This is a genomic window from Agrobacterium sp. OT33 (assembly GCF_017313365.1).
Classification (GTDB): domain Bacteria; phylum Pseudomonadota; class Alphaproteobacteria; order Rhizobiales; family Rhizobiaceae; genus Agrobacterium; species Agrobacterium rhizogenes_A.
In genome coordinates this window covers 614,715-670,703 of record NZ_JAFLMZ010000002.1, presented here as the reverse complement: position 1 = coordinate 670,703, position 55,989 = coordinate 614,715, and the positions used below count along the sequence as shown (strand labels likewise).

The following is a 55,989-nucleotide window of genomic DNA, read 5'->3' as shown; positions in this document are numbered from 1 at the left end:
GCCTTCGGCGGTGTCTATATCGCCGATGCCTTCGGCAACTTCATGAAGGTGCTGGCGCTGATCGGCTCGATCACCGCCATGATCCTCGCTGTTGGCCAGGGCCGTTTCGAACCCATCGGCCGTTTCGAATATCCGGTGCTGCTGGTCCTCGCGACGCTGGGCATCCTGCTGATGATCTCGGCCAACAACCTGATCTCGCTCTACATGGCGCTGGAACTGCAGTCGCTGGCACTCTACGTCGTCTGCGCGATCAACCGTGAAAGCCTGCGCTCCACGGAAGCTGGCCTGAAATATTTCGTTCTCGGCGCGCTTTCCTCCGGCATGCTGCTTTACGGCATGTCGCTGGTCTATGGCTTCACCGGCAATACCGGCTTTACCGAAATCGCCCAGGTTCTGGCGTCGGAAACCCGTTCGCTCGGTCTGGTTTTTGGTCTGGTCTTCGTTCTTGCCGGTCTGGCATTCAAGATTTCGGCCGTGCCGTTCCACATGTGGACGCCGGATGTTTATGAAGGCGCGCCGACCCCGGTAACGGCGTTCCTGTCGGCTGCGCCGAAGATCGGCGCCATGGCGATCCTCGTTCGTATCGTCATCGAGGCGTTCCAGCCGGTCTTTGCCGACTGGCAGCAGATCGTCGTCTTTATCTCCATCGCCTCCATGCTGCTCGGTTCCTTCGCCGCCATCGGCCAGAAGAACATCAAGCGCCTGATGGCCTATTCCTCCATCGGCCACATGGGTTATGCGCTGGTCGGTCTCGCTGCGGGCACCGAAGCCGGTGTGGCTGGCGTCATCCTCTACATGACCATCTACATGGTCATGACGCTTGGCACCTTCGCCTGCATTCTCTCCATGCGCCGCAAGGAAATCGGCAATGTCGAGACTGTCGAGGATCTGGCCGGCCTTTCGTCCTCCAACCCCTTCATGGCGGTTGTGCTGACGATCCTGATGTTCTCGCTTGCCGGCATTCCGCCGCTCGCCGGCTTCTTCGGCAAGTATTACGTCTTCCTTGCTGCCATCGAGGCGAAGCTTTATCCGCTCGCGGTTATCGGTGTGATCGGGTCGGTCGTCGGCGCCTATTATTATATCCGCGTCGTCAAGGTCATGTGGTTCGATGAGGTCAAGGGCAGCTTCGAGCGTCCGGCGGGTGAGCTGAAGGTCGTTTATGCCCTTTCGGGTCTCTTCGTTCTTGCCTTCGTCGTCTTCGGCGGTGCGCTTGGCAATGCGGTCACGGCCGCAGCAAAGACGTTCTTTTGATCGATACGCCGCAGCATACGGGCCGGATGTCCATCGATGACTTCCGGCACGAGGCGATGGTGGAAACGCCATCGACCAACATAGAGTGTTTCGCCCGGGCGCGGGCGGGTGATGGCGGTAATCTCTGGATCACCGCCATCCGCCAGACCGGCGGTCGCGGTCGCCGCGGCCGGCCCTGGGTTTCCGAGCCCGGCAACCTCTACGCCTCGCTTCTTCTCATTGATCCCGCTCCGATGGATCGTATCGGCTCCCTGCCGCTTGCCTTTGCGCTGGCCGTCTATCGTGCCATCCGCGCGGTCCTGCCGGCAGGTGGTGCTCCGCTTGAAATCAAATGGCCAAACGACGTATTGATCGGTCGCCAGAAAACCTGCGGCATTTTGATGGAAGCGGAGCTTCTGCCGGATGGGCGGCGGGCAATCGTCATCGGCATCGGTATCAATATCGCCCATAAGCCGGACAATCCGCTTTATCCCGTCACAATGCTCTCCGAACACGGCGCTTCCTGCTCGCCCGACGAACTCTTCGCGCATCTTTTTCGCGAGACGGCGGATGTGCTGCGAGACTGGGACGAGGGCAGGGGTGTGGCCGGCGTCATGGCCGGCTGGCGGGCCGCTGCCTGCGGTATCGGCGAACATATCACCGTCAACTTTCCGGATCGTTCGATCGGCGGGCGTTTCGTCGGAATTGATGATAATGGTTATCTGCTGCTGGATGAGGATGAGGGCGCAAGGCGCTCCATCGCCGCCGGCGACGTGTTTTTCGGATGAGGCGAACGGTGCGGTCCAGCAACCCGCGCCGAACCCTGTCCCACAGGTTGGAGCTTTCCTGCGGCTCATGAAAAGCAGGGTGGCAGACCGGCTCCGCATCGGCCCGGTCGATCAGATGGTTCAACAGGTCCGATGCTGAAAACCGGCGCGGGGGCGGGGCATGATGCCGTCGTCCGTGCGCTTTTATGAATGGATAAAAACAACAATGGCTAAACAGGACGAACTGGTCTTCCTGCCGCTTGGCGGCGTCGGTGAAATCGGCATGAATCTGGCGCTTTACGGTTACGGTCCGGAAAGCAAGCGCCAATGGATCATGGTGGATTGCGGCGTGACCTTTGCCGGACCCGACCTGCCGGGCGTCGATCTGGTACTGCCCGATATCAGCTATATCGCCGAGCAGAAGAAAAACCTCAAAGGCATCATCATCACCCACGCCCATGAGGATCATTACGGCGCGCTGAATGACCTGTGGCCGGGTCTCAACGTGCCGGTCTATGCCTCGGGCTTCACCGCCGGCATGCTGGAGGCGAAGCGTGCTTATGAGGGCACGCGCGCCGAAATTCCGGTCACGCCGTTCAAGGCGGGCGACCGCATCAATGTCGGTCCGTTTGAAATCGAGGCTGTCGGCGTCAATCACTCCATCCCGGAGCCAATGTCGCTGGTCATCCGCACGCCGCTCGGCAACGTCATCCACACCGGTGACTGGAAAATCGATGAGGCGCCCTCGCTCGGGCCGTTGACGGATGAAGCCCGCTTCCGCGCCATCGGTGAAGAGGGTGTGCTGGCGCTGATGTGCGACAGCACCAATTCGGTACGCGATGGCGTATCGCCCTCCGAACACGAGGTTTCCGAAGGTCTGCGGCAGATCATCGAAAATGCCGAAGGCCGCGTCGCCGTCACCACCTTCTCCTCCAATGTCGGGCGCATCCGCTCGATTGCCCAGGCGGCGGAGGCGGCGGGCCGCGAGGTTCTGCTGCTCGGCTCGTCACTGAAGCGCGTCGTTCATGTCTCGCAGGATCTCGGTATCATGGAAGGCATCAAGCCATTCCTCGCCGAAGACGAATATGGCTACATCCCGCGCGACAAGGTGGTGCTGATCCTGACGGGTTCGCAGGGCGAACCGCGTGCCGCACTCGCCAAGCTGTCGCGTGACGAGATGCGCAATGTGGCGCTGGCTGCGGGAGACACGGTGGTGTTTTCCTCGCGCGCCATTCCCGGCAATGAAAAGGCCATCATCGATATCAAGAACGGCCTGATCGAGCAGGGCGTCCATATCGTCACAGATAACGAGGCTCTTGTTCACGTTTCCGGCCATCCGCGCCGCAATGAACTGCTGAAAATGTATGAATGGACGAAGCCGCAGATTGTCGTGCCCGTTCATGGTGAGGCGGCGCATCTGGTGGCGCAGAAGGAACTGGCGGAACAGGCCGGCATTTCGCAGGTGCCGAAGGTGCGCAACGGTAATATTCTGCGGCTTGCGCCAGGCCCGGCGGAAGTCATCGATGACGCGCCGCATGGCCGCGTCTTCAAGGATGGCAATCTCATCGGCGACATGGACGAGATGGGCATCAGCAATCGCCGCAAGCTCTCCTTTGCCGGCCACGTCTCCGTTAATGTCGTGCTGGACAGCCGTTACGATTTCCTCGGCGATCCGGATGTCGTGCCTTTCGGCCTGCCTGAATTCGACGATGAGGGCGAGGATATGGAGGACACGCTTTATGACGCCGTTCTCGGCGCCGTTGAGAGCATCCCCCGCGCGCGACGCAAGGATCTGGAACTGCTGCGCGAAGCGGTGCGCCGCGCCGTGCGCGCCGCCGCCAACCAGACCTGGGGCAAGAAGCCCATCGTAACGGTTTTTGTCACGAAGGTGTGAGGCAGGGATGCCAATCTTTGAATGATCGCGGCCGGTGGGCGGCACAATGATCGTCGTCCATCATCCTGCCGGTCGAGAACAGGGTCTGCGCCGCAAGGCGCGGCCCTTTTTTCAACGCGGCTTTTTACGCATCTTGCAGGGATTTGATTCCGCTTTACGGATGAATGCGTTACAAGCAACGCATTGCGCAGGAGGACGTCATGCCGCTTCTTTCGGTCTTCGCCGTTTATTTCATCGTCTGGTGGACAGTGCTTTTTATCGTACTGCCGATCGGGCTTCGCACCCAGGCAGAAGAGGGTGATGTGGCGCTCGGCACCGTGGCCAGTGCGCCCTCACGGTTTCGGGGCGGTCGCATCGTCCTGTGGACGACACTGATATCGGCGCTGATCTGTGGCGTCTGGTACGGCGGGTCCTGGTGGTTCGGTTTCAGTCTTGATGATCTGCCGAGAATTGTCCCCGTTTACGACTGAAGCATCGGAACTTAATCCCGCTGGGCCTTTGATTTGGGAAGCGTGGCTCCGTTGCGTTTACGACGTATCGAATGCATTCCGCCTCAAAACCGGGATGACTGAAAACAGGGCAGCACCGTCCCTGTCGCCGCAAGGCGCATCGACACTGTCATATGGATGTCATCTCCGTCGTGCACACAGCATAGGCGTCGTGAGCGGCTGATTCACCGTCACAATTGCCGGAATAACGGGCCGGGGCGCTGTTGTGTGTTTGAAGCAAAAAAAAACAAGGCCTTTCAGCCTTGTTTTCCAGGTTTCGCGTGATCTGTAACCGTTGCCGGGGCTGCGAACGAGCGCGCCTAAGATCTGATCCTCCCAAGACTGACCGCGAAAATGACAAGAATTTAAACTTCTTGCCTCTTTTGTAAGCTAAAGCTAGCTCAATCACCCCTGCTTGTCATCTCATTTTTTGCATATTTGTTACAGTCGGCAAAAAATTCCCTATGGTGCAATTTGTCGCACCGGATCAAGAATAATATTCCGGCCAAAGCGTTTTGACGCGAATTAGCTATCGCGAAAATGCCACGAAATCGCCTTTAAGGCTCTTTTCATGGCGGGTTTTCTTCTTGGCGGGAAACGGCTATATCCGGCGCCAATATCCCTTTATTCGGGGCGATTCTCGCGCTTTTGCGCGCTGTCGTCCATATCAATGGAAGCCGTCATGCGTCTCAGCCGTTATTTCATGCCCATCCTGAAGGAAAACCCCAAGGAAGCCGAGATTGTCTCCCACCGCCTGATGCTGCGTGCGGGCATGATCCGGCAGCAATCGGCGGGCATCTATTCCTGGCTGCCGCTCGGTAAGCGCGTGCTGGACAAGGTGAACCGCATCATCCGCGAGGAGCAGGACCGCTCCGGCGCCATCGAGCTTCTGATGCCGACGTTGCAATCGGCCGAGCTCTGGCAGGAAAGCGGCCGTTATGACGATTACGGCAAGGAGATGTTGCGCATCAAGGACCGTCAGGACCGCCAGATGCTCTACGGTCCCACCAACGAGGAGATGATCACCGACATCTTCCGTTCCTATGTGAAGTCCTACAAGAACCTGCCGCTGAACCTTTATCACATCCAGCTGAAGTTCCGCGACGAGGTGCGTCCGCGCTTTGGCACGATGCGCTCGCGCGAGTTCCTGATGAAGGACGCCTATTCCTTCGACCTGACCAAGGAAGACGCGATCCATTCCTATAACAAGATGTTCGTCGCCTATCTGCGCACCTTCGAGCGCCTTGGTTTGCGCGCCATTCCCATGCGCGCCGATACCGGCCCGATCGGCGGCAACCACAGTCACGAATTCATCATTCTGGCCGATACCGGCGAATCCGAGGTTTTCTGCCATAAGAGCTTCCTCGACCGCGCCATTCCTGCCGAAAATACCGATTTCGACAACGTCGAAGCCCTTCAGGGCGTATTTAACGAGTGGACGGCCGACTACGCCGCCACCTCCGAAATGCATGATGAAGCCGCCTATGATGCCATTCCCGAGGGCGAACGCCTCTCGGCGCGCGGTATCGAAGTCGGTCACATCTTCTATTTCGGCACCAAATATTCCGAGCCGATGGGCGCGAAAGTGCAGGGCAAGGACGGCAAGGAACACCCTGTCCACATGGGTTCCTACGGCATCGGCCCGACACGCCTTGTTCCCGCCATCATTGAAGCATCGCATGACGAGAACGGAATCATCTGGCCGGCCTCGGTCGCGCCTTTTGATGTCGTCATTGTCAACATGAAGGCTGGTGACGAGGCCTGCGATGCGGCTTGCGAAAAGCTGTATTATCAGCTCTCCAACGCCGGCAAGGATGTTCTTTACGACGATACCGACGACCGTGCGGGCCAGAAGTTTGCGACCGCCGATCTGATCGGCGTGCCGCTGCAGATCATCGTCGGTCCGCGTTCGGTCGCGAATGGCGAGGTCGAGGTAAAGGATCGCAAGAGCGGCGAGCGGGAAACCGTCACGATCGAGGCGGCAATGAACAGGGTGCTTGGCTAAGCGCGGACGGGAAGGCGGGAGCGGCTTCACCGGAACCGCTTCGCTTCCAAAGCGCCGATGTCACGGAAATAGGGGCCGGTTTTCGGAAAAGACCGGCCTTGTGGTATGAGATCAGGGAGACGACATGGCAAAAGCCGAGGCTGAAAAGAGTGCGGCTCCTGCTGTCCGGGAAAAGACCGCACGGCCTTTTTCCGCTTTTGAACGTATGGTGGCCTGGCGTTATCTGCGGTCGCGACGCAAGGAAGCCTTCATTTCCGTCATCGCCGGGTTTTCCTTTGTCGGCATCATGCTGGGCGTCGCGACGCTCATCATCGTCATGGCTGTGATGAACGGTTTTCGCACGGAGCTGATCTCGCGCATTCTCGGCATCAACGGCCATATGATCGTGCAGCCGATCGACCAGCCCTTCAACAATTATGATGAGCTGGCAAAGAAGTTCGCCGCCGTTCCGGGTGTCACCATGGCCCTGCCGTTGGTGGAAGGGCAGACGCTCGCTTCCGGCCGTGGCGGCGCGGGCTCCGGCGCGCTGGTGCGCGGCGTGCGCCAGGAGGATATCGACAAGGTCAAGGAAGTCGCCAACAACATCAAGACCGGTGATCTCGTCGGCTTCATGGCGGGTGATGGCGTCCTTGTCGGCTCAAGGCTTGCCGCCCAGCTCGGCGTGACGGCGGGCGATGATATCACCCTCATTTCGCCGGAAGGCGACGTGACGCCGATGGGCGTCAATCCGCGCGTCAAATCCTACAAGATATCGGGCGTCTTCGAGATCGGCATGTCGGAATATGACGCCTCGATGATCTATATGCCGCTGTCCGAGGCCCAGCTCTATTTCAATGCCGACGGCATCGTGCAATCCATCGAGCTTTACGTCAGCCGTCCCGATGATGTCGATGGCATCCGGCCGCTGGTGGAACAGGCAGCCGGAAGGCAGATTTATATCACCGACTGGAGACAGCGGAACCAGACCTTCTTCTCCGCCCTGCAGGTGGAAAGAAACGTGATGTTCATGATCCTCACCCTCATCGTTCTGGTGGCGGCGCTGAACATCATTTCCGGTCTCATCATGCTGGTGAAGGACAAGGGCAGCGACATCGCCATTCTGCGCACCATGGGCGCCAGTTCCGGCGCTGTCATGCGCATCTTCTTCATGACCGGGGCGGCCATCGGCATGGTCGGCACCTTTGCCGGCGTGGCGCTCGGCGTCATCGTCTGCCTTAACGTGGAATCCATCCGGCAGTTCTTCTCCTGGATATCAGGCACGGTGCTGTTCGATCCGCAGCTTTATTTCCTGAGCCAGCTGCCGGCCGAAATGGATATCAGCGAGACCATTACCGTTGTCATCATGGCGCTGACGCTTTCTTTCCTGGCAACGATCTTTCCGGCATGGCGGGCCTCCAGGCTCGATCCGGTGCAGGCCCTGCGTTACGAATAAGGACCGCTTCGCAATATGGCAAAAAAAACAGTGCTGCGGCTTACTGGCGTTGAGAGGACCTATGGTCAGGGCGAGACGTCGCTATCGATCCTGCGCAAGGCCGATTTTGAATTGAGGAGCGGCGAGATGGTGGCGCTTGTCGCCCCTTCCGGCACGGGTAAATCCACGCTCCTGCATCTGGCCGGGTTGCTGGAGCATCCCGATGCAGGCGAGATCTTCATCAATGGCGCGCCCTGTCAGGGGCTGCCGGACGAGACGCGCACCGCGATCCGTCGCAGCGATATCGGCTTTGTCTATCAGTTCCATCACCTCCTGCCGGAATTTTCCGCCGTGGAAAACGTGATGATGCCGCAGCTGATCGCCGGCCTTGCTCCGGCCGAGGCGCACAAGCGCGCCAGCGCGCTGCTCGACTACATGCGTGTCGGCCATCGTGGTGAACACCGTCCGGCCGAACTTTCCGGCGGTGAACAACAGCGCGTGGCCATTGCGCGTGCTGTCGCCAATGCGCCACTGCTGCTGCTTGCGGACGAGCCGACCGGCAACCTCGACCCCGAGACCGCGCATTATGTCTTCGACGCGCTGGAGGCGCTGGTGCGGCAATCCGGCCTTGCGGCACTGATCGCCACCCATAACCACGAACTCGCGGCCCGGATGGACCGACGCGTAACGCTCGCCGACGGCAAGATCGTCGATTTCTGATCGGCCGAACATTCCTCCGACTTGCCGTGCGGCCGCCGGCGCGGATAGCGTGCGCGGCCGGGATTCGCTCCGGCCCTGATCCGCAGGGTCGGCATCTGCTCTTTCATATCTGCATTTTTTGGCAACCCGGAGGTGTTTTTTCCTCCGGGTTTTTTCGCTTTGGAGTCAGGGGCTTGCCGAAAATGTGAACGGAACCGCGGCTGATTCTGCGGCGTTAGCAAGAGGAATATCAGCAAAACCCTGTTGACAATCGAACAAAATGAGAACAAAGTTGGAACATAACGAGTAAGGAGAGACCAATGACTGATTTCATCCGTGACGTTGCCGCTTTCGCCTCCATCGCTGTCTTTGTGGCCAGCTTTTCGGTGATCCTCACCGCCCTGTGAAGGAGATACCGGCGCAGAAGCCTGTATGGCCACCGCAAGGCTGTAGACTTTGAGCGCCGGAAATCGGAAAATCGCCCCCTCGATTCAGAATGACAGGATGACGATATGGGCGATACGGTTGTGCGTGCAGAGATCTCTGACAAAACGCTGAAGACGCCGGGTTTTGTTCATCTGCGGGTTCATTCCGCTTATTCCCTGCTTGAGGGGGCGTTGCCCCTCAAGAAAATCATGTCCAAGGCCGTCGCGGATGGCCAGCCGGCCATCGCCATTACCGATACCAACAACCTCTTCGTCGCGCTGGAGTTTTCCGAAAAAGCGCGCGATGAGGGTCTGCAGCCGATCATCGGCTGCCAGCTGTCGATCGACATGCAGGATGCGGCGGAGGACCGCCGCAGCCACAACAGCCATCTTCAGAAACTTCCCGCCATCGTCCTTCTGGCCGCCGATGCCGAGGGTTATGAGCAGCTGGTGGATCTCGTCAGCCGCGCCTATCTGGAAGGCGAGGGCAGTGGCCATTCCGTGCATATCACCCGTGCATGGCTGGAGGAGGCCTCCAATGCCGGGCTGATCGCGCTCACGGGTGCTACCGGCGGTCCGGTCGATATGGCGCTGAAGGAAGGCCATGCCGCGCAGGCGAAAGAGCGGCTGCTGGCACTGAAGTCGCTCTTCGGTGACAGGCTTTACATCGAGTTGCAGCGTCAGTCCGGTTATGACCGCTCCCATGAGCGGCGCCTGATCGGCCTTGCCTATGAACACGATATTCCCCTCGTTGCCACCAACGAGGCGTTTTTCCCTTCCAAGGCCGATTACGAGGCGCATGACGCGCTGATGGCGGTGGCGCATAACGCCATCGTTTCCGATGACAGCCGGTTTCGCCTGACGCCTGATCATTATCTCAAAAGCCGCGAGGAGATGACGGCGCTTTTTGCCGACCTGCCCGAGGCGCTGGAAAATACCGTCGAGATTGCGCTGCGCTGTTCCTATGTGCTGAAGAAGCGCGGGCCGATCCTGCCGCGTTTCACCGGCGCCAGCGACGACCCGGAGGCGGCGGAACGCGCCGAAGCCGAGGAACTTCGCCGGCAGGCGGTGGAGGGGCTGGATCAGCGTCTCGCCGCACTTGGCATGGCGCCGGGTTATACGGAGCAGGAATATCGCGAGAGACTGGATTTCGAACTCGGCGTCATCTCGCGCATGAAATTCCCCGGCTATTTCCTCATCGTTGCCGACTTCATCAAATGGGCCAAGCAGCATGACATTCCGGTTGGCCCGGGCCGTGGTTCGGGTGCCGGCTCGCTCGTCGCTTATGCGCTGACGATCACCGACGTCGATCCGCTGCGTTTCTCGCTGCTGTTCGAACGCTTCCTCAATCCTGAACGCGTATCGATGCCAGACTTCGATATCGACTTCTGCCAGGATCGTCGTGAAGAGGTGATCCGCTACGTGCAGGCCAAATATGGCCGTGAGCAGGTGGCGCAGATCATCACCTTCGGTTCGCTGCAGGCGCGTGCGGCCTTGCGCGACGTCGGCCGCGTGCTGGAAATGCCCTATGGGCAGGTGGACAAGATCTGCAAGCTGGTGCCCAACAATCCGGCCAACCCGACGCCGCTGTCAAAAGCGATCGAGGAAGAACCGCGCCTGCAGGAGGAGGCGGACAAGGAGCCGGTCGTCGCCCGCCTGCTGGATATCGCCCAGAAGATCGAAGGGCTTTACCGCCACGCTTCCACCCATGCCGCCGGTATCGTCATCGGTGACCGGCCGCTCTCCAAGCTGGTGCCGATGTATCGCGATCCGCGATCCGATATGCCGGTCACCCAGTTCAACATGAAATGGGTCGAAAGCGCCGGTCTCGTCAAATTCGACTTCCTCGGTCTGAAGACGCTGACGGTGCTGAAGGTCGCCGTCGATTTTGTCGCCAAGCGCGGCATCACGGTCGATCTTGCCGCCATTCCGCTGGAAGACGCCAGGACCTACGAGATGCTGTCGCGCGGCGAAACCATCGGCGTGTTCCAGGTGGAAAGTGCCGGCATGCGTAAGGCGCTGATCGGCATGCGCCCCGACTGCATCGAGGACATCATCGCGCTGGTGGCGCTTTATCGTCCCGGCCCGATGGAAAACATCCCGGTCTATAATGCCCGCAAGCATGGCGAGGAGGAGCTGGAATCGATCCATCCGACCATCGACCATCTGCTCAAGGAAACGCAGGGCGTTATCGTCTATCAGGAACAGGTGATGCAGATCGCCCAGGTTCTGTCGGGTTATTCGCTCGGCGAAGCCGATCTTCTGCGCCGCGCCATGGGCAAGAAGATCAAGGAGGAGATGGACAAGCAGCGCGAGCGTTTCGTCGACGGCGCCATCGAGAACGGCGTCTCGAAGCCGCAGGCCAACACCATCTTCGACCTTCTCGCGAAATTCGCCAATTACGGCTTCAACAAGAGCCACGCCGCCGCCTACGCCATCGTGTCCTACCAGACCGCCTATATGAAGGCGCATTATCCGGTGGAGTTCCTGGCGGCCTCCATGACGCTCGATATGGCCAACACGGAAAAGCTCAACGATTTCCGTCAGGATGCCGGCCGCCTTGGCATCGAGGTCGTCGCACCTTCGGTGCAGACCTCCTTCCGGCAATTCGAGACGGGCGAGAACCGCATCTATTATTCGCTGGCGGCCATCAAGGGTGTGGGCGAGGGCGCGGTGGAGCACATCGTTCAGGTACGCGACGGCAAGCCGTTCACGAGCCTTGAGGATTTCTGCCTGCGCATCGATCCCAAGCAGATCAACCGGCGTGTGCTGGAAAGCCTCATCAATGCCGGCGCTTTCGATTGCTTCGGCCGTGATCGCGCCGAACTGATCGGCGGGCTGGACCGCATCATCGGTTATGCCCAGATGGCGCAGAACAACCGCACCATCGGCCAGTCGGACATGTTCGGCTCGGGCGGCGGCAATGGCCCGGAGAAGCTGGTCCTTCCCGCCTTCCAGCCCTGGCTCGCCTCGGAAAAACTGCTACGTGAATATCAGGTGCTCGGTTTTTACCTCACCGCCCATCCGCTCGATACCTATCGTCCCGTGCTGGAAAAACTGCGCGTGCAGAATTTCGCCGATTTTTCCGCCGCGGTGAAACAGGGCGCCACCGCCGGGCGTCTGGCCGGCACCGTCACCGGCAAGCAGGAACGCAAGACCCGCACCGGCAACAAGATGGGTATCGTCACCTTCTCGGACGCATCGGGCCAATACGAAGCGGTGCTGTTTTCCGAAGGACTCGGCCAGTTTCGCGATCTGCTGGAGGTCGGCAAATCGCTTGTTATCACCGTGCAGGCCGAAGAGCGCCCGGAGGGCATCGGCCTGCGTATCCAGACGGCGCAGTCGCTGGAAGAAAAATCCGTGCAGATGCAGAAGGCGCTGCGCGTTTATGTGCGCGATTCCGGCCCGCTGAAAACCGTTGCCCGCCACCTCAACACCAGGGGCGACGGCTCTGTCTATTTCATCGTCATCAAGGATGAAGGCAGCCGCGAGATCGAGGTGGAGCTGACGGAGAAATACCGTATTTCACCCGAGATCGCCGCTGCCCTGCGGTCCGCGCCCGGTGTCGTGGATGTGGAACTGGTGTGAGGCGAAAGCCCTCACACGGGTCCTTCCTTCGTGACGGTGATGAAGTCGGTTCCGGTTCCCGTCTCCATCTGGTGACTGAGGTCGGAGATGGTGATCGAGCTGCCGGTTGAAAGCTCTTGCTCGATCCGGGTGCGTATCGCCGCCGGTATATCGAGACGGCTGAGCACGGCGCTCAACTGGTCGAAGCCGCCGGGTGCTTCGGTAACCGTAATGCCGAGGCGTTTGCGGGCAGCGGCCGGCAGGTGGTTTTCAAGCGTCACGCCGTTCCATTCGGCGGTTCCCGCGGTGCGATCCACGGCAACGGCCTCGAAGAAATGGGTTCCGAGCGCGATGTCGGGATCCCTGATGTCGATAGCTGCTTCAAACAGTGGTTTGAAATCCTGCCGCACCATGATCTGGCCATTTGGCGGATGATCTTCACCGGCGGATTCGTAGAGCGCTTTCACAAAGGCGTCGGTCAGAAGCGGCCCGGTCGTCTTCAACCCTTTCCAGCGCTTGAAACCGTTCGCGGCACTGATCGTCATCTCCCCGGCGTAACCATCCGCGGAACCGGCGTCGAAGCCGAGCCGGGTCAGTACGGCCTGAACATCCATCACCTTTTCCCGCTCACCACGCCGGGTAATGAGAATGCGCAGGGGCGAGGGGGCCTTGGCCTTTGCCGCCGGTCTGACGGCCTGCGTTTTTTCATTGACGGCAACCTCGACCGCACCCAGTGCCGCATCGAAGGTCGCCGGGCGCAGCTCGACATCCGAGAGAAGCAGCTTGCCGTCATCGGCATCGTCACGCGGGGAAAACAGCGCGGGATGTTGCACGAAGCGCAGCGAAACCGGGCGATCGGTGATGATGACATGCACCCCGGCCCGCGTATCACCAAACAGTGACTTGGCGAATTTCGAGGGCAGGCGCACGCAGCCATGCGAGGCCGGATAGTTCGGCACCTTGCCTTCGTGCAGCGCGATGCCGGACCATGTCAGCCGCTGCATGAAGGGCATGGGGGCTGCCGAATAGATATTCGACTCGTGATATTTGCGCTTTTCCAGAATGGAGAAGATGCCGCTCGGTGTCTCATGCCCGGCCTTGCCGGTGGAGACTTTCGAGGTGGCGATGATCTCGCCGTTTTCATAAAGCGAGAGCGACTGGTCGCTTTTTGATACCAGAATTTGCAGGGCCCTGCCGTCGGCGGCGAGTGCCGGAAAGGCAAGAAAACTGGCCGACAGCATGCCGGCCGCAAGACGGAAGCGAAGGGACATGACGCAATACACCACATGCACAAAACTTCACTTACTCAATCATGCGAAGTTTAATGAAGTTTAAGGACTGTGCGGTCGCAACATCACTAATTTGTGTAAAATCTAAAATAAACACATCCGGCACCGGCAGACTGCCGACAGGCAGCCCGCGCCGATGGCGGCTACTATTTTCGTGAACCGAACGTATAGCCGGTCTCGACGCTGCCCTTGCCGAACCTGTCGCGCAGCTTGTCCATGGCCGCTTCCGCCGCCGCCCTCCGTCCCGCCTGCCTGTCGACGAGATCGGGCGGATCGGCAAGGCCTGCATCGCGCAGATCGCTGACACCAATGCCGAGCAGGCGGAATTTGGTGCCGTCGGTTTCCTTTTCCAGCAGCGAAAGGCCGGTGCGGAATATCCGGTCGGCAAGCTGGGTGGGGTCATCGAGCCTGCGATTGCGGGTGCGGAGCTTGAAGTCGGCCGTTTTCATCTTCAGCACCACCGTCTGGCCGGAAATACCGTTCTTCTTCAGCCGCCAGGCAACCTTTTCGGAGAGTGAGCGCAGGATCGGCACGAGATCTTCGTGGCGGGAAATATCGTTGAAGAAGGTGGTTTCGGACGATACGCTTTTGACCGGATCGTTATTGTGTACGTGCCGCTCGTCAATGCCGCGCGCAAGGCGGAAAAGGCGCTGTCCCATCACGCCGTAACGGCGCATCAGCTCGCTTTCCTCCATTTCCTGCAACTGCGCGATCATGCGGATGCCGTCCGCCTCCAGCGTCGCCGCAAAGGCCTTGCCCACGCCCCAGATCGTCGTTACCGGCCGCGTCGCCAGAAAGGAAAGCGCTTCCGCCTCGCCGATCACCGAAAAGCCGCGCGGTTTCCTGAGGTCGGATGCGACCTTGGCCAGAAACTTGCAGTAGGAAAGCCCGGCCGATACGGTGACCCCCACTTCCTTTTCCACGCGTCTTGCGAATTTCGCCAATACGCGGGCCGGCGGATCGTGGTGGAGTTTCTCGGTTCCGGAAAGATCGAGAAAGGCTTCATCTATGGAAAGCGGCTGCACCAGCGGCGTCAGCTCCTGCATCATGGCACGGATTTCCCGCCCGACACGGCTGTATTTCTCCATGTCCGGCTTGATGACCACCGCATCCGGACAGGCTTCCAGCGCCTTGAACATCGGCATGGCGGAGCGCACGCCCTGAATACGGGCGATGTAGCAGGCCGTCGAAACCACTCCGCGCTTGCCGCCGCCGACGATCACCGGCTTGTCGGCAAGTTCGGGATTGTCGCGTTTTTCAACCGAGGCGTAAAAGGCGTCGCAATCGATATGGGCGATGCTGAGACTGTAGAGCTCGTCATGATAGACAAGGCGCGGACTGCCGCAGGTACGGCAACGCCTTGATCCCGCTGGCTGGCCGGCCAGACAGTCGCGGCAAAAACCGGGATCATAGGAGTGCGACGTGGACATGGGCCGAAAACAAAACCAGAACGTCGCCGACCATACTCCGGCTGCGGCGATGGCTCAAGGGGCGAGCCTGTCAATACACCCCTGAATCGAGTCCCGGGCCGGAAAAATGATGCCAGGCTGCGGCCACCGTTTCGGGCGATGTGTCGGTTGCGGCGCAAAATGCCATGAGGTCCGGTTCGTGGCTCATCAGGAAATCGGTGAGGCCGGCCAGAAAGCCGGGATCGTTGACGGCCTGGCGCAGCATATTGGCCTGCAATCCGCTCAGCGCCAGAAAACGCGCCAGCATTTCCGGCTCGTTTGCAAGCCAGCCAAGTATGGCGGCCGCTGTTTCTTGCGGATCCTGACCGGCATTGCCTTTGTTTTTCGTATCGCGCAGCATTTCTTCCCCGAAGTTACCTATTTTGAAACCAAATCCCTCTAGCCTTGCGCAACAAATGGACGATGGAATCGGTTCTTAGGCAACTTATATGTCTGGATGATGGTTTCAAAGCGAAACGGGGACTGCCCACCATGCCCAAGCAGGTCATGATAGTCGAAGACAACGAGCTGAACATGAAGCTCTTTCGCGACCTGATCGAGGCGTCCGGTTATACGACGATCCAGACGCGCAACGGCATGGAAGCACTTGATCTTGCCCGCAAGCACCGCCCGGACCTCATTCTCATGGATATCCAGCTGCCGGAGGTTTCGGGGCTGGAGGTGACGAAGTGGCTGAAGGAGGATGACGAATTGCACGTCATTCCCGTCATCGCCGTCACGGCATTTGCCATGAAGGGTGACGAGGAGCGGATTCGTCAGGGCGGATGCGAGGCCTATGTGTCGAAGCCGATTTCCGTCCCGAAATTCATTGAAGTCATCAAGACCTATCTGGGCGATGCGTAAGGCGACTGAGGAACGGTTATGACGGCGAGAGTTCTGGTTGTTGACGACATTCCTGCCAATGTGAAGCTTCTCGAGGCCCGGCTTCTGGCTGAGTATTTCGATGTCGTCACCGCAGAGGATGGCTTCAGGGCGCTGGCGATCTGCGAAGAGGAGCAGGTCGATATCATCCTGCTCGACATCATGATGCCGGGCATGGACGGTTTCGAAGTCTGCGAAAGGCTGAAGGCCGACCCGAAGACGGCGCATATTCCCGTGGTGATGGTCACCGCGCTCGATCAGCCTTCCGACCGTGTGCGCGGCCTCAAGGCCGGCGCGGATGACTTCCTGACCAAACCGGTCAACGACCTTCAGCTGATTGCCCGTGTCAAAAGTCTGGTGCGCCTCAAGGCCGTCAGTGACGAATTGCGGCTGCGCGCCGAAACCGCAAGGCAGATCGGTATAGAGGAGATGCTGCGCAGCGACGGCCTGATGCAGACGCCCGGCCGCGTTCTCGTCGCGGATGGCCGCGCCAGCTCGCAGGAGCGTATCGTCCGTGCGTTGAAGCCGATTGCCGAGGTGGATGCGGTCACCGAGCCGCAGGCGGCGCTGCTGAAGGCTGCGGGCAATCCGTTCGAACTTGTCATCGTCAATTCCAATTTCGAGGACTACGATCCCCTGAGACTGTGTTCGCAGCTACGGTCGCTGGAACGCACCCGTTTCCTGCCGTTGCTTCTGGTGGCGGAGCAGGGGGCGGACGACATGGTGGCACGTGCGCTCGATCTTGGCGTCAATGATTATATTCTGCGCCCGATCGATCCCAACGAGCTTGTTGCCCGCTCGCTGACGCAGATCAGGCGCAAGCGTTACAACGAACATCTTCGGCTCAATCTGCAGCATACGATGGAGCTTGCGATTGTCGACGCGCTGACCGGCCTCAACAATCGCCGATATCTCGACAATCACCTCAAGATACTGTTCGACCGCGCCGCCGTCCGTGGTCGCCCGATCTCCATCTGCATGACCGACATTGACCGCTTCAAGCTGGTCAACGATACCTATGGCCACGATGTCGGCGACGAGGTGCTGCGGGAATTTGCGGCGCGTATCCGCAGCACGGTGCGTGGCGCCGATCTCGCATGCCGTTATGGCGGCGAGGAATTCGTGGTTGTGATGCCCGACACGCCGATGGAGCTTGCCGCAAGCGTCGCCGAACGCCTGAGGGCAATCGTTGAAGACAAGCCGTTCTATGTGCGCTCCATCGACCGCGAACTGAGCATTACGGCCTCGCTCGGTATCGCGACCAGCAGCGGCGCCTTCGGAACGCCGGACGAATTGCTGAAGCAGGCCGACAAGGCGCTCTACGAGGCCAAACACGCCGGGCGCAACCGGGTGGTGGCTGCGGCCGCCTGAAGGCGGCCATGGACGCCTGGCGCGAAAAGCCGGGCGGGCCTGGCCAGGGATACTTGCCATCCAAGGGACGAAAAGCCGCTCGGGGCACTTAAGTGCCTGACCTTGCCCGTATTTTAACTTTTTGCAATGAATGGGCGAAGTTGGGTAGGGTTAATACAGTTCAAGTTGAAAAATATATTGAATTCAATCCCGCTGGAAACTATAGTGTGCCAGCGTTGTATATTTAACCATGTTTTCCGGGTTATGTATCGCTGGCTTAAGAATTTGTTGATTTTTATTTTACTTCTGCGCACACTCATTATCGAGAATAACAGTTCTTCCGGCGGTTTTTCCGTCTCGTGATGATGGAATGATGGCGGCTCGCACCGCTGCTTTTTCGCTCGTCAGGGGCTGGTATTGCGTAGTTCGAATGCCCCATGATGCTCAGGTCCGCCGCATCTCCTGAATCGTGGGGTCGGTCGGCTGACGATGTCCGAATCGGTTCCTCGTGCCGTAGTCACATCGTCGGCCGACCGCCTTCTCCCGACAAAATTGTCTGACCGGGAAGCCGGTTTGCCGTGTCAGTTCCGTTATGGCGGTTTGGCGCCGTTTGCCGTTTTCCTGCCGGGAGGGAGGAGAGGCGCTAAGCGCGGGGAACAAGGCGCAGATGCCTTGGTGAGTCTGAAATACCTGTGGGCTACCCGCTATATCCCTTCATCGCGCATTCTCGGGCTACCGGAGCGCAATATATGAAGGCTGGCGGCATCTCCCCTGGAAATGCCTGAAGACCCGCACAAACAAAAAACGCGCCCGTTGGGCGCGCTTTTGCCGGAGACCCGATCAAGAAAATTACTTGATCTTGGTTTCCTTGAATTCAACGTGCTTGCGTACAACCGGGTCGTACTTCGTCTTCGTCATCTTGTCCGTGAACGTGCGGCTGTTCTTGGTGGTGACGTAGAAGGTACCGGTGTCAGCTGTCGACAGCAGCTTGATCTTGATTGTTGTAGCTTTCGCCATGGTCGTCCTGCCTTTAAACAAAAGAGAAGCCGCAGGCGCTTCTCACCTCGGCTAAATCTGGCGCGAAACTACGTATCGCGCCTGAAAAGTCAAGTCTGTTTTGCCCGGAAAACAAAACGGAACCCATAAAGCACCACGTAAAGCCCGAAAAATACGGCAAGCGCCCAGGCGAAACCGTCGGTGCCTGCGACATCCATGGAAATGCCGACCGCCTGTGGCCCTGCAATCGTCCCCATGGCGTAACAGAAGATGAAGGCGGCATTGGCAGCCACCAGATCGGCGCCTTTCAGGCGTGAGCCGAGATGGGTGAGGCCGACGGTATACATGCCGGAGACGAGGCCGCCCCAGAACAGCAGCAGCGCCGCCACCAGAAGCCAGCTCTCCACCAGGACCGGCAGCGCAAGCGTGCCGCAAACGCCCGCAAAGGCCATCAGGGCGAGCAGGGTGCGCCGATCCTTCATCCGGTCGGAAAGCAGGCCGATCGGTATCTGGAAGACCATGTTGCCGATTCCCATCACGGTCAGCAGCAGCGCCGCCTGCGATTCGTTGAAGCCCTCGCGGGTGGCGTAGATGGGAAAGAGCGATAGGCCGCCCGCCTGCACGGAACCGAACACGAAGGCCGCGGCCGACGCCATCGGCACCAGCCAGACGTAACGGACGAAATGGTGGTTGGGCCGCTCGTCCAGCTCCGGGCTTTCGCCACGCGCCATGAAGATCGGGATGGCCGCCAGAAGGATGATCGCGGCTCCGACGAGGAAGGGCAGGATGCCTTCGCTGCCGACGACGGAGAACAGCAGGGGCCCGACAGCGAAGCCGACCGCCAGTCCCGTGGCGTAGATGCCGAGAACCATGCCGCGTTTCTTCGGCGGTGCGGTCATGTTGATCCAGTATTCGGAAAGGATGAACAGCGTGGTTGTGGCGCCATGGAAAACGATTCTGAGGGGGAACCACATCCAGAAGGCCTCGGCGAAATAAAAGCCGAGCGCGCTCACCGCGGAAATCACGACCGCCAGCAGCATGGTCCGGGCAACCCCGAAATCATGGGCGATCTTGCTGGCGACCGGGGCGGCCATCATGGCCGCGATGCCGGCCATCGCCGAATTCACCCCGATCATGGTGGAGGAGATGCCACGCTTTTCAAGAATGATCGACAGGAGCGGCAGCCCGAGACCGATGGCGACGCCGACCGCGCTGATGGCGGATATGGCGGCGATCAGTGAGGGCCAGTGAATGGCGTCCGCTTCGCATTTCGTTTGTGACATGACGGCCTTTATACAAAGTCTCGAATGAATCGGCCGTGGCGCGTGACATAGAGCCGCGCGGGGCTTTCAAAGGGCAATGACGGATCACCTATCATGAGTTTTGTGACATCTTCGAGAACCGTGCGGGTGATTTTCGGCATGTTCAGACCGGAAAGGTCTGTTATGTCAAGCCATTGCACGTCATGCAGCTCTTCGGAATCCCGACTTAGCCGGGTATCCAGCCGCAATTCGTCGGCATAACAGCAAAAGAATCGCGTGTCGTAGCGCCTGATATTGCCGGGCGGGGTGATGGCGCGCGCTACATAGCGAAAACGCGAAAGGTCGGCGCCGCCCGTCCCGAGCCCCATGTCCATGCCGGTTTCCTCGACGAGTTCACGCGCGGCGGCAAGTGCCAGCGCCCGGGCGCCGGCCGCGCTCATGCGGCGCGAAGCCGATGTGGTCAGGCTTTGCAGCACGGCGGGATGAAGATCGCCCGAAAAGGGCAGGGCGTGGTCGCGCGGATCGCGTTTGCCACCCGGAAACACGTAAGCGCCCGGCATGAACACATGGGCATTGCTACGCTGACCCATCAGGACACGGATGGCAGGGCCGGAGCGGTCAAACAGGATAAGGGAGGCGGCATCGCGCGGCCGCAGGCGCGGGCTTGCCACGGCGGAGCTCTCGGAAAGCTGGGTCACGCGCACGTTGCCCTGCCTGCCGTCAGTGCGAGGAACCGTCTATCTGCACTTTTTGCTGTTTATCATCGAAGCCATGCATGCGCAGCGCCCATTGCAGGCCGATGACGCCACCCTTGATCGGTTGCAGCGTCAAGAGCGCGGCCAGAATGGTGATTGGTACCCAGATGGCAAAATGCACCCACATGGGAACGGAAAACACCATGTCCGTCATCATGAAGCCGCCAACGGCGATATGGCCGATAATGACGATGGAAATATAAGGCGGCAGGTCATCGGAACGGTGGTGATGCATTTCGGCGCCGCAGGCGGCACAGTTGTCCACCGGCTTCAGAAAGGCGCGAAACAGGCGTCCGCCGCCACAGGCGGGGCAACGGTTCGCCATGCCCCGCATGATCGAGCGCCCAAGCGGCCGCTCCGCGCTGTTGTCGCCGAAGGTGACTGTTTCCGAGCCCTGATGTGCACTCATCCTTAAGTCCTTCTCCCGTTCGTTCAACCGCCTGAAGCGGTCCTGTTATCGTCGTCGCCCTAACGCCGCCTTCTCGGCGGCCGCGTTCCGGGCTTGGCGGCAGGACGTGGCGTCCGCCGGCCTGCCTTGTGGAACGAGCGCGTGCCGACCGGCATCTTGCGCCCCGGGCTCAGCATATCGAAACGCAGCGCGCCCGCCAGTGGCACGGCTTCGGCAAGCCGTACCTGAACCGTGTCGCCAAGCTGATAACCGAGACCGGTCTTTTCCCCCGTAAGCGCCTGATGGGCTTCGTCATAGAGGAAATAGTCGGTTCCAAGCGTAGATATAGGAACAAAGCCGTCGGCGCCAAATTGCGGAAGCGCGACAAAAAGTCCCGCCTTGGTGACACCGGAAACACGGCCCTCGAATTCTTCACCCACCCGTTCGGAGAGATGATGCGCGATCAGCCGGTTGATGGTGTCGCGTTCGGCGGCCATGGCGCGGCGCTCGAAGGTGGAGATTTCGGCGGCGATATCGTCGAGCGTCGCCTCTTCCTGCGGCGTGATGCCGCCTTCACCGAGGCCAAGCGACCCCACCAGCGCGCGGTGCACGATCAGATCGGCATAACGGCGGATCGGTGAGGTGAAATGCGCGTATTTCATCAGGTTGAGGCCGAAATGCCCGATATTTTCCGGGCTGTAGATCGCCTGGCTCTGGCTGCGCAGCACCATCTCGTTGACCATGATCTGGTGCGGCGTGTCGAGCGCGCGGGCCAGAATGCCGTTGAAGGAATTGGCGCGCATCGCCGCACCCTTGGCCATGGATATGCCGATGGTGCCGAGGAATTCGCGCAGCACCTCCTGCTTGGAAAGCGTGGGCGCATCATGGACGCGATAGACCAGCGGCTGCTTCTTCTTTTCCAGCGTTTCAGCGGCGGCGACATTCGCCTGGATCATCATTTCCTCGATCAGCTTGTGCGCGTCGAGGCGTTCGGGAATGACGACCTTGTCCACCGTACCGTCTGGCCGAAGCAGGATCTTGCGCTCCGGCATGTCGAGTTCCAGCGGCTGGCGACGGTCGCGGCCGCGCTTCATCACGGCATAGGCGTGCCACAGCGGCTTCAGGATCGGTTCCAGCAATGGACCGGTCTTGTCGTCAGGCCGCCCATCAATCGCAGCCTGCGCCTGCTGGTAGGAGAGCTTGGCTGCGCTCTTCATCATGATGCGATGGAAGGTGTGGCCGGCCTTGCGGCCTTCTTTCGAGAAGGTCATGCGCACGGCAAGGGCAGGGCGGTCGACGCCTTCCTTCAGCGAGCAGAGATCGTTGGAGATGCGCTCCGGCAGCATCGGCACGACGCGATCCGGGAAATAGACCGAATTGCCGCGCTTCAGCGCCTCGCGGTCGAGCGGCGAACCGGGCCGCACATACCAGGAGACATCGGCAATGGCGACGGTGACGATGACACCGTCAGGGTTGTCGGGCGAGGTGTCGGGCTCGGCATAGACCGCATCGTCATGATCCTTGGCGTCGGCCGGATCGATGGTGATGAGCGGCAGGTCACGCCAGTCCTCGCGGTGGGACATGGTCGCCGCCCTGGCGGCATCCGCCTCGGCCAGAACGCTCGAGGGGAAGATATGCGGAATGCCGTGGGAATGGATCGCGATCATCGAGATCGCCTTTTCCGAAGCGACGGAGCCGACGACCGACAGAACTTTCGCGCGCGTCAGCCCGTAACGGCCGCTGTTGCGTGAGGTTTCCACCTCGATCAGATCGCCGTCCTTCGCATCGCCGACGCCATCGGGGTCGATGACCATTTCCTCGCCGCGCCGGTCGATCGGCATCAGCCGCCCGCCACCGCCTGCCGTCTCCTTGAACACGCCGAGCAGCGCGTTCTGGCGGCGGTCGATCAGCTTGACGACGCGCGCCGTATAGGCCGGGCCAGTGCTTTCCTTGGAGGGGAATATCTTTGCCAGAATACGGTCGCCGAGACCGGCCGCCGGGGCCTTCTTGCCGCGATCCTGCGACGACTGGCGGATGAGAACGGCCGGTGCCGCACCCATATCCTCCGGCCATTCGGCCGGGCGGCCGATCAACTCGCCATCCTTGTCGCGGGTGGTGATATCGAGAACCGTGACCGGCGGCAGGCCGCCCGGCCGCGTCAGCGACTTGCGGCTCTTCTGCACCATGCCGTCGGTTTCAAGTTCCTTCAGAAGCGCCTTGAGGACGACGCGGTTCTCACCCTTCAGCCCGAAAGCCTTGGCGATCTCGCGCTTGGAGGCCTGCTGCGGGTGGTCTGCGATGAATTTCAGTAGCACGTCGCGGGAAGGCACCTCACCATGGATGATGCCTTCACCTTCGCTCACACGCTTGCCGCGCCCGGTGCGTCCGAAACCGTCGCTGGCGGAACCCTGTCTCTGACGCGGCGCCTTGCTCACTCTGCTGCCTTCTTGGGTTTGGCCGCTGCCTTCGGCTTGGCGGCCGCCTTGCTCTTCGTTGCGGCCTTGGCCTTTGTCGCCTTCGGCTTTGCGGCGTCGCCATCAGCCTTCTTGGCAGCGGTCTTCTTTGCCTTGGCAGGCTTGCCGCCGGTGCCGGTCTTGGCGATGCGCTCGGCGATCAGCACCAGCGCCTCGTCCAGCGTCACCGAGGCCGGATCCTGACCCTTGGGAATGGTGGCGTTGACCTTGGCCCAGTTGACGTAAGCGCCATAACGCCCGTCGCGAACGGTGATCGCGCCGCCATCGGGGTGGTCGCCCAGTTCCTTCAGGGCAGCCGGTGTGCCGCTGCGTCCGCGTCCGGGACCCTTGCTCTGCTTCTCGGCAATGACGGTCACGGCACGGTTGAGGCCGATGGAAAACACATCCTCGATGCTTTCGAGGTTGGCATAGGAACCGTCATGCAAAAGGAACGGCCCGTAGCGGCCGAGACCGGCCGATATCATCTTGCCGGTTTCCGGATGCTTGCCGATATCGCGCGGCAGGTTGATGAGCGCCAGCGCCTTCTCGTGGTCGATATCTTCAGGCTTCCAGCCCTTGGGCAGGGAGGAGCGCTTGGCTTCCTTGCCATCGCCGCGCTGGATATAGGGCCCGAAACGGCCCGACCGCAGCGTCAGCTCCTCGCCGGTCATCGGATCGGCGCCGAGCGCCTTCGGCTCGTTCAGCGCCGCAGCTTCCGCTTCCGCACCGTCGGAGGTGAGCTGGCGGGTGTAGTTGCATTCCGGATAGTTGGAGCAACCGACGAAGGCGCCGTATTTGCCGAGCTTCAGCGAAAGATTACCTGTGCCGCAAACCTGGCAGATGCGCGGATCGGAACCGTCTTCGCGTTTCGGGAAGACCAGCGGCGCCAGAACTTCGTTCAGCGCATCCAGCACGTTGGTAACGCGCAGTTCCTTGGTGTCTTCGATCTGCGCGAAGAAATCCTTCCAGAAATCGCGCAGCACCTGTTTCCAGTCCAGTTCGCCGGCAGAGATGCGGTCGAGCTTTTCTTCGAGGGCGGCGGTGAAGTCGTATTCCACATATTTCGAAAAGAAGCTTTCGAGGAAAGCCGTCACCAGCCGTCCGCGCGAATGCGGCACCAGCTTGCGCTTGTCGATGACGATATATTCGCGGTCGCTCAGCGTCTTCAGTGTCGCCGCATAGGTGGAAGGACGGCCGATGCCGAGTTCTTCCATCTTCTTGATCAGCGAGGCTTCCGAATAGCGCGGTGGCGGTTCGGTGAAGTGCTGGCTGGCGTTGATCTTCTGCTTGGCGAGGTTTTCGCGCTCGTTGATCGGCGGCAGACGGCCTTCGTCATCACCGTCGTCGCTCTGTTCACCGTCTTCCTTCTGGTCGGTATAGGCGGCGATGAAGCCGTCGAAGCGGATCACCGAACCGACGGCGCGCAGGCCCGCCTTTTCGCCGCCATTGCCGGCGAGGATTTCCACTGTGGTACGCTCGATTTCGGCCGACGCCATCTGGCTGGCGATACCGCGCTTCCAGATCAGGTCGTAAAGGCGCAGCTGATCGGGATCGAGGAAACGCTTCACCTGATCCGGCGTGCGGTTGAAATCGGTCGGGCGGATCGCCTCGTGCGCTTCCTGTGCGTTCTTGGCCTTGGTGGAGTAGAAACGCGCCTTTTCCGGCACGTAACGGTCACCGAACTGCTCGCCGATGGCCCGGCGTGCGGCGTCGATCGCCTCCGGCGCCATCTGGACGCCGTCGGTACGCATATAGGTGATCAGACCGACGGTCTCGCCGCCGATATCGATGCCTTCGTAAAGCTTCTGCGCCACCTGCATGGTGCGCGAGGCGGAAAAGCCCATGCGCGAGGAGGCCGCCTGCTGCAGCGTCGAGGTGGTGAAGGGCGGGCCGGGATTGCGCTTGACGGGTTTGGCCTCGACGGAATCCACCACATAGGTGGCGCCTTCCAGCAGCACCTTCAGCCGGTTCGCCTCTTCGCCGGTCTTGATCCCGCGGTTTTGCAATCGCTTGCCGTCGGCGGAAACCAGCTTCGCCTCGAACTCGTCACCGCGCGGTGTCTTCAACAGCGCGCTGATATTCCAGTACTCCTCGGAGACGAAACGCTCGATCTCGGATTCGCGGTCGCAGACGAGGCGCAAGGCAACGGACTGTACGCGGCCGGCGGAACGCGCGCCCGGCAGCTTGCGCCACAGCACGGGCGACAGGTTGAAGCCGACGAGATAATCCAGCGCGCGGCGGGCGAGATAGGCATCCACCAGCGGCACGTCGATGTCGCGCGGGTTCGCCATGGCGTCCAGCACCGCCTTTTTGGTGATGGCGTTGAAGACCACGCGCTTCACCGGCTTGTCGCCGAGGACGCGCTTCTTCTTCAAAAGATCGAGAACGTGCCAGGAAATCGCCTCGCCTTCGCGATCAGGGTCGGTTGCGAGAATGAGGCCGTCGGAGGATTTCACCGCATCGGCAATATCCTTCATGCGCTTGGCGGAAGCGCTGTCGACCTCCCAGGACATTTCGAAATCCTGGTCGGGCAGCACCGATCCGTCCTTGGCAGGAAGGTCTCTGACGTGGCCAAAGGATGCAAGAACCTTGTAGCCGGAACCAAGATACTTGTTGATCGTCTTGGCTTTGGCAGGAGATTCTACGACGACGACATTCATATTGTTTTTCTCTGGAACTGGTCCGTTAACATAGCCGGGTCACGGAGGAAGGCCGCAACAAGGCTTCTTTATAATTCGACATGGACAGGTAATGCGCGCGGGTCAAGAGGCAAGCCCCATTTTATCGCTCCAAGGCGTATGCAACCTATGGATAATCTATTGTTGTATTGCAATCTTTGGTAAATTGGTTATGATGGGCAACATCATTTGAATCTACTTAATGCTCTTCGTTTCAGGCGGAATCTTTAGGATAAATATATGGTCCCGAACGCGACAAACAATAATGCCGACAATGAAGGGACCAGAGAGAGCTTGGCTTACATTCGCCAGATGCTGGCGGAGCTGCGGCAGGTCGCAAGCCGCGAGGGCGCCGACATGCTGTGTTATCTGATCGAGATGGCCTATGTCGAAGTCGGCGATATCCAGAGCGGACGGCGCAAGCTGTCAATCCGCGATGACGAGCGACACACGCCCCCCGGCATGCCGGTTTAGACGGCCGGCTATATCAAGCTCCAGCAAGACCAGATGAACGGTGGCCGCGGAAAAGCCCGTGTGGCGGATGACGTCGTCAATCTCGACGGGTGAGGGACCGAGAGCGGAAGCTATGACGCTACGCTCGTCATCTCCGGGCGGTGACATCTCGTTTTCGGATCGCGGTTCCTCGATCTTGCGGTCATAGGGCAATTGCGGCTCCATCAGCGGTCGCAGCGCTTCGAGAATATCGGCCGCGCCGGTGGTCAGCATCGCGCCTTCCTTGATCAGCCGGTTTGTTCCCTCGCAGCGCGGATCGAGCGGGGAACCGGGCACCGCAAAAACCAGCCGTCCCGCTTCGCCTGCAAGCCGCGCCGTGATCAGCGAGCCCGAGCGCTCCGCCGCTTCGACGATGACGACGCCAAGCGAGACGCCGGCGATCAGCCGGTTGCGGCGGGGAAAATCCCGGGCGCGGGGTTCCCAGCCGAACGGCATTTCGCTGATCGTCGCGCCGCCCTGATCGTATATGTCCTGCAATAGCCCGAAATTTTCCTGCGGGTAGGGCCGGTCGAGGCCGCCGGCCAGCATCGCCACCGTACCGGTTGCAAGGCTTGCCCGGTGTGCGGCGGCGTCAATGCCGCGTGCCAGCCCGGAAGCGATCGTGTATCCAGCCCGGCCGCAGTCGCGTGCCAGCATGGCGGCGAATTTCGCGCCGTTGATGGAGGCATTACGCGAGCCGACGATGCCGACGCAGGTTCTTGTTGCGGCATCGGCCGGTCCCTTCATGGCGATCAGCGGCGGCGCGCCATCCAGCTGCCGCAGGGCAGGCGGATAATCCGGTTCGCCGATGCCGACGAAACGCGCGCCGAATTTCTCTGCGGTCTCGATCTCGCCTTCCGCCTCCGCCTGCGCGGCGATGCGCGGGCTGCGCGACGAGCCGCCGCGCCTTGACAGCTCGGGTAGGGCATCGAGCGCCTTTTCGGCGCTGCCGAAATGATTGATCAGTTCGCGAAAGGTGACGGGGCCGATATTGTCGCTGCGGATCAGCCGCAGCCATGCGACCCGCTGCCGCGCGGAAAGCTCCATGCCCTGCCGTTTCGTTTCCTCATGCGGCATGGCATATCCTCGATATGGGGTTTCAGCCCTTTTGACCGATCCTGCTTTCGGTGCCCGCCAGCAGGCGTGCGATGTTCTCGCGGTGCTTCCACCAGGAAATAACGCTGAGCAGCGTCACCAGCAGCGCCGTCTTTTCAGGTCCGAATATCCAGAGCGCCACGGGAATGACCAGCATGGCCAGCAATGCCGACAGCGAGGAATAGCGGGTGATGAAGGCCGTTGCGAGCCAGATCAGCGCAAAGGCAAGCATCATCAGCGGTGCTGCACCCAGAAGTACGCCGATATAGGTCGCCACACCCTTGCCGCCCTTGAAGCCGAGCCACACCGGAAACAGGTGGCCGAGGAAGGCGAAGAAACCGGCGACCAGTGAGGCTTCGTAACCCCAGAGCGCATTGGCAACCAGCACCGCCGCCGTGCCCTTCAGCGCATCGAGCAGCAGGGTCGCGGCGGCAAGCTTCTTGTTGCCGGTACGCAGCACGTTGGTGGCGCCGATATTGCCGGAGCCGATCTTGCGCACGTCGCCCAGCCCCGCCATGCGGGTGAGAATGAGGCCGAAGGGGATGGAACCGAACAGATAGCCGATCAGCGCCGCAAGCGCGAGAAGGGCAGGCGCCGTCTGCCAGTCAGTCAAAGCACTCATTCAGATGTCCCCTCTGTCGCGCCGTCAGCGTGATCTCTGTTGCTGATCTTATGCCAAGGAATGAACGGCTTTGCCAGCCACATAAGTGGCCACAGCGCGGCCGCTGAAACGGGCATCCTCGAACGGCGTATTCTTGGATTTCGACACCAGCTGGTCGCGTGCCACGAGCCAGGGCTCATCGAGATCGATCAGGGTGATATCGGCCTTCGCACCGACTTTGAGCGTTCCGGCGTCGAGACCGAAAATCTTCGCCGGGCGGGTGGAAAGCGCATCGATCAACCGCATCAGCGGAACTTCACCGCTGTGGTGCAGGCGCAATGCCGCCGCCAGCATAGTCTCCAGCCCCACTGCGCCGCTCGCCGCATCCGAAAACGGCAGGCGCTTGGTGTCGACATCCTGCGGGTCGTGCGAGGAGACAATGATGTCGATGGTGCCGTCCTTCAGCGCTTCCACCATGGCCTTGCGGTCGTCTTCGGCGCGCAACGGCGGGGAAAGCTTGAAGAAGGTGCGGTATTCGCCGATATCGTTCTCGTTGAGTGTCAGATGATTGATCGAAATGCCACAGGTCGCTTTCACGCCCTGCTGCCGGGCAAGGCGGATCGCATCCGCCGATTCCGGTACGGAAATCTTGGCGGCGTGGTAGATCGCCTGTGTCAGCCCGGCAATGCGCAGGTCACGCTCCAGCGGAATGATCTCGGCTTCCTTCGGAACGCCTGACAGCCCGAGCCAGCTGGCAAAAAGCCCCTCGTTCATGTCACCGCCGCCGATATATTTGTCGCGGGTCTCGAGCGCGATGACAGCACCCAGTTCGCGCGCATAGGTCATGGCGCGGCGCAGCACCAGCGTGTCGGAAAGCGCCTTGCGGCCATTGGTGAACGCAACCGCGCCGGCTTCCTTCAGCATGCCGAATTCGGTCATTTCTTCGCCATTGAGACCCTTGGTCAGGGCCGCTGCCGGGTGGACATTGACGATTGCCTTGTCGCGTGCCGTCTTCTTCACATATTCGACCAGCGCGATGTCATCGATGACGGGGTCGGTGTCCGGCATCACGATGATGCTGGTCACACCGCCGGCCGCTGCCGCGCGCGAGGCGGATTCGATGGTTTCGCGATGTTCCGCGCCCGGTTCACCCACGAAGACGCGGGCATCCACCAGACCGGGAACGGCCAGGAGCCCCTTGCAGTCGCGCACCGCCGCACCTTCCGGCGCACCCTGATTGTGCGCATCCTTGCCTGCCGCCAGAATGGTGCCATCGGCACCGATGACGATGCTGCCGGTCTCATCCAGATTGCGGGAGGGATCAACGATGCGGAGATTGTTGAGAACGGTCACGGCACTCATACGCGCTCACCCTGATTTTGCGAGACAAGCAGGGTTTCCATGACCGCCATGCGCACGGCAACCCCCATTTCCACCTGGCTTTCGATCACGCTCTGCGGACCGTCGGCCACGTCTGAGGCGATTTCCACGCCGCGGTTCATCGGGCCGGGATGCATGACCAGCGCATCCTCCTTCGCCGCCTTCAGCTTTTCGGCGTCGAGACCGTAATAATGGAAATATTCGCGCACCGAAGGCACGAAGGAGCCGGACATACGCTCGCGCTGCAGGCGCAGCATCATCACCACATCGGCGTTCTTCAACCCTTCCTTCATGTCATGGAAGACTTCCACGCTCATGTCGCGAATGCCGGAGGGAAGAAGCGTGGCGGGGGCGACGACGCGAACGCGCGCGCCCATCTGGTTGAGCAGGATAATGTTGGAGCGGGCAACGCGTGAATGCAGCACGTCACCGCAGATCGCCACCGTGATGCCTGATAGCTCGCCCTTGGCACGGCGGATAGTCAGCGCATCGAGCAGCGCCTGTGTCGGGTGCTCGTGCTGGCCGTCGCCGGCATTGACCACGGAGCAGGCGACCTTTTGCGCGAGAAGCGCTGCCGCCCCTGCGGAGGAATGGCGCACGACAAGCACGTCCGGGCGCATGGCGTTCAGCGTCATCGCCGTATCGATCAGCGTTTCGCCCTTCTTCACCGAGGAATTGCCGACCGACATGTTCATCACGTCGGCGCCGAGGCGTTTTCCGGCCAGCTCGAAGGAGGATTGCGTGCGCGTCGAGGCTTCGAAAAACAGGTTGATCTGCGTCAGACCCCGAAGCGTCGAGGTCTTTTTCTCGCGCTGGCGGCTGATTTTCACCGCCTCGTCGGCCTTGTCGAGAAGCAGGGTGATATCCTGATGGGAAAGCCCCTTGATGCCGAGGAGATGGCGATGGGGGAAGAAGACCATGCGGTTTGCCTCCTGACGGGCGCCGCATTTTCCCGTGAAAATGCCCGGAACGCCCGAATGCTGATCCGCGCGCTCCCTTTCGCTGTGAACACGCCTCAGGAGTGCGGCGGAATTCGGTCTTGCGCTCTATAGAGATTGCTTGCCTCAGGGGCAAGCACCCGTCACCCCTCGAAATGAAAACATGGCGATGTTTCCCCGCTTGCTTTATATCAAGGCACGATCCTGCGGCATCGGCCAGTTTCGGGGTGGAACTCGCGGACAATTCCGGTCTGCGACGCAGGTGATCGGACCCATCGCAATGCACGCCTATTCTGTTTTTGTCCTTGCCGTTCTGGGCCTGCTTTTGACGCCCGGCCCGACCAACACGCTTCTTGCGCTTTCCGGTGCCGGACGCGGCGTTCGCGCGTCGCTCCCGCTGATGCTGGGTGAAATCGCCGGCTATCTGCTGGTCATTCTTGCGCTTGTCGTGCTGTTTTCCGATTTTCTGAAGGCACATGCGGGTCTCGCGCAGGCCATCAAGCTTTGCGCCGCGATCTGGGTCGCGTTTCTGGCTGTTCGGCTATGGACCCTGCCATCCTCCGCACCGGCCGGTGCGGCGATCACGCCTCGTCGGGTTTTCGTCACCACCTGCCTCAACCCCAAAGGTCTTATCGTCGGCCTTGTCCTGCTGCCACAGGCGCCGCTGCCCCGGATATGGCCGTATATCCTGCTGTTTTCTGCGCTGGTGGCTTTCGCGGCCCTTATGTGGCTGTGCGTCGGGGCGTTTCTCATCCGCCATGCGGATCGGTCTTCGCCACGCCTCGTGCGCGGCACCGCGTCGGGCTTCCTTCTGGTGTTGTCGCTCGGTCTTGCCGGAAACGTGTTTGGCATTCTCTAGGCTGGGCACCTAAATCAGGACCACTCCCGAAAAATGCTGAAAGCGGCGGTTTAATCGTCCCGATCGCTTCCTGCGGGTGGAATTATGCAATATCACCCCACTATGCAATGCCAGTACAAAACAGCTAGAAGCAGCGGATGACCCAGAACTCCCGGACAGAAGAATCGCTCGCCGAACTGAACCAGCCAAGCCTCTGGTCCGGCATCAACGCCTATCGTTCCGATCCGCTGATCGTCGACCTCACCTCCGGCCTGTCGCGCAATCTGAGGGACGAGTTCGACCAGCTCGGCCGTTATGTCACCTCGCACGAGGCGCAGGAACTGGCACGCATGGCCAATCAGGGCGTGCCGCAGCTGCATACCCATGGCCCGCGCGGCGAACGTCTCGACCAAGTGGAGTTCCATCCCGCATGGCACGCGTTGATGCGCCGCTCCATGTCATCAGGCCTGCATTCCAGCGTCTGGGAAAATTCCCCTGATACGCGCGGCAATGAGCACAAGGCACGCGCCACGAAATTTTACCTGACCTCGCAGCTTGAAGCCGGGCATCTCTGCCCGCTGACCATGACCAGTGCCTCCGTTGCCGCCATCATGGCCTCGCCGCGCGTGCAGAAGGAATGGGCGCCGAAGATCCTCTCGCGCAAATATGACAGCTCGCAGAAACCGGCCCTGCAGAAAACCGCCGTCACCATCGGCATGGGCATGACGGAAAAGCAGGGCGGCACGGATGTGCGCGCCAACCGCACCACCGCCGAGCGGGTGGGCGAGGGTATCTATCGCCTGTCCGGCCACAAATGGTTCCTCTCCGCGCCGATGAGCGACGGTTTCGTCATGCTCGCCCAGATGGGCGACGGCATGGGTTGCTTCCTCGTGCCGCGTTATCTGGAGGACGGTTCGAAGAACGGCCTGCACTTCCAGCGCCTGAAGGACAAGCTCGGCAATCGCTCCAATGCGTCGGCCGAAGTCGAATTCACCGATGCCTTCGGATATCTGCTGGGCGATCCCGGCAGCGGTATCCGCACCATTCTCGATATGGTGACGTTGACGCGGCTCGATTGCGCGCTGGCATCGTCAGGCATGATGCGCGCCTCGCTTGCCGAAGCAGTGCATTACGCGCGCGGCCGTTCGGTTTTCGGCAAGATGCTGGTCACCCAGCCGATCATGACGCGGGTTCTCGCCGACATGGCGCTGGATGTGGCCGCGGCCACTGCGCTCTCCTTCCGGCTGGCGACGGCATTCGACGCCGCCCGCAACAATCCGGCCGAAGCCGCCTATGCGCGGGTGATGACGCCCATCGTGAAATACTGGTGCTGCAAGATCGCGCCGGCGCTTATCTACGAGGCCATGGAATGCCTTGGCGGCAATGGTTACGTGGAAGAGCGGCCGATTGCCCGCCACTACCGCGAAGCGCCGGTCAACGCCATCTGGGAAGGCTCCGGCAACGTCATGGCGCTGGATGTGCTGCGGGTTCTCCAGCGCGGCAAGGACCTGTTCGATCTCGTCTTCCAGACGCTGGAGCGCGATCTTGGGGCAGCGGGCAAGAAGACCACCGACGTGCTGCGCGCCGCGATCGCCCTTGCCGAACGTGATGAGGGGGCGGCCCGCCTGCTGGTGGAGCAGTTCGCGCTTGCGGCCGCTGCCGCCGAGCTTTGCCGCCTCGGTGCCGGCAAGATCGCCGATGCCTTCCTCGAAACCCGTCTCGCGGGCGGTTGGCGGCACACTTACGGTATGCTCGATTCCCGTTTCGATCCGACGTATATAATCGATCTCCTTTATCCGCCCGCGTCCTGAGCAGCGACGTGGGGGTGAAGGTGTTGCAGTCCCGGCGGGAGGGGTCTCGGATTTGAAAAACAGCAATGGCGTTAGGCGTGTTCCGATCTGTCGTGACACTTTCGCGTGTCGATGCGCGGCAAGGGAAGGTCGCTGCCAATGCTGATCTTCCGTTCCGCCCGCGCCGAGGATGAAGAAGCTCTCTACGCCATAAGCCTTGCCACCGGCGATGCCGGGCAGGATGCCACCCCGCTTTACAACGATGGTCGCATGGTCGGGCATATCTACGCCGTGCCCTATCTGCATCTGTGGCCCGATGCCGTTTTTGTGGCCGAGGACGAGGACGGTGTGTGCGGCTATATCGTCGGCGCGCTTGATACGGCACGGCATGAAGAGCGGCTTGAGCGGGAATGGTGGCCGCATCTGCGCTCTCTTTACCCCGACCCCGGCGGTGACCAGCAGACGTGGGACGCCGACCAGCGCCGCGCGCATTTCATCCATCATCCGCGCCGCACACCGGTATGGCTCACCGATCCGTTCCCGGCCCATATCCACATGAACCTCCTGCCGCGCACGCAAGGGAAGGGCGGCGGCACCCGGCTTCTGTCGCGCTGGCTGGATATGGCAAGGCAGAACAACGTCTACGGCATCCATCTCGGCGCCAGCGAGCGCAACCATGCGGGCATGCGCTTCTGGGAAACCCGCGGGTTCAAACGCCTTGAAAGCCACGAAACGCCTGGCAGTGTCTGGTTCGGCATGGCGCTGGAGTAATTCAGATTCTGATGACCCGCGCTGCCCCCGCCGCCAGAAACGGTGCAAAGGCAGTGCGGATGTCTTCAAGAAATGTCTCGCTGAAACGCCCGATGGGCTGTTGAAGAGCGTTGAAGTGGTAGGATCGTTCGATCACGTCGTAATTGCATTCGCTGACGGTGATCCACCCGCGATCATAGCCGGTTAATTTTGCGCGCCGAAGCTCGAGTTTCGGTATTTCGATTGCCCGCTGCTGGCTATCCTGCGGCGGTTTCGATGAAATGGGCAGCAGCAATATATGCGACAAGCCCTGCGCGTCCGTAATCGTCAGGATCATGCAGACGGGGCGATCTTTTTCCCCATGGTCACGCGTTGGATTAGCGGCAGACTGCCATCGCCACAAATAGGGATAGGAAACGATATCACCGCGTCTGAACTTGGACATTATCTGTCCTGCTCATCGCGGGATGTCCGATATTCTTCGGAGTCTTTCTCCAGTTGGGTGTTGAAGATGGCGGCCAATTCATCGGGCATTTCACCAGCAGCGTAAGACCTGCGCGGATCGTCGCTTCCCAGCATTTTTTCGAAAAGTTCGACCGGCATCACCACGACAGAAGGTCGCCCATGCTTCGTCAGCAAAATGGGCGATTTCTGCGCTTCGTCATGGTAGCGACCGAAATGTCGCATAAACTCCGCGGTGGAAATAGATTTTCTTTTCATGAGGACTCCTAAAGTCTGTATTTCCTGAATAATACAGAAAATACAGAAAATTTAAAGCCGTCGATTTTGGTCTGGCGGCCGGCTCATCCACAAAAACCTTCCGTCCATCCGCTCCGCCACGTTGTTCTTCCCCTCATGCTTTGTTAACCCCTGTGGTCAGGCCTTTCAGAAAACGGGTAGGGAATCATGCTGGCGACCGCAGAGGCGATTTCAGCCGACAGACCGGAAAAGCGCATCAAGGATCGCGCTCAGACCGAAAAGGCGATTTTTAACGCGGCGCGGTCGCTGCTTGCCGAAGAGGGATTTCAGGGCTTTGGCATCAATGCCGTTGCCCGCCGCGCCGGCTGCGACAAGCAGCTGATCTATCGTTATTTCGGCGGCCTTGACGGTCTGATCGAGGCGATCGGCGAGGACCTCGGCTCGTGGGTGAAGGATCGCATTCCGGAAGATACCGGCGGCATGTTTCTCCTGACCTACGGCGATCTCATGGAAAAGCTGGCGCTTTATTTCATGGATGCGCTGCGCAGCGATCCTCTCGTCTGCAAGATCATCGCCTGGGAAGTGTCTGATGGTTCACCGCAGGTGCGCCAGCTGGCCGAGGCCCGCGCCAAGTCGCTGGGCAAGTGGCTGGAGCGCATGCGTGGTTCGCTCGCGGCTCCCAAGGGTGTGGACACCGCCGCCGTCAACGCCGTGCTGTTCGCGGCCATCCAGCACCTCGTCATTTCCGCTGCCACCAGCGGCCAGTTTGCTGGCGTGCCGCTGAAATCCGAGCGGGACTGGGAGAAGATCACCACTGCCGTCAAAAGGCTGGTACGCGGCGTTTACGGCTGAAACCGCTGCCGGGTGGGGAGATCGCAATCCCGCGCGAGCGCCGTATTAAAGAAAAATCAGCCATGTTTTCACTGGCCCGGCAACCACCCGGCAGGTCTGCCCGTTCACGCCTCCACATTGTTTTCCACATGTCACCCGCCCGCCGTTAACCATAATGGCAGCTTTCATTTGCGTCGCCACGGCTGCGGGTCCAGTGTGGGTTAACGAAATGTTAACCATGCGCAATGACTGCGCATAAGGGAGCCGCAAGTGAGCCGCTGGACAGCCTTGGGCGTCATGATGACGTTTTTTGTGTTGCTGCCGTTGGATATCGACGCGCCGGCGCTGAACCTCTGCCTGATGGCAGCGGTGCGCTGGGCGGTGCTTGCCGGCCTTCCCGATACGTTTTTTGCGCGGGGGCAGGCGGCATGAAGTGGTTTCTGATCCTGTGGGCCGGCCCCGTCGCACTGCTGGGCAGCTGGTACTGGCTGTCCTATTACGACATGAGCTTCGGCTTTTACATGCTGACGCGCCAGACGCATGATCTGGTGTTCGAAATTTACGGCAATATTCTCGGCCTGCCGCCGGAAAGCCTGCCGCCGCTGGTGGCGCGCGCCATCGCGGTCGATAGCCTGATTGTCTTTGCGATTGTCGCCTTCCGCAGGAGAAAGCAGATTGCCGCCTGGTGGCGGGGCCGTCAGTCGGCCGCGCGGGCGAGTGCGGAAAGCCTGTCCAGCGCCCCCTGAAGAATAAAGCTCGCGGCAGCCGAATCGATGCGTTCGGCCCGCTTGGCGCGCGAAACATCCATTTCCAGCAGCGCGCGCTCTGCGGCGACCGTGGAAAGCCGCTCATCCCAGAAAATGAAGGGCAGGGCGGTTTTTTCGCCCATGGTGCGCACGAAGGCGCGTGTTGCCTGTACGCGTGGCCCGGCTGATCCATCCATGTTCATCGGCAGTCCGATGATGAAGGCGCAAACCTTTTCCTTTTCGGCGAAGGCCAGCAGCACTTCCGCATCCTGCGTGAATTTCACCCGTTTGATGACGGGACGCGGCGTTGCGAAACGCCGCGACAGGTCCGACATGGCAAGCCCGATGGTCTTTGTGCCAAGGTCGAGGCCGGCAATCGCCTGTGCGGGCTGAAGGGTTTCCGCCAGTTCCTCGATGGTGAGTATTGCCATGTCGCGTGCTGTCCTTATCGCTTGCGGACGAATTCGGTGCGCAGCACCAGACCCTTCACCGCATCATGTCTGCAATCGATCTCTTCCGGATTGTCGGTCAGGCGGATCGACTTGATGACGGTGCCCTGCTTGATGACCGTATTGGTGCCCTTGACCTTCAAATCCTTGATCAGCGTCACCTGATCGCCATCCGCCAGCACGTTGCCGGCGGCGTCGCGCACCTCATTCGCACGCGCCGCTTCTGCAGCTAGTTCGGAAGCCGGTCGCCATTCGCCGGTCGCCTCGTCATATACGTACTCGTCATCATTTGCGGCCATGGTCGCCTCTCTTAAATATTGGTAGTGCGGTTGTTCAGGCCGTCCTATGTCATAATATACCGGCAATACAAAGGAGAACTTCCCATGAAAATCACCTGGCTCGGCCATTCCGCCTTCCGCCTTGAAAACGGCAGCGCGAAGATCCTTATCGATCCGTTCTTCACCGGCAACCCCGGTTTTGCCGGTCAGGACGGGAAATCGGCGGCCGAGGGCATTACCCATATTCTCCTGACCCACGGCCATGGCGACCATGTCGGCGATACCATTCAGCTAGCCCGCGAGACGGGCGCCACCGTGCTGGCGAACGCCGATCTTGCCGCATGGCTTTCCGCAAAGGGTGTTTCTAAGGTCGATATGGGCAATACCGGTGGCACGGTGCATTTCGACGGCTTTTCCGTCACCTTCACCAATGCGCTGCATTCCTCCGCCCAGATCACCGAGGATGGCGTCTCCCATTCGCTTGGCAATGCCAATGGCCTGATGCTGCATTTCGAGGACGGTCCGGCCGTCTATCACATGGGCGATACCGATATCTTCTCCGACATGAAGCTCATCAATGAATTGCACCAGCCGGATATCGGCCTCGTGCCGATCGGCGACCGCTTCACCATGGGTGGCGCGGTGGCGGCGCTTGCCTGCCAGCGCTTCTTCAAGTTCGAGCATGTGCTCCCCTGCCACTACGGTTCCTTCCCGATCATCGACCAGACACCGGAGAAATTCGTGGCCGGCATGGAAGGGGCGCAGACGCGTGTTCACACGCCGAAGGCAGGCGATACGCTGTCCTTCTGATATTTCGCCTGTGCATGTCGCGACTGCAAAACCGCCATACAGTTTGACGCGACATGCTTTCTACCGTTGCGAAGGACGGACATGGTCATTATAGCGGGTAGGAAAATTCTGACCGGAGTAGAACCATGTCCGTCGATCTCGCCACCGTAAAGCGCGTTGCGCGCCTTGCCCGTATCGCTGTCAGCGAAGAAGAAGCACAGAATATGCTCGGCCAGCTGAACGGCATACTCGGTTTCGTGGAGCAGCTTTCGGAAGTGAATGTCGACGGCGTCGAGCCGATGACATCGGTGACCCCGGTGGACATGAAAAAACGCGCCGACGTGGTGACCGACGGCAACAAGGCGGAAGACATTGTCGCCAATGCGCCTGCGACCGACCGGGACTTCTTCATGGTCCCGAAAGTGGTCGAATAAGCGACCGCCTCTGCCGCCCGTTTTTTCCAAGATTTCGAAAGCCGTTGCCGACCATGACCGACCTGACGAGCCTGACCATTGCCGAAGCCCGCGAAAAGCTGAAGGCCAAAGAATTTTCCGCCGTCGAGCTGACCGACGCCTATCTCTCCGCCATCGATGCGGCCAACGGCGCGCTGAACGCCTATGTGGCGACGACGCCTGAAAAGGCGCGCGACATGGCAAAAGCCTCCGACGAACGCATCGCCGCCGGCAAGGCTGGCGAACTGGAAGGCGTTCCGCTTGGCGTGAAGGACCTGTTCGCCACCCGTGAGGTGCACACGCAGGCGTGTTCGCATGTTCTCGATGGCTTCAAGCCGAAATATGAATCCACCGTCACCCAGAACCTCTGGGATCAGGGCGCCGTCATGCTCGGCAAGCTCAACATGGACGAATTCGCCATGGGCTCGTCCAATGAAAGCTCCTGGTATGGCCCGGCGATCAATCCGTGGCGCGCCAATGGTTCTGACCGGAAGCTGGTGCCCGGCGGCTCTTCGGGCGGTTCGGCCGCAGCCGTCGCCGCACATCTGTGCGCCGGCGCCACCGCAACCGATACCGGCGGCTCCATCCGCCAGCCGGCGGCCTTCACCGGCACCGTCGGCATCAAGCCCACCTATGGCCGCTGCTCGCGCTTCGGCATCGTCGCTTATGCCTCTTCGCTCGACCAGGCAGGCCCGATTGCCCGTGACGTGCGTGATGCCGCGATCCTGCTGAAGACCATGGCAAGCGTCGACGCCAAGGATACGACCTCCGTCGACCTGCCGGTGCCGGATTATGAAAAGGCCATCGGCCAGTCGCTCAAGGGCCTGAAGATCGGTATTCCGAAGGAGTATCGCGTCGACGGTATGCCGGAAGAGATCGAAAAGCTCTGGGCCAAGGGCGTCGAATGGCTGCGCGATGCCGGTGCCGAGGTGGTCGATATTTCGCTGCCGCACACCAAATACGCGCTGCCCGCCTATTACATCGTCGCGCCGGCGGAGGCTTCGTCCAACCTTGCCCGTTATGACGGCGTCCGCTACGGCCTGCGCGTCGACGGCAAGGACATTGCCGACATGTACGAAAAGAGCCGCGCCGCCGGTTTCGGCAAGGAAGTGCAGCGCCGTATCATGGTCGGCACCTATGTGCTTTCGGCAGGTTATTACGACGCCTATTACCTGAAGGCGCAGAAGGTCCGCACCCTTATCAAGCGCGACTTCGAAAACGTCTTCCATGAGGGCGTCGACGCCATTCTGGCCCCGATCACGCCGTCTTCCGCCTTCGCTGTGGGTGACGAGGAACTCGCCTCCGATCCGGTGAAGATGTACCTGCAGGACGTCTTCACCATCACCGTCAACATGGCCGGTCTTCCGGGCCTTTCGGTGCCGGCCGGTCTTGACGGCAAGGGCCTGCCGCTCGGCCTGCAGCTCATCGGCAAGCCTTTCGAGGAAGAAACGCTGTTCAAGACGGCGCACGCCATCGAGCAGGCAGCGGGCAAGTTCACTCCCGCCAAGTGGTGGTGAGCAGCCTCAAGCTCAGACCAATGAACGAAGCCGACCGCGACGCGGTCGGCTTTGTCGGTTTTGCGGCATGGCGTTCCGGTGAAGCCTTCGATGAAAGCTATCTCGATCCTGCCGTCATCGAGCGGGTGAGGGGCGAATTCGAGAGTTTTGCCAAGTCTCCGACCGGTGATATCGCCGTTGCCGAAATCGATGGTGTTGTCGTTGGCTGGGGCGCTTGCGATGCCGCGCCTCATCATATTTCCGATCTCTGGGTGGACCCGAACTGGCAGGGCAAGGGGATCGGCAAAGCCCTGATCCTTCATTTTCTCGACAGGATGCGCGCGCAAGGCCTGCCGTTTGCCACCATCGACACCCACGCCGGAAACCAGGCCGCCATCGGTCTTTACGAGCGTTGCGGTTTTCAGATCGTCTGGCGCGGCATGGAATGGTCCGACATCATGAAGGTCGAGCTTGAAAAGGTGAAGCTGGAGCGCAGGCTCACGCCATAGTCCGGTTGACTACACCGCATTCGGCGGTTTGTATCGTGACGGGCGGCGGCGAGTGGGCCGCCGCCCCTTTTGTTATCGATTGTCCAGCTCACCCCGCACGAGTTCCAGACCGCGCATGGTGATGCGGTAGGGTTTGCCGCCGGAAGAGGCGATGGCTCTTTTCCGTTTCAGCTTGCGGAAGGTGAGGAGATCGAGACCGCTGAAAATCCAGCCGTCGCGCGTATAAAGCGCGAGTTTTTCGATTTTGCGGGCGTCGTCTCGAACGAGTTCAATTCTGCCGCCCTGGGCGAGCAGATGTAGAATGCGCTGTTCGGCGCGGGAAATGTCCATTTTTGGAAGTCCGGTCGGCGTCATATGGACGCGTGAAAGCAAATCCGGGTGCCGCTAAGGCAGCCGGCTCGGTTTCAGCATGGCCCGGCGCGCAATAAACTTGCGGGCAGGGCCTTTACCGGGACTCCGATTGAGCGAACATAAAAACTCCGTTCTTGCCGGTTCTGGTTAGCGGGCAAGACCGTCACGGTCAAGTCTGCTGCGCGCCCGGTAAAACCACACTGGCCGAATCGCGCCGCCGGTGTTCTAATTTCCGTGGCCATGGAGGGCGCGGCTTGATCGTCATTCGCAATGCGCATGAGCAGGAAGCGGAGGTTCTGGCGGCCATCGGCCTCAGGGCATGGCGACAGGCCACGATTGCGCTCGGCATAACCACGACGCTTTACGACAACGCAGCCAGCGCCTTTTCCAATTTCACGCGTTCCTCATGGCTTGCCATCCGCGTGGCGGAACTGGGCGGCACGGTTGCGGGATGGGCGGCGCGGGAACATTTCGACGACCGGATTTCCGATTTCTGGGTCGATCCGGATTTTCAGCGCCGGCGTGTCGGCACCCTGCTGCTTGCGGATATGGAACGGCTGATACGGGACAAGGGTTTTGACGCCATCCGGCTTGAAACCCATGCGCAGAACGAACCGGCCGTCGCGTTTTTCCGGCACCACGACTACAATGTCCGCTGGCTCTCGGTTTCCTACGCGCCGAAGCTCGACCGCGACGTCCAGTCGGTCGGCCTGCAGAAGCAACTGGTCGAAGCCGATAGCGGCCTTTACGGCACGGAATTCTGAGCGAGAGACATCAACCGCATCGGCCAGTCCGGCATGATCGCTAGGGATGCGACAAGGCCTGCCTGCACGATCACGATGGATAGCAGGATGCTGCGGAATGGTTCCTTGCGCGTTTTGTGCCTGAGAAGATGCTGCGCCGAGATTGCTCCCACGCTGCCACCCAGGAAGGCCAGCCACAACAGGGTGCTTTCACGAATACGCCAGCCGCCATTCCTCGCCGCCTGCTTGTCCCACCAATAGACGAGAAAGACGAAAAGATTGAAGGCGATATAGATCAGGAAACAGAGAGCAATCGTCGTCATGACGTGAATTGAAATCGAGAAGCGTAAAAAACCCGTGTCCGGCGTGGCTGAAAACCCGGTGCGTCGTGTCACAGGGCGCAACATGTCTTGCGCCAGCGCGCCATTTGTTCTACCCACCAAGGCCAAAGAACCCGTATATCGTGAGCTTCAGATGACCCTTGTAGACGTGCGCACCCCTGATCCGAAACGCTTCATTCCCGGCGCCACCGGCGATTGGGAAATCGTGATCGGCATGGAGGTCCATGCGCAGGTTCTCTCCAATTCCAAGCTGTTTTCCGGCGCATCCACCACCTTCGGCAATGCGCCGAACGCCAACGTGTCGCTGGTGGACGCCGCCATGCCCGGCATGCTCCCCGTCATCAACGAGGAATGCGTCAAGCAGGCGGTGCGCACCGGTCTCGGCCTGAAGGCGAAGATCAACAACCGTTCGATCTTCGACCGCAAGAACTATTTCTATCCGGACCTGCCGCAGGGCTACCAGATTTCGCAGTTCAAGGACCCGATCGTCGGCGAGGGCACCATCACCATTTCGCTTGGTCCCGACCGCCAGGGCAATTTCGAGGATATCGAGATCGGCATCGAGCGCCTGCATCTGGAGCAGGACGCCGGCAAGTCCATGCACGACCAGCATCCGACCATGTCCTTCGTGGACCTGAACCGTTCGGGCGTGGCGCTGATGGAAATCGTCTCCAAGCCGGACATGCGCTCGTCGGATGAGGCCAAGGCCTATCTCACCAAGCTGCGCTCCATCGTGCGTTATCTCGGCACCTGCGACGGCAACATGGACGAAGGCTCGATGCGCGCCGACGTGAACGTTTCCGTGCGCCGTCCGGGCGAAGGTTTCGGCACGCGCTGCGAGATCAAGAACGTCAACTCGATCCGCTTCGTCGGTCAGGCCATCGAATATGAAGCGCGCCGCCAGATCGCCATTCTGGAAGATGGCGGGACCATCGATCAGGAAACCCGCCTGTTCGATCCCGGCAAGGGTGAGACGCGCTCCATGCGCTCCAAGGAAGACGCGCATGACTATCGTTATTTCCCCGATCCGGATTTGCTGCCGCTCGAATTCGACGATGCTTTCGTGGAAGCGCTGAAGGTCGATCTGCCGGAACTGCCTGACGACAAGAAGGCCCGTTTCGTCGCCGATCTTGGCCTGTCGGTCTATGACGCCTCGATCCTCGTGTCGGAAAAGGCGATTGCCGACTATTACGAAGCCGTTGCCGCCGGCCGCGATGCGAAGGCCGCCGCCAACTGGGTCATCAATGATCTGCTCGGCGCGCTCAACAAATCCGGCAAGGATATCGAGACGACGCCGGTTTCCCCGGAACAGCTCGGCGGAATTATCGATCTCATCAAGGCGGAAACCATTTCCGGCAAGATCGCCAAGGACCTGTTCGAGATCGTCTGGAACGAGGGCGGTAATCCGGCCGAGATCGTCGAGGCTCGCGGCATGAAGCAGGTGACGGACACCGGCGCCATCGAAAAGGCCGTGGACGAGATCATTGCCGCAAACCCCGATCAGGTCGAGAAGGTCAAGGCGAAGCCTACGCTTGCCGGCTGGTTCGTCGGTCAGGTCATGAAGGCGACGGGCGGCAAGGCCAACCCGCAGGCGGTGCAGGCGCTGGTGAAGGCCAAGCTCGGTATCGAAGAAGAGTAAACACCTCTCCTCCGTCATCCTCGGGCTTGACCCGAGGATCTAACGACCCACTACGTCAAACGTGTTTAGATCCTCGGGACAAGCCCGAGGATGACGGCGAGTGCGGGGGGCTGATATCGTTTTGCCGGGATCAATACCCGGCATTTCTGTTTTTAGACGGAGTCCAGACATGTTTTTCATCCGCACAGCCAGTCTGCGTGACATCGAGCCGGTCAGGGCCTTGCTCGCCACGACATGGCACGCCACCTATGACGCGATCTACGGCGTCGACAAGGTGAATGAGTTGATTGCGGCATGGCATTCGCCGCAGGCCATGAAAGACCGCGTTGAGAAAAAGGGCGGCGAGTTTCTGGTGGCTGATGACGGCAAGCACATCGGCGGCATGGCCTATGGTTCGATGTCCGCCAAGATGGCGAAGACGGCCCTGCTGCACCAGCTTTATGTGGCCCCGGAATTTCAGCGTCAGGGTGTCGGGCGTGATCTCTTCGCCGAACTCGAAACCTGCTTTCCGGATGCGGAAATCATGCGTCTTGAAGTCGAGCCTAAAAATACTGTCGCAATCGCCTTTTATGAAGGCGTCGGATTTGTCGAGGTGGACCGAATCGAGCGCATGGCGGGCATCGAGGGTCTGCCCGGCATCGTTATGGAAAAGAGCCTGACCCGATGAATGCGACATTGCAGAAGCTGATAATCCGCACGGCGCGTGAAGACGATCTTCCGGCTCTCGCGGCCATTTTTGCCGCTGACGAGATTGGCGGTCACGGCGATACCGCGGAGGAATCGGCGCAGCCGGACTATCTCGCGGCCTTCCGGGCAATTGAGGCATCGCCGAGCGAAACGCTTTATGTGGCCGAACTGGATGGCGAAGTGGTCGGCACCTTCCAGACCGCCATCCTGACCAAGCTCGTCGGACGGGGGGCAAAGTCGATGGTGATCGAGGCGGTGCAGACCCGCGCCGACATGCGCGGTCGTGGCATCGGCGCGGTGATGATCAATCATTGCCTCGAAGAAGCCCGCCGTCAGGGTCTGAATGCCGCGCAGCTCACCTCCAACATGGCCCGGCTGGATGCGCACCGCTTCTATGAGCGACTGGGTTTCGAGAAGCGGCATCTGGGCTTCAGGATGAAGCTGAAATAGCACGGATATAGCTCGAAATGCTGGACAATTGCCGTGAGGGGCGGCATAAGCATGTCTTGTGCCGTGCACGGAAAATCGCTGCGGCGCATTCAAGCCCGAGGAACGCATAATGAAGACTCTCCTGACGCAAATCTTCACCTGGTGGAACGGCCAGACGATCGGAACGCGGTTTCACACCTGGCGCTTCGGCAAGAAGGTAGGACAGGACGAGCTGGGCAACACCTATTATGAAGGCGGCACCACCTCCTGGGGCATGCCGCGCCGCTGGGTAATCTACAACGGTTACGCTGAAGCGTCGGCCATTCCGCCCGGCTGGCATGGCTGGATGCACTACCGCACCGACGTGCCGCCGAGCCAGGAAAGCTATGTGGCGCGCGACTGGCAGAAACCGCACCAGCCGAACCTCACCGGTTCGTCCAAGGCCTATCGTCCTCAGGGGTCGCTGGCCGTGGCCGGCGAGCGCCCGCGCGTGACAGGCGATTACGACGCCTGGACCCCCGGCAACTAAGCTCTTGTGATGCGCGGTGTTGTGCAAAACACCGCGCTTGCATCCGGCCTCACCGGTTTTTGCCACATTCCGCCCTTAGGCGTTGATCCGGTCGGCGTCGCGACACAGGCAAACTTTGGAGACACATCGTATGAGGAAATTCACGCGGGATCGTTCTTTGCGTGCGCTGACAGTGTCGCTGTTTGCGGCGGTCTCTGCTGTCCTCCTCGTGTCACCCGTCTCCGCCGCCCGTCTGGAAAACCGTGTTGCGGTGTTTTCCGGCATCGACAAGATCACTGGCCGCATCACCTCCTTCGATGTTTATATCGATGAGACGGTGCAGTTCGGCGCGCTGCAGGTGACACCGAAGGTCTGCTATTCCCGCGACCAGACGGAAACCCAGAAGATCGACGCTTTTGTCGAGGTCGATGAAATCACGCTCGACCGCAAGATCAAGCGGATTTTCACAGGCTGGATGTTCGCCGATAGCCCCGGCCTCAACGCCGTGGAGCACCCGATCTACGACGTGTGGCTGACGGGCTGCAAGCAGGACTCGGATGTTCCTGCTCCCTCTACGGCAAGCAATTGAGCTGGAGCGTTTCCAGTAAAGGTGCGTAGCGGTTTTACGTCCGGAAAATGCGGAAAACAAAAGGATGGTGCACGTCTGACGATTGCGTTTGGATCGGACGTACTCTGACGTGAATTCTCAGAATTGCAGGCTTGGCCGATTGACGGCGAGGTCGAGCATTTTTGCATAGTCCTGCTTCGGCACGTCTATGGCGCCGAATGTTTTCAGATGCTCGGTGGTGAATTGGGTGTCGAGCAGCACGAAACCCTGCGCCTTCAGCCTTTCCACCAGATGCACGAGGCAAATCTTGGACGCATTGGTGCGGCGGGAAAACATGCTTTCGCCAAAGAAGGCGGCACCCAGCGAGACACCGTAGAGCCCGCCGACAAGTTCCTTGCCTTCCCATGCCTCGACGCTGTGGGCATGGCCGATTTGGTGCAGTTCGGTATAAAGCCTGCGAATGGTGGCGTTGATCCAGGTGCTCGGCCGGTCCGGTGCCTCCGCCGCACATCCGGCCATCACAGCTTCGAAGGCGGTGTTGAAGCGTATGTCGAATGGCTTCCTGCGCATCGCCTTGGCGAGGCTTCTAGAAACGTGAAAATCGTCAAGCGGGATGATCCCCCGAATTTCCGGCTCGACCCAGAAGAGCTCCGGATCGTCTGCCGAATCGGCCATGGGGAACAGGCCGGCGGAATAGGCGCGCAGCAGGATATCGACCGTTATGCCGTTATTTCTGCTGCGCCGCCCAACCATATCGTCTTAGTGAGACGCGTCACCGGCCAGATATTTTTCCAGCCAGTGAATATCGTAATCGCCGTTCAGAATATCCTCGTTCTGGAGAAGGTCCTGGAAAAGCGGCAGCGTGGTCTTGATGCCGTCGACGACGAACTCGTCCAGCGCCCGACGCAGGCGGCGGATGCACTCGTCACGGTCGCGGCCGTGAACGATCAGCTTGCCGATCATGCTGTCGTAATAGGGCGGGATCTTGTAGCCCTGATAGGCGCCCGAATCGACGCGCACGCCAAGACCGCCCGGCGTGTGGAAATAGGTCAGCGTGCCGGGCGAGGGCACGAAGGTGCGTGGGTCCTCGGCATTGATTCGGCATTCGATGGCATGGCCATGGAACTCGATATCATCCTGCGTGACCGACAGGCCCTGACCTGAAGCGACCCGGATCTGTTCCTGCACGAGATCCATGCCGGTAATCGCTTCCGTGACCGGATGCTCCACCTGCAGACGGGTGTTCATTTCAATGAAATAGAACTCGCCGTTTTCATAAAGGAACTCGATGGTGCCGGCGCCGCGATATTTCAGCTTGCGCATGGCGCTGGCGCAAATCTCGCCGATCTTCATGCGCTGTTCGACGGTCAGTGCCGGCGAATTGGCTTCTTCCAGCACCTTCTGGTGACGGCGCTGCAACGAGCAATCGCGCTCTCCAAGGTGAACGGCATTGCCTTCGCCATCGCCGAAAACCTGCACTTCGATATGGCGCGGTTTGCCGAGGTATTTTTCCATGTAGACGGCGTCGTTGCCGAAGGCTGCCGCCGCTTCGGAACGGGCCGTCGCAACGGCCTCTTCCAGATCGGCTTCGGTCTTCGCCACCTTCATGCCGCGGCCACCGCCACCCGCCGTCGCCTTGATAAGGACCGGGAAACCGATCGTCCGGGCGATTTCAAGGGCGTTTTCAGGCTTCACTTCACCATCGGAGCCCGGAACCACGGGAATGCCGAGTTCCTGTGCCGTCTGCTTGGCGGTGATCTTGTCGCCCATGATGCGGATATGTTCGGCGGTCGGTCCGATGAAGGTGATGCCGTGCGCGTCGAGAATATCGGCGAACTTGGCATTTTCCGACAGGAAGCCGTAACCGGGGTGAACGGCATCCGCACCGGTGATTTCGCAGGCCGCAACGATCTGGTGGATGTTGAGGTAGCTGTCACGCGAGGGCGGCGGGCCGATGCACACGCTTTCGTCAGCAAGGCGCACATGCATCGCATCCGCATCCGCCGTGGAATGTACGGCGACGGTTGGAATGCCAAGCTCCTTGGCGGCGCGCAGGACGCGTAGCGCAATCTCGCCGCGGTTGGCTATGAGGATCTTCGAAACCATGCTGAACCGCCTTTATTCGATGACCACGAGGGCTTCGCCATACTCCACGGGCTGTGCGTCGTTGACGATGATTTCCACCACCTTGCCCGACTTCGGCGCCGGAATCTGGTTCATGGTCTTCATGGCCTCGACGATGAGAAGCGTCTGGCCTTCCTTGACGGTCGCACCGACTTCGATGAAGGGGCGGGCGCCCGGAGCCGGAGACAGGTAAACCGTACCGACCATCGGCGAGGACACGGTGTTGGCCGGGTTGCGGGCCGGGCCGGCGGCCGCAGGTGCTGCCGGCGCTGCGATTGCCGGCGCAGCGACAGGAGCTGCTGCCGGTGCAGGCGCATAAGCTGCGGGAGCCGCGGCATAGACCGTGGCGGCGGGCGCGGCGCGGGAAACGCGGATACGCAGGTCGTCCTGCTCCACTTCGATTTCCGAAAGGTCGGTATCGTTGAGGATATTCGCGAGTTCGCGGATCAGTTCCTTGTCGATACCCTGTTTCTTTTCAGACATGACAAACCCTATTCTTTGTTTCTTTTTATGCCGTGATGTTTTTCAGCGCGTGAAGCGCCATGATATATCCGTATGGCCCGAAACCGCAGACCATGCCCTTCGCCGCCGGTGATACCATCGATTTGTGACGGAACTCTTCGCGGGCGTGGATGTTGGAAATGTGCACTTCCACGACAGGCGTGGAAATCGCACGGATAGCGTCGTGCAACGCGATAGAGGTATGGCTGTAAGCACCGGGATTGATGACGACGCCTGCCGCCCTCTCTCCCGCCTCATGCAACCAGTCCACGAGCACGCCTTCGTGGTTGGACTGGCGGAATTCCACTGCGAAACCGAGATCGGCACCAGCTTGAAGACAATCATTCTCGATGTCCTTCAGCGTCTTGCCACCATAGATACCCGGTTCCCTTTTTCCCAGCATGTTGAGATTGGGGCCGTTGATGACGATGATGATGTTGCTCATTCACGTTTCCATAAGAAAATCAGCGACAGCTATAGACTGCGCAGCGGTCAAGGAAAAGCCCCCGCAAGCCGTAAAGCGCCGGCTTTGCCGGCATCTCACAGGGAATGTGGGGGCTTTTTAGGCAATCAGGAGCAGGTGGCTTTTCCGCAGCTGCGCATATTGGCGATTTTTTCCTTCAGCGGGTCCGCGCCGACCGCACCGAAAACCGCCTCGTCGCCGACGATATAGGAGGGTGTGCCGGTGATGCCGAGGCTGGTTGCCAGCTTGTAGGTTTCCTGCACCTGCTCGTCATTGGGATTTTCAGCCATCGATTTGCGGATGTCGGCTTCCTTCAAACCAAGCGAGGTGGCGACTTCCATGGCGCTGTCCTCATTCGCCCGTCCACGGCCGCCGAGCAGGGTGCGCTGGAATTCGGGGTACTTGGCCGGCGCAAGCAGCTTCACGGCGTTGGAAACGCGGTGCGCGGCGACCGATTCCGGTCCGAGGATGGGGAATTCCTTGAGGACGACCCGTACCTTCTTATCGCTCTTCAGGATATTGTCCATGTCGCCCATGGCGCGTTTGCAATAACCGCAATTGTAGTCGAAGAACTCGACCAGCGTGACGTCGCCATCCGGATTGCCAAGCGCCAAGTCGAATTTCGATTCGAAAATGGCCTTCTTGTTGTCGGCGACGGCTTCCGCCGCCTTGGCGTTGCGCGCCGCATATTGCTTGCGTTCAAGCGCATCCTGAACCTCGAGCATGATTTCCGGGTTCTCGATCAGATATTGCTTGATGAATTCGCCCATTTCCTTCTTCTGCTGCTCGTCGAGCGCATGGGCGGGCAGGGTGGCGAATACCGTCGAAAGGGCCGTTACGCTGGCGAGAAGGGTGGAACGGAGAAAATGCGCCATATCGGTCCTCATTCTGTGCGGCCGGAGCCTCTTGAAATCTTATGAAGGCAATTACCTTACTTTAAGCCAAATGCCATACGGCAAAAATACTTGTCCGCATTATGGTCGCATGATTGTGAAGATTGTGATTCTGCGGCAAGTCTCTGAAATACGGTTCAGGAAAGAGCATGCCCTTGATTACGATGTCGAAGCGGAGCGCAGTCGAACCCTTTCACGCCATGGATATTTTGGCGGAAGCGAATCGGCGCAGGCAGGCGGGCCGCCCTGTCATTTCCATGGCGGTCGGCCAGCCCTCCCATCCCGCGCCGAAAGCCTCGCTGGAGGCGGCTGAGGCTGCGCTGAAGCACGGGCGGATCGGTTACACCGACGCGCTGGGCCTGCGTGAGCTGCGTGAGGCGATCGCCGGTCATTATCGACTGCGCCACCAGGTCTCCATCGATCCGGCCCGCATCGCCGTGACCACGGGCTCATCTGCGGCCTTCAATCTCGCCTTCTTGAGCCTTTTCGATGCCGGCGATCATGTCGCCATCGCAAGGCCCGGCTACCCGGCCTATCGCAATATTCTGAAGGCTCTCGGCCTCAATGTCGTGGAAGTGCCGGTCACGGCCGAAACCGGCTACACGCTGACGCCGGCAAGTCTGGAGCGGGCGGAAACGAAAGCTGGCTGCAAGCTGAAGGGCGTGCTTTTGGCAAGCCCCGCCAATCCGACCGGCACCGTCACCGGCCGCGAGGCGCTGAAGCGGCTGGCGAGCTATTGCGAAAGCCGCGACATGGCCTTCATTTCCGACGAGATCTATCACGGCCTCACCTTTGTCGGCGAAGAGACGAGCGCGCTCGAAATCACCGACAATGCCGTGATCATCAACTCCTTCTCCAAATATTATTGCATGACCGGCTGGCGCATCGGCTGGATGGTACTGCCCGAAAATCTGGTCCGTCCGGTCGAGTGTCTGGCCCAGAGCCTTTATATTTCGGCACCCGAACTGTCGCAACTTGCGGCAACCGCGGCCTTTTCGGCGGCGGAGGAGCTGGATGTCTACAGGGAGAGCTATCGCACCAACCGCGATTTCCTGATGGCGCGTCTGCCCGAAATCGGCCTGCCGCTGGCATCCCCCATGGATGGGGCTTTTTACGCCTATGTCGATACCAGCCGCTTTTCCAACGACAGCATGGACTTTGCCAGGCGCATGCTGGCGGAAATCGACGTGGCGGCGACACCGGGCATGGATTTCGATCCCGAGGAAGGCCACCGGGCGCTGCGCATTTCCTATGCGGGATCGGTGTCCGACATTGCCGAGGCGGTGGGGCGTATTGCGGGCTGGCTGAAATAAGCCGGGATCATCCGCTCAGGGAAATCAGGTAAGGGAAATCAGGCGGGCGTGCAGCCGAAGGTGCTGTTGAACGCCTTTTCGCCCTTTGTCGTGAAGGTCAGCACACGGCCGTTTCCGCGCCGCAGCCAGTCGCGCTGCTGCATGGCTTCGAGAAGCGATGCGCCAAGCCCGCCGCCGAGGTGATGGCGGCGTTCGCTCCAGTCCAGGCAATGCAGGCAGACCGGGCGACGGGCCTTTTCAAGCGGCGAAAGGTCTATGCCGAAGTTCGAGAAGAAGTCGCGTCCGCTCTCCGTCAGGGCAGGATCATCCCCTAACGTCACGAGCCCCTTTGCGGTGATGGCGGCAAGCAGCGCCACGCCGCTTTCCCCGGCCAGATGGTCGTAGCAGATGCGCGCTTCGCGCAGCGCCTTGTCCTTCGGTCCCGTGCGGACGCGGACCGCGCCCGTGCGCTGGGCAAGGCCCATCAAGGCTTCCAGAACCTGCGCCACATCCTCGTCGGAAAGACGGAAATAACGGTGGCGCCCCTGTTTCTCCGCTCTCAGGAGTTGTGCGTCCGAGAGTTTGGACAGGTGCCCACTGGCGGTCTGCAACGTCACACCGGCGGCCTCCGCAAGCTCGCTTGCGGTCAGCGCACGTCCATCCATCAGCGCCGTCAATATGTTGGCGCGGGCAGGGTCGCCGATCAGCGCGGCGACATTGGCGATCAGGGGTCCGTCTTTCATGCTTCGATGATAACCGAAGCATTGATGCAAGGCAATGGCGTAGAAGAGGGAGGCAGAACACGAGGAGACCAACGATGCTGACCTGTTTCATTCGCTATGAGATCGACCCTTTCAAGGTCGATGCCTTCGAACGATATGCCCGCACATGGGGTGAGGCGATCCCGCGCTGCGGCGCCGATCTGATCGGTTATTACGCGCCGAAGGAGGGATCGAGCACCATTGCCTATGGCGTCTACAATATCGAGAGCCTTGCGGCTTACGAAGCCTACAGGGCAAGGCTCGCTGCCGATCCGGCCGGGCGCGAAAACTATGAATTCGCCCGCCGCGAGCAGTTCATCCGCCGCGAGGACCGATTGTTCCTGCGTCTCGCCTCCGCGCCGCACGCCGGAGGCGGGCAATGATCGCCGTTATCTTCGAGGTCTGGCCGGCCGAGCGCGAGAAACAGCATTATCTCGATATCGCGGCCGGCCTGCGGGCCGAACTTGAAACCATCGATGGTTTCCTGTCCGTCGAAAGGTTTCAGAGCATCAGCAACCCAGACAAGATGCTCTCTCTGTCATTCTTCCGGGATGAAGAGGCGGTGAGAGCATGGCGCAACACCCTGCCGCATCGCGCCGCGCAGTCGCTGGGCCGGTCCGGTGTTTTTTCCGATTATCGGCTACGTATTGCGCAGGTGATCCGCGACTATGGCCTGGAGGAACGGGAGGAAGCGCCAGCCGACAGCCGGAAAACCCATGCCGCGGAGGGGCGTGGGTCAGGCTGACATTTCAGCATCAATTTTTCTGCATGCCGCTGCAAGGCTTTCTGGTTCGAACTCGCCTTTGAAACCCGTTATAGATGAGACAGTTTACGGATGAGGGGTCGCCATACGGCGGTCCGCAGGATTGGAAATGGAGAAAAGCGATGTCGGCAGAAAAAGTAGCGATTGTAACGGCAGGCGGCAGCGGAATGGGGGCTGCCGTGGCGAAACGTCTGGCCGCGGATGGCTACAAACTCGCGATCCTGTCTTCTTCCGGCAAGGGGGAGGCGCTGGCGCAGGAGCTGGGCGGCATCGGCGTCACCGGCTCCAACCAGTCCAATGACGATCTCCTGCGGCTCACGGATCTGACGCTCGAAAAATTCGGGCGCATCGACGTGCTCGTCAACAGTGCCGGCCATGGCCCGCGCGCCTCCATTCTCGATATTACCGACGAGCAATGGCACACGGGCCTCGATGTTTACCTCATGAACGTCATCCGCCCGACACGCATCGTCGCCCCCGTCATGGTGAAACAGAAGGCGGGCGCCATCGTCAACATCTCCACCGCCTGGGCTTTCGAGCCGAGCAGCATGTTCCCGACATCGGCCGTGTTTCGCGCCGGCCTTGCCTCCTACACCAAGATTTTCGCCGATACCTATGCGGTCGACAATGTGCGCATGAACAATGTGCTGCCAGGCTGGATCGACAGCCTGCCGGCGACGGAGGAACGTCGGGAGAGCGTGCCGATGCAGCGTTACGGGAAAAGCGAGGAGATTGCCGCCACCGTGGCATTTCTTGCTTCGGAAGGTGCGGGTTACATTACCGGCCAGAACATCCGCGTCGATGGCGGACTGACGCGGTCCGTCTGAGGGGCGGAATATCGACCCGCAAGACGAAGCGAGATTTCAGACAAAAAAGCCCGCAACATGGTTGCGGGCTTTTTGTTTCAGTCTCTTCTATCAGAAGAAGCCTTTGCGCTGCCACCAGCCGCCCTTGCGCGGCTTCGGCTCGTCGCCGTCGGGGTTTGCGGACGAACCGGAAGAGGTGACGACCGGTTCCGAACTGGAGACATTGCTGCCCCGGTTCGCGCGGGTCTTTTCTTCCGTTGCCGGTGCCTCTGTTTCAGGCGCCAGATCAGCCGAGGCTTCACCAACCTCTTCGATGGCGACATCGACAACGGTTGCTTCAACGACGGCCGGCTCGATGATCACCGGCTCAACCGTTTCGACGGTTTCAGCCTTCGGTGTTTCTTCGGCTTCGGTCTTGGCTTTCGCCTTGCGGGTACGGCGCGGCTTTTTCGGCGCTTCTTCCGCGACGACGTCGGCAACCACATCTTCCACCACTTCGGCGGCGGCAGGTTCTTCCGCTACGGGTGTTGCGACGGAAACCTCTTCGCCTTCCGTCTCGCCTTCGTCGCCAGCCTCGGTTTCGGCAGCGTCGAGAGCTTCGTCACGGTTGCGGCGGCCGCCACGCTTGCCGCGGCGACGGCGCTTGCGCTTGCCGTCTTCGTCGGAGTTTGCGGCTTCGTTCACGCCGTTTTCGTCGGCATCACCATCGGCTTCGGCGCTGTCGTCGTCACCTTCGGCATCGTCAGCGTCATCGCCGGCCTGTGCGTCAAGCGCACCGTTCTGGTCGTTCTGTCCGCCCTTGCCGCGGCGGCGGCGACGGCGCTTGCGCTTGCGCTTGCCTTCTTCGCCGTTCTCGCCCTGCTGCTGGCGCGGCTCGGAGGCCTGTGCCTTGACGATTTCTTCCTCTTCCTCGTCCTCTTCGGCCTCGATGACGATATCGTCTTCCTCTTCTGCGAAGTTCGGCAGCATCTGGATGAGGCTTTCGATCTTCACCGGATTTTCGACCGCTTCGCCACGATCGATGGCGAAGTGCTGGGCGCCGACGCCGGAATCGGCGGCGATGATGATCGACACGCCAAAGCGGCCTTCATAATCGACGATCGTGCCGCGCTTGTGGTTGAGGAGGTAGAGCGCCGTTTCCGGCGTGGTGCGCACCGTGATATTGTGGGTGGTGTTGCGCAGCAGATATTCCTCGATGCCGCGCAGAACATGCAGCGCGATGGAGGATTCCGAGCGCACATGGCCCGTGCCGCCGCAATGTTGGCAGACCTGGGTGGTCGATTCCAGCACCGAAGCGCGGATGCGCTGGCGCGACATTTCCAGAAGGCCGAAATGCGAGATGCGGCCGACCTGGATGCGGGCGCGGTCGTTCTTCAGGCAATCCTTGAGCTTCTTCTCGACAGCGCGGTTGTTGCGCTTTTCTTCCATGTCGATGAAGTCGATCACGACAAGACCGGCAAGGTCGCGCAGGCGCAGCTGGCGCGCCACTTCTTCCGCAGCCTCAAGGTTCGTCGTCAGCGCGGTTTCCTCGATGGAATGCTCGCGCGTCGAGCGGCCGGAGTTGACGTCGATCGAAACCAGCGCTTCCGTCTGGTTGATGATGAGGTAACCGCCGGATTTCAGCGTCACCTGCGGCTGCAGCATCCGGTCGAGCTGGGCTTCGATACCGGAGCGCGAAAAGATCGGGTGAATGTCGCGGTAAGGCTGAACCACCTTGGCGTGGCTCGGCATCAGCATCTTCATGAAGTCTTTCGCTTCACGATAGCCTTCTTCGCCGGAAACGATGATCTCGCCGATATCCTTGTTATAGAGATCGCGGATCGAACGCTTGATCAGCGAGCCTTCCTCGTAAACGAGGCAGGGAGCCGTGGAATTCAGCGTCAGCGTGCGGACGTTTTCCCACAGGCGCATCAGATATTCGAAGTCGCGCTTGATTTCGACGCGGGTGCGGTTGGCGCCGGCGGTGCGCAGGATGACGCCCATGCCCTGCGGCACTTCCAGGTCGCGCGCGATTTCCTTCAGGCGCTTGCGGTCGGCCGGCTGGGTGATCTTGCGGGAAATGCCGCCGCCGCGCGCCGTATTCGGCATCAGCACGGAATAACGGCCGGCAAGCGACAGATAGGTGGTAAGTGCGGCACCCTTGTTGCCACGCTCTTCCTTGGCGACCTGTACCAGAAGGATCTGGCGGCGCTTGATGACTTCCTGAATGCGATATTGCTTGCGCGGCTTGCGGGCGACGCGATCGGGAACCTCTTCCATGGCGTCTTCGGCGCCAACGGATTCAATGACTTCCTTTTCGTGATGATCGTCATCATCGTCGTCGTCATCATCGTCGTTGCCACGGCGAAGGCCTTCGACTTCCTCGGAAATCGTGTCGGTATCGACCATGGCGGCCATTTCGCCGCCGGTGCTGCCGTCTTCTTCGGAAGAAGCTTCAGCGGCCTCGGCTGCTGCGGCTTCCTCTTCGGCCGTCTTCTTCTTGGCGCGGGGGCGGCGGGTGCGCTTCTTCGGCTTTTCTTCCTCGGCGGGCGCTTCTTCCGCAACCGTCTCGACGGCTGCAACCGCAGCCTCCTCGGAAACCTCCTCGGCGGCAGGGGCGGCCTCTTCCGTCACCACGAGGTCCGTGGCTTCGCTTGCGGCAACGATGCCGATATCGGGCTGCTCCACCTGCGAGAGGTCGATGGCCGGCGCGCCGGGTTCTGGCGCATCAGCCGATTCGAAATCGTCGCTGCGACGGTGATCCTCGGCTTCGGCTTTCAGCAGGGCCTGACGGTCGGCAAGCGGGATCTGGTAATAGTCGGGATGGATTTCCGCAAAAGCGAGAAAGCCGTGGCGGTTTCCACCGTAATCGACGAAGGCCGCCTGAAGGGAAGGCTCAACGCGCGTGACCTTGGCAAGGTAGATGTTGCCGCGGATCTGCTTTTTGTGCTCCGATTCAAAATCGAATTCTTCGATCCGGTTCCCACGGACAACGACTACGCGTGTCTCCTCTTCGTGGGA

General features: G+C 60.4%; 57 protein-coding genes (2 of these 57 running past the window's edge). 31 read left to right on the top strand and 26 right to left on the bottom strand.

The window, feature by feature from the left end; translation table 11 throughout:
• From nuoN to dnaE, 8 genes are all read left to right on the top strand, one after another.
• Positions 1–1,251 carry the 3' portion of an NADH-quinone oxidoreductase subunit NuoN gene (gene nuoN, locus JZX88_RS07455; protein WP_206913133.1) on the top strand. 192 nt of this gene lie to the left of the window's left edge, so the window shows 1,251 of its 1,443 coding nt (coding positions 193–1,443); its start codon lies beyond the left edge, outside the window; its stop codon occupies positions 1,249–1,251.
• Between the two features lie 26 nt (positions 1,252–1,277).
• Positions 1,278–2,018 (top strand): biotin--[acetyl-CoA-carboxylase] ligase, encoded by a 741-nt coding sequence (locus JZX88_RS07450; protein ID WP_065116189.1) that lies wholly within the window; start codon positions 1,278–1,280, stop codon positions 2,016–2,018.
• Positions 2,019–2,223: 205 nt separating this feature from the next.
• Complete coding sequence (locus JZX88_RS07445) at positions 2,224–3,891, top strand: ribonuclease J (protein WP_065116190.1); 1,668 nt, start codon at positions 2,224–2,226, stop codon at positions 3,889–3,891.
• Positions 3,892–4,055: 164 nt separating this feature from the next.
• Positions 4,056–4,361 (top strand): DUF1467 family protein, encoded by a 306-nt coding sequence (locus tag JZX88_RS07440; RefSeq protein WP_065115443.1) that lies wholly within the window; start codon positions 4,056–4,058, stop codon positions 4,359–4,361.
• Positions 4,362–5,061: 700 nt separating this feature from the next.
• Entirely contained in the window at positions 5,062–6,384 is a 1,323-nt protein-coding gene (gene proS / locus JZX88_RS07435) for a proline--tRNA ligase (protein ID WP_206913131.1), read from the top strand.
• A gap of 124 nt (positions 6,385–6,508) precedes the next feature.
• On the top strand, positions 6,509–7,816 hold the full coding sequence (locus tag JZX88_RS07430) for a lipoprotein-releasing ABC transporter permease subunit (protein ID WP_065115444.1): 1,308 nt from the start codon (positions 6,509–6,511) through the stop codon (positions 7,814–7,816).
• A 15-nt stretch (positions 7,817–7,831) separates the two neighbouring features.
• The gene (locus JZX88_RS07425) at positions 7,832–8,515 is read left to right on the top strand and encodes an ABC transporter ATP-binding protein (RefSeq protein WP_065115445.1); all 684 of its coding nucleotides are present in this window, start codon (positions 7,832–7,834) and stop codon (positions 8,513–8,515) included.
• Between the two features lie 491 nt (positions 8,516–9,006).
• Complete coding sequence (dnaE, locus tag JZX88_RS07420) at positions 9,007–12,507, top strand: DNA polymerase III subunit alpha (protein ID WP_206913129.1); 3,501 nt, start codon at positions 9,007–9,009, stop codon at positions 12,505–12,507.
• A gap of 11 nt (positions 12,508–12,518) precedes the next feature.
• On the opposite strand, the gene JZX88_RS07415 is transcribed toward dnaE, so the two are convergent.
• The 3 genes from JZX88_RS07415 to JZX88_RS07405 form a co-directional block, all read right to left on the bottom strand.
• Positions 12,519–13,757: a L,D-transpeptidase family protein gene (locus JZX88_RS07415; protein ID WP_065115447.1), complete on the bottom strand. Its 1,239-nt coding sequence runs from the start codon at positions 13,755–13,757 to the stop codon at positions 12,519–12,521.
• A 164-nt stretch (positions 13,758–13,921) separates the two neighbouring features.
• Positions 13,922–15,205 (bottom strand): DNA polymerase IV, encoded by a 1,284-nt coding sequence (locus tag JZX88_RS07410; RefSeq protein ID WP_065115448.1) that lies wholly within the window; start codon positions 15,203–15,205, stop codon positions 13,922–13,924.
• A 70-nt stretch (positions 15,206–15,275) separates the two neighbouring features.
• Positions 15,276–15,584 (bottom strand): DUF3572 domain-containing protein, encoded by a 309-nt coding sequence (locus JZX88_RS07405; protein WP_003521499.1) that lies wholly within the window; start codon positions 15,582–15,584, stop codon positions 15,276–15,278.
• Between the two features lie 131 nt (positions 15,585–15,715).
• Here JZX88_RS07405 and JZX88_RS07400 point away from each other — a divergent pair, with 131 nt between their 5' ends.
• Positions 15,716–16,087, top strand: coding sequence for a response regulator (locus tag JZX88_RS07400; RefSeq protein ID WP_003521498.1), 372 nt, complete (start codon positions 15,716–15,718; stop codon positions 16,085–16,087).
• A gap of 18 nt (positions 16,088–16,105) precedes the next feature.
• Positions 16,106–17,476 (top strand): PleD family two-component system response regulator, encoded by a 1,371-nt coding sequence (locus JZX88_RS07395; RefSeq protein ID WP_065115449.1) that lies wholly within the window; start codon positions 16,106–16,108, stop codon positions 17,474–17,476.
• Positions 17,477–18,304: 828 nt separating this feature from the next.
• On the opposite strand, the gene rpmG is transcribed toward JZX88_RS07395, so the two are convergent.
• From rpmG to topA, 6 genes are all read right to left on the bottom strand, one after another.
• A complete protein-coding gene (gene rpmG, locus JZX88_RS07390; protein WP_003496403.1) occupies positions 18,305–18,472 on the bottom strand; it encodes a 50S ribosomal protein L33 in 168 nt (55 codons plus the stop codon).
• An 89-nt stretch (positions 18,473–18,561) separates the two neighbouring features.
• Positions 18,562–19,734 (bottom strand): MFS transporter, encoded by a 1,173-nt coding sequence (locus tag JZX88_RS07385; RefSeq protein ID WP_065115450.1) that lies wholly within the window; start codon positions 19,732–19,734, stop codon positions 18,562–18,564.
• An 8-nt stretch (positions 19,735–19,742) separates the two neighbouring features.
• On the bottom strand, positions 19,743–20,369 hold the full coding sequence (locus JZX88_RS07380; RefSeq protein WP_077767774.1) for an NUDIX domain-containing protein: 627 nt from the start codon (positions 20,367–20,369) through the stop codon (positions 19,743–19,745).
• A gap of 64 nt (positions 20,370–20,433) precedes the next feature.
• Positions 20,434–20,877, bottom strand: coding sequence for a DUF983 domain-containing protein (locus JZX88_RS07375; RefSeq protein WP_065115451.1), 444 nt, complete (start codon positions 20,875–20,877; stop codon positions 20,434–20,436).
• A 59-nt stretch (positions 20,878–20,936) separates the two neighbouring features.
• Positions 20,937–23,291 carry a ribonuclease R gene (gene rnr / locus JZX88_RS07370; RefSeq protein ID WP_206913127.1) on the bottom strand — a complete coding sequence of 785 codons (2,355 nt, stop codon included), beginning with the start codon at positions 23,289–23,291 and terminating at the stop codon, positions 20,937–20,939.
• Positions 23,288–25,969, bottom strand: coding sequence for a type I DNA topoisomerase (gene topA, locus JZX88_RS07365; protein ID WP_206913125.1), 2,682 nt, complete (start codon positions 25,967–25,969; stop codon positions 23,288–23,290). The genes rnr and topA overlap by 4 nt, the downstream gene beginning before the upstream one ends.
• Positions 25,970–26,227: 258 nt before the next feature.
• Between topA and JZX88_RS07360 the strand changes: the two genes are divergently transcribed.
• On the top strand, positions 26,228–26,461 hold the full coding sequence (locus JZX88_RS07360; RefSeq protein ID WP_065115454.1) for a hypothetical protein: 234 nt from the start codon (positions 26,228–26,230) through the stop codon (positions 26,459–26,461).
• Here JZX88_RS07360 and dprA read toward each other — a convergent pair.
• From dprA to JZX88_RS07340, 4 genes are read right to left on the bottom strand one after another with little or no spacing between them, the layout of a single operon-like run.
• Positions 26,414–27,556: a DNA-processing protein DprA gene (gene dprA, locus JZX88_RS07355; RefSeq protein WP_206913123.1), complete on the bottom strand. Its 1,143-nt coding sequence runs from the start codon at positions 27,554–27,556 to the stop codon at positions 26,414–26,416. The genes JZX88_RS07360 and dprA overlap by 48 nt on opposite strands.
• Positions 27,557–27,578: 22 nt before the next feature.
• A complete protein-coding gene (gene plsY / locus JZX88_RS07350; protein WP_174029323.1) occupies positions 27,579–28,196 on the bottom strand; it encodes a glycerol-3-phosphate 1-O-acyltransferase PlsY in 618 nt (205 codons plus the stop codon).
• Between the two features lie 48 nt (positions 28,197–28,244).
• On the bottom strand, positions 28,245–29,537 hold the full coding sequence (locus JZX88_RS07345) for a dihydroorotase (RefSeq protein WP_206913121.1): 1,293 nt from the start codon (positions 29,535–29,537) through the stop codon (positions 28,245–28,247).
• Positions 29,534–30,475, bottom strand: coding sequence for an aspartate carbamoyltransferase catalytic subunit (locus tag JZX88_RS07340; protein ID WP_003521487.1), 942 nt, complete (start codon positions 30,473–30,475; stop codon positions 29,534–29,536). The genes JZX88_RS07345 and JZX88_RS07340 overlap by 4 nt, the downstream gene beginning before the upstream one ends.
• 298 nt (positions 30,476–30,773) lie before the next feature.
• Here JZX88_RS07340 and JZX88_RS07335 point away from each other — a divergent pair, with 298 nt between their 5' ends.
• The 3 genes from JZX88_RS07335 (at position 30,774) to JZX88_RS07325 (ending at position 33,892) form a co-directional block, all read left to right on the top strand.
• Entirely contained in the window at positions 30,774–31,352 is a 579-nt protein-coding gene (locus JZX88_RS07335; protein WP_246753446.1) for a LysE family translocator, read from the top strand.
• 137 nt (positions 31,353–31,489) lie between these two features.
• Positions 31,490–33,142 (top strand): acyl-CoA dehydrogenase family protein, encoded by a 1,653-nt coding sequence (locus JZX88_RS07330; RefSeq protein ID WP_065115458.1) that lies wholly within the window; start codon positions 31,490–31,492, stop codon positions 33,140–33,142.
• 138 nt (positions 33,143–33,280) lie between these two features.
• Entirely contained in the window at positions 33,281–33,892 is a 612-nt protein-coding gene (locus JZX88_RS07325; protein WP_110759893.1) for a GNAT family N-acetyltransferase, read from the top strand.
• Between the two features lies 1 nt (position 33,893).
• Here the strand turns inward: JZX88_RS07325 and JZX88_RS07320 are convergent, their stop codons facing one another.
• Both JZX88_RS07320 and JZX88_RS07315 read right to left on the bottom strand, forming a co-directional pair.
• Positions 33,894–34,208: a hypothetical protein gene (locus JZX88_RS07320; protein WP_246753445.1), complete on the bottom strand. Its 315-nt coding sequence runs from the start codon at positions 34,206–34,208 to the stop codon at positions 33,894–33,896.
• 107 nt (positions 34,209–34,315) lie between these two features.
• The gene (locus JZX88_RS07315) at positions 34,316–34,591 is read right to left on the bottom strand and encodes a type II toxin-antitoxin system Phd/YefM family antitoxin (RefSeq protein WP_206913118.1); all 276 of its coding nucleotides are present in this window, start codon (positions 34,589–34,591) and stop codon (positions 34,316–34,318) included.
• Positions 34,592–34,777: 186 nt separating this feature from the next.
• Here JZX88_RS07315 and JZX88_RS07310 point away from each other — a divergent pair, with 186 nt between their 5' ends.
• The 3 genes from JZX88_RS07310 (at position 34,778) to JZX88_RS07300 (ending at position 36,147) form a co-directional block, all read left to right on the top strand.
• Positions 34,778–35,422 (top strand): TetR/AcrR family transcriptional regulator, encoded by a 645-nt coding sequence (locus tag JZX88_RS07310; protein ID WP_110759859.1) that lies wholly within the window; start codon positions 34,778–34,780, stop codon positions 35,420–35,422.
• Between the two features lie 249 nt (positions 35,423–35,671).
• Entirely contained in the window at positions 35,672–35,833 is a 162-nt protein-coding gene (locus JZX88_RS07305; RefSeq protein ID WP_161490904.1) for a hypothetical protein, read from the top strand.
• A complete protein-coding gene (locus JZX88_RS07300) occupies positions 35,830–36,147 on the top strand; it encodes a DUF6105 family protein (protein WP_110759857.1) in 318 nt (105 codons plus the stop codon). The genes JZX88_RS07305 and JZX88_RS07300 overlap by 4 nt, the downstream gene beginning before the upstream one ends.
• Here the strand turns inward: JZX88_RS07300 and ruvX are convergent.
• Entirely contained in the window at positions 36,099–36,578 is a 480-nt protein-coding gene (gene ruvX / locus JZX88_RS07295; RefSeq protein WP_110759855.1) for a Holliday junction resolvase RuvX, read from the bottom strand. The two genes, JZX88_RS07300 and ruvX, sit on opposite strands and share 49 nt — an antisense overlap.
• A gap of 14 nt (positions 36,579–36,592) precedes the next feature.
• Positions 36,593–36,895 (bottom strand): alkylphosphonate utilization protein, encoded by a 303-nt coding sequence (locus JZX88_RS07290; protein ID WP_065115465.1) that lies wholly within the window; start codon positions 36,893–36,895, stop codon positions 36,593–36,595.
• An 84-nt stretch (positions 36,896–36,979) separates the two neighbouring features.
• Between JZX88_RS07290 and JZX88_RS07285 the strand changes: the two genes are divergently transcribed.
• The 4 genes from JZX88_RS07285 to JZX88_RS07270 all read left to right on the top strand — a co-directional run bounded on the left by JZX88_RS07285 (position 36,980) and on the right by JZX88_RS07270 (position 40,120).
• The gene (locus JZX88_RS07285) at positions 36,980–37,684 is read left to right on the top strand and encodes a metal-dependent hydrolase (RefSeq protein WP_174029327.1); all 705 of its coding nucleotides are present in this window, start codon (positions 36,980–36,982) and stop codon (positions 37,682–37,684) included.
• A 125-nt stretch (positions 37,685–37,809) separates the two neighbouring features.
• A complete protein-coding gene (gene gatC / locus JZX88_RS07280) occupies positions 37,810–38,097 on the top strand; it encodes an Asp-tRNA(Asn)/Glu-tRNA(Gln) amidotransferase subunit GatC (protein WP_003521472.1) in 288 nt (95 codons plus the stop codon).
• Between the two features lie 53 nt (positions 38,098–38,150).
• Positions 38,151–39,632 carry an Asp-tRNA(Asn)/Glu-tRNA(Gln) amidotransferase subunit GatA gene (gene gatA, locus JZX88_RS07275; RefSeq protein WP_206913117.1) on the top strand — a complete coding sequence of 494 codons (1,482 nt, stop codon included), beginning with the start codon at positions 38,151–38,153 and terminating at the stop codon, positions 39,630–39,632.
• The gene (locus JZX88_RS07270; RefSeq protein ID WP_371741103.1) at positions 39,623–40,120 is read left to right on the top strand and encodes an N-acetyltransferase family protein; all 498 of its coding nucleotides are present in this window, start codon (positions 39,623–39,625) and stop codon (positions 40,118–40,120) included. The genes gatA and JZX88_RS07270 overlap by 10 nt, the downstream gene beginning before the upstream one ends.
• Positions 40,121–40,192: 72 nt before the next feature.
• Here JZX88_RS07270 and JZX88_RS07265 read toward each other — a convergent pair whose 3' ends face one another.
• Positions 40,193–40,450, bottom strand: a complete 258-nt coding sequence (locus JZX88_RS07265; protein ID WP_065116195.1) for a YjhX family toxin — start codon at positions 40,448–40,450, stop codon at positions 40,193–40,195.
• 275 nt (positions 40,451–40,725) lie between these two features.
• On the opposite strand from JZX88_RS07265, the gene JZX88_RS07260 reads away from it, so the two are divergent.
• On the top strand, positions 40,726–41,235 hold the full coding sequence (locus JZX88_RS07260; protein ID WP_065115468.1) for a GNAT family N-acetyltransferase: 510 nt from the start codon (positions 40,726–40,728) through the stop codon (positions 41,233–41,235).
• Here JZX88_RS07260 and JZX88_RS07255 read toward each other — a convergent pair.
• Complete coding sequence (locus JZX88_RS07255) at positions 41,217–41,537, bottom strand: DUF1294 domain-containing protein (protein WP_206913113.1); 321 nt, start codon at positions 41,535–41,537, stop codon at positions 41,217–41,219. The two genes, JZX88_RS07260 and JZX88_RS07255, sit on opposite strands and share 19 nt — an antisense overlap.
• A 151-nt stretch (positions 41,538–41,688) precedes the next feature.
• Here JZX88_RS07255 and gatB point away from each other — a divergent pair, with 151 nt between their 5' ends.
• From gatB to JZX88_RS07230, 5 genes are all read left to right on the top strand, one after another.
• On the top strand, positions 41,689–43,194 hold the full coding sequence (gene gatB, locus JZX88_RS07250; RefSeq protein ID WP_206913112.1) for an Asp-tRNA(Asn)/Glu-tRNA(Gln) amidotransferase subunit GatB: 1,506 nt from the start codon (positions 41,689–41,691) through the stop codon (positions 43,192–43,194).
• Between the two features lie 169 nt (positions 43,195–43,363).
• Positions 43,364–43,861 (top strand): GNAT family N-acetyltransferase, encoded by a 498-nt coding sequence (locus tag JZX88_RS07245; protein WP_206913111.1) that lies wholly within the window; start codon positions 43,364–43,366, stop codon positions 43,859–43,861.
• Positions 43,858–44,331 (top strand): GNAT family N-acetyltransferase, encoded by a 474-nt coding sequence (locus JZX88_RS07240; protein WP_080852184.1) that lies wholly within the window; start codon positions 43,858–43,860, stop codon positions 44,329–44,331. Before JZX88_RS07245 ends, JZX88_RS07240 begins: the two co-directional genes overlap by 4 nt.
• Positions 44,332–44,440: 109 nt before the next feature.
• Positions 44,441–44,839, top strand: a complete 399-nt coding sequence (locus tag JZX88_RS07235) for an NADH:ubiquinone oxidoreductase subunit NDUFA12 (RefSeq protein ID WP_003521463.1) — start codon at positions 44,441–44,443, stop codon at positions 44,837–44,839.
• A 130-nt stretch (positions 44,840–44,969) separates the two neighbouring features.
• Positions 44,970–45,407, top strand: a complete 438-nt coding sequence (locus JZX88_RS07230) for a DUF2155 domain-containing protein (RefSeq protein ID WP_065115473.1) — start codon at positions 44,970–44,972, stop codon at positions 45,405–45,407.
• A 117-nt stretch (positions 45,408–45,524) separates the two neighbouring features.
• Here the strand turns inward: JZX88_RS07230 and aat are convergent, their stop codons facing one another.
• The 5 genes from aat to JZX88_RS07205 form a co-directional block, all read right to left on the bottom strand.
• Positions 45,525–46,139 (bottom strand): leucyl/phenylalanyl-tRNA--protein transferase, encoded by a 615-nt coding sequence (gene aat / locus JZX88_RS07225; protein ID WP_142855658.1) that lies wholly within the window; start codon positions 46,137–46,139, stop codon positions 45,525–45,527.
• 6 nt (positions 46,140–46,145) lie between these two features.
• A complete protein-coding gene (gene accC, locus JZX88_RS07220) occupies positions 46,146–47,492 on the bottom strand; it encodes an acetyl-CoA carboxylase biotin carboxylase subunit (protein WP_003521459.1) in 1,347 nt (448 codons plus the stop codon).
• Positions 47,493–47,504: 12 nt separating this feature from the next.
• The gene (gene accB, locus JZX88_RS07215) at positions 47,505–47,993 is read right to left on the bottom strand and encodes an acetyl-CoA carboxylase biotin carboxyl carrier protein (RefSeq protein WP_065115475.1); all 489 of its coding nucleotides are present in this window, start codon (positions 47,991–47,993) and stop codon (positions 47,505–47,507) included.
• Positions 47,994–48,018: 25 nt separating this feature from the next.
• On the bottom strand, positions 48,019–48,456 hold the full coding sequence (gene aroQ, locus JZX88_RS07210) for a type II 3-dehydroquinate dehydratase (protein WP_020012378.1): 438 nt from the start codon (positions 48,454–48,456) through the stop codon (positions 48,019–48,021).
• A gap of 125 nt (positions 48,457–48,581) precedes the next feature.
• Complete coding sequence (locus JZX88_RS07205; protein WP_110759847.1) at positions 48,582–49,349, bottom strand: DsbA family protein; 768 nt, start codon at positions 49,347–49,349, stop codon at positions 48,582–48,584.
• A 173-nt stretch (positions 49,350–49,522) separates the two neighbouring features.
• On the opposite strand from JZX88_RS07205, the gene JZX88_RS07200 reads away from it, so the two are divergent.
• On the top strand, positions 49,523–50,680 hold the full coding sequence (locus JZX88_RS07200) for a pyridoxal phosphate-dependent aminotransferase (protein ID WP_206913165.1): 1,158 nt from the start codon (positions 49,523–49,525) through the stop codon (positions 50,678–50,680).
• A gap of 38 nt (positions 50,681–50,718) precedes the next feature.
• Here JZX88_RS07200 and JZX88_RS07195 read toward each other — a convergent pair whose 3' ends face one another.
• Complete coding sequence (locus JZX88_RS07195; protein ID WP_206913110.1) at positions 50,719–51,402, bottom strand: helix-turn-helix transcriptional regulator; 684 nt, start codon at positions 51,400–51,402, stop codon at positions 50,719–50,721.
• Between the two features lie 74 nt (positions 51,403–51,476).
• Between JZX88_RS07195 and JZX88_RS07190 the strand changes: the two genes are divergently transcribed.
• The 3 genes from JZX88_RS07190 (at position 51,477) to JZX88_RS07180 (ending at position 53,010) form a co-directional block, all read left to right on the top strand.
• Entirely contained in the window at positions 51,477–51,803 is a 327-nt protein-coding gene (locus tag JZX88_RS07190) for an NIPSNAP family protein (protein WP_065115478.1), read from the top strand.
• Positions 51,800–52,165 carry an antibiotic biosynthesis monooxygenase gene (locus JZX88_RS07185; protein ID WP_206913109.1) on the top strand — a complete coding sequence of 122 codons (366 nt, stop codon included), beginning with the start codon at positions 51,800–51,802 and terminating at the stop codon, positions 52,163–52,165. The genes JZX88_RS07190 and JZX88_RS07185 overlap by 4 nt, the downstream gene beginning before the upstream one ends.
• A 140-nt stretch (positions 52,166–52,305) precedes the next feature.
• A complete protein-coding gene (locus JZX88_RS07180; protein ID WP_206913108.1) occupies positions 52,306–53,010 on the top strand; it encodes an SDR family oxidoreductase in 705 nt (234 codons plus the stop codon).
• Between the two features lie 90 nt (positions 53,011–53,100).
• On the opposite strand, the gene JZX88_RS07175 is transcribed toward JZX88_RS07180, so the two are convergent.
• On the bottom strand, positions 53,101–55,989 hold the 3' portion of the coding sequence (locus JZX88_RS07175) for a ribonuclease E/G (RefSeq protein WP_206913107.1). The gene runs 27 nt beyond the window's last position; 2,889 of the gene's 2,916 nt are visible here — the last part of the coding sequence; its start codon lies off the right edge, out of view; the stop codon is at positions 53,101–53,103.

Coding starts and splice junctions, on each gene's coding strand:
- JZX88_RS07450 (WP_065116189.1), top strand. CDS start 1,278: ATGTCCATCGATGACTTCCGGCACGAGGCGATGGTGGAAACGCCATCG.
- JZX88_RS07445 (WP_065116190.1), top strand. CDS start 2,224: ATGGCTAAACAGGACGAACTGGTCTTCCTGCCGCTTGGCGGCGTCGGT.
- JZX88_RS07440 (WP_065115443.1), top strand. CDS start 4,056: ATGCGTTACAAGCAACGCATTGCGCAGGAGGACGTCATGCCGCTTCTT.
- proS (WP_206913131.1), top strand. CDS start 5,062: ATGCGTCTCAGCCGTTATTTCATGCCCATCCTGAAGGAAAACCCCAAG.
- JZX88_RS07430 (WP_065115444.1), top strand. CDS start 6,509: ATGGCAAAAGCCGAGGCTGAAAAGAGTGCGGCTCCTGCTGTCCGGGAA.
- JZX88_RS07425 (WP_065115445.1), top strand. CDS start 7,832: ATGGCAAAAAAAACAGTGCTGCGGCTTACTGGCGTTGAGAGGACCTAT.
- dnaE (WP_206913129.1), top strand. CDS start 9,007: ATGGGCGATACGGTTGTGCGTGCAGAGATCTCTGACAAAACGCTGAAG.
- JZX88_RS07415 (WP_065115447.1), bottom strand. CDS start 13,757: ATGTCCCTTCGCTTCCGTCTTGCGGCCGGCATGCTGTCGGCCAGTTTT.
- JZX88_RS07410 (WP_065115448.1), bottom strand. CDS start 15,205: ATGTCCACGTCGCACTCCTATGATCCCGGTTTTTGCCGCGACTGTCTG.
- JZX88_RS07405 (WP_003521499.1), bottom strand. CDS start 15,584: ATGCTGCGCGATACGAAAAACAAAGGCAATGCCGGTCAGGATCCGCAA.
- JZX88_RS07400 (WP_003521498.1), top strand. CDS start 15,716: ATGCCCAAGCAGGTCATGATAGTCGAAGACAACGAGCTGAACATGAAG.
- JZX88_RS07395 (WP_065115449.1), top strand. CDS start 16,106: ATGACGGCGAGAGTTCTGGTTGTTGACGACATTCCTGCCAATGTGAAG.
- rpmG (WP_003496403.1), bottom strand. CDS start 18,472: ATGGCGAAAGCTACAACAATCAAGATCAAGCTGCTGTCGACAGCTGAC.
- JZX88_RS07385 (WP_065115450.1), bottom strand. CDS start 19,734: ATGTCACAAACGAAATGCGAAGCGGACGCCATTCACTGGCCCTCACTG.
- JZX88_RS07375 (WP_065115451.1), bottom strand. CDS start 20,877: ATGAGTGCACATCAGGGCTCGGAAACAGTCACCTTCGGCGACAACAGC.
- topA (WP_206913125.1), bottom strand. CDS start 25,969: ATGAATGTCGTCGTCGTAGAATCTCCTGCCAAAGCCAAGACGATCAAC.
- JZX88_RS07360 (WP_065115454.1), top strand. CDS start 26,228: ATGGTCCCGAACGCGACAAACAATAATGCCGACAATGAAGGGACCAGA.
- dprA (WP_206913123.1), bottom strand. CDS start 27,556: ATGCCGCATGAGGAAACGAAACGGCAGGGCATGGAGCTTTCCGCGCGG.
- plsY (WP_174029323.1), bottom strand. CDS start 28,196: ATGAGTGCTTTGACTGACTGGCAGACGGCGCCTGCCCTTCTCGCGCTT.
- JZX88_RS07345 (WP_206913121.1), bottom strand. CDS start 29,537: ATGAGTGCCGTGACCGTTCTCAACAATCTCCGCATCGTTGATCCCTCC.
- JZX88_RS07340 (WP_003521487.1), bottom strand. CDS start 30,475: ATGGTCTTCTTCCCCCATCGCCATCTCCTCGGCATCAAGGGGCTTTCC.
- JZX88_RS07335 (WP_246753446.1), top strand. CDS start 30,774: ATGCACGCCTATTCTGTTTTTGTCCTTGCCGTTCTGGGCCTGCTTTTG.
- JZX88_RS07330 (WP_065115458.1), top strand. CDS start 31,490: ATGACCCAGAACTCCCGGACAGAAGAATCGCTCGCCGAACTGAACCAG.
- JZX88_RS07325 (WP_110759893.1), top strand. CDS start 33,281: ATGCTGATCTTCCGTTCCGCCCGCGCCGAGGATGAAGAAGCTCTCTAC.
- JZX88_RS07320 (WP_246753445.1), bottom strand. CDS start 34,208: ATGATCCTGACGATTACGGACGCGCAGGGCTTGTCGCATATATTGCTG.
- JZX88_RS07315 (WP_206913118.1), bottom strand. CDS start 34,591: ATGAAAAGAAAATCTATTTCCACCGCGGAGTTTATGCGACATTTCGGT.
- JZX88_RS07310 (WP_110759859.1), top strand. CDS start 34,778: ATGCTGGCGACCGCAGAGGCGATTTCAGCCGACAGACCGGAAAAGCGC.
- JZX88_RS07300 (WP_110759857.1), top strand. CDS start 35,830: ATGAAGTGGTTTCTGATCCTGTGGGCCGGCCCCGTCGCACTGCTGGGC.
- ruvX (WP_110759855.1), bottom strand. CDS start 36,578: ATGGCAATACTCACCATCGAGGAACTGGCGGAAACCCTTCAGCCCGCA.
- JZX88_RS07290 (WP_065115465.1), bottom strand. CDS start 36,895: ATGGCCGCAAATGATGACGAGTACGTATATGACGAGGCGACCGGCGAA.
- JZX88_RS07285 (WP_174029327.1), top strand. CDS start 36,980: ATGAAAATCACCTGGCTCGGCCATTCCGCCTTCCGCCTTGAAAACGGC.
- gatC (WP_003521472.1), top strand. CDS start 37,810: ATGTCCGTCGATCTCGCCACCGTAAAGCGCGTTGCGCGCCTTGCCCGT.
- gatA (WP_206913117.1), top strand. CDS start 38,151: ATGACCGACCTGACGAGCCTGACCATTGCCGAAGCCCGCGAAAAGCTG.
- JZX88_RS07265 (WP_065116195.1), bottom strand. CDS start 40,450: ATGGACATTTCCCGCGCCGAACAGCGCATTCTACATCTGCTCGCCCAG.
- JZX88_RS07255 (WP_206913113.1), bottom strand. CDS start 41,537: ATGACGACGATTGCTCTCTGTTTCCTGATCTATATCGCCTTCAATCTT.
- gatB (WP_206913112.1), top strand. CDS start 41,689: ATGACCCTTGTAGACGTGCGCACCCCTGATCCGAAACGCTTCATTCCC.
- JZX88_RS07245 (WP_206913111.1), top strand. CDS start 43,364: ATGTTTTTCATCCGCACAGCCAGTCTGCGTGACATCGAGCCGGTCAGG.
- JZX88_RS07240 (WP_080852184.1), top strand. CDS start 43,858: ATGAATGCGACATTGCAGAAGCTGATAATCCGCACGGCGCGTGAAGAC.
- JZX88_RS07235 (WP_003521463.1), top strand. CDS start 44,441: ATGAAGACTCTCCTGACGCAAATCTTCACCTGGTGGAACGGCCAGACG.
- JZX88_RS07230 (WP_065115473.1), top strand. CDS start 44,970: ATGAGGAAATTCACGCGGGATCGTTCTTTGCGTGCGCTGACAGTGTCG.
- aat (WP_142855658.1), bottom strand. CDS start 46,139: ATGGTTGGGCGGCGCAGCAGAAATAACGGCATAACGGTCGATATCCTG.
- accC (WP_003521459.1), bottom strand. CDS start 47,492: ATGGTTTCGAAGATCCTCATAGCCAACCGCGGCGAGATTGCGCTACGC.
- accB (WP_065115475.1), bottom strand. CDS start 47,993: ATGTCTGAAAAGAAACAGGGTATCGACAAGGAACTGATCCGCGAACTC.
- aroQ (WP_020012378.1), bottom strand. CDS start 48,456: ATGAGCAACATCATCATCGTCATCAACGGCCCCAATCTCAACATGCTG.
- JZX88_RS07205 (WP_110759847.1), bottom strand. CDS start 49,349: ATGGCGCATTTTCTCCGTTCCACCCTTCTCGCCAGCGTAACGGCCCTT.
- JZX88_RS07195 (WP_206913110.1), bottom strand. CDS start 51,402: ATGAAAGACGGACCCCTGATCGCCAATGTCGCCGCGCTGATCGGCGAC.
- JZX88_RS07190 (WP_065115478.1), top strand. CDS start 51,477: ATGCTGACCTGTTTCATTCGCTATGAGATCGACCCTTTCAAGGTCGAT.
- JZX88_RS07185 (WP_206913109.1), top strand. CDS start 51,800: ATGATCGCCGTTATCTTCGAGGTCTGGCCGGCCGAGCGCGAGAAACAG.
- JZX88_RS07180 (WP_206913108.1), top strand. CDS start 52,306: ATGTCGGCAGAAAAAGTAGCGATTGTAACGGCAGGCGGCAGCGGAATG.